The organism is Nucisporomicrobium flavum (genome assembly GCF_016464385.1).
Classification (GTDB): domain Bacteria; phylum Actinomycetota; class Actinomycetes; order Mycobacteriales; family Micromonosporaceae; genus Actinoplanes; species Actinoplanes flavus_A.
The window spans coordinates 682,660-737,962 of sequence record NZ_JADMLH010000001.1; the positions used below are offsets into that span (position 1 = coordinate 682,660).

The following is a 55,303-nucleotide window of genomic DNA, read 5'->3' on the forward strand; positions in this document are numbered from 1 at the left end:
GCCGCCCTACGGCAGGGAGCTCGCGATCCTCGGCGTGGCGTACGGCGACGTCGACCGTGACGGCGCCGACGAGACCGTCGCCGGCATCGGATGCTTCATCGAGGGCGGCAGCAAGCAGCTCGTCGCGTTCGACCGTGACACTGCCGGCCACATCGTGACGCTGGGGCGCGTGGTGGCGACCACCGGCGAACTCCGCGACATCAGCGACGAGGGCGTCACCGTCGTGAACAGCGTGGTCCGCGCGCGCGTCGGCGACTTCCAGCGATGCTGCGACGACCAGACACCGCAGAAGTGGCAGGTCCGCGGGTACGCCCTCCGGCACGGCACCTTCCGCCAGGTCAGCGGGCCGACCGTCATGACGCCCAACCCGTCGGTCACGCAGACCACGGTCCACGCCGGTGATCTGACGCTCGGACCGGCCGTCTCCGGTTACCGGTACGGCACCCTCGCCGTCACGGTCACGCACGGCTGGGGCTTCCGGCCGGCGCACCTGACCATGTGGTTCAGTTCGTCCGCCGGACTCGAGCGGGCGGGAACCAGCTGGCCACCGGTCACCGTGGAGCCGACCAGGTTCCATGTGACGCTGCAGCCGCCTCCGGGGCAGGACAGCCGTACCTACCGGTTCGCGTTCCGCGCGCCGGCGGCCGTGAGCACCGGGACGATCCACGTCGAGGCGGCCGGCAGCGATCGCGACGGGTCCTACCTGAGCGAGGCCGTGCCGTGGGACAACTCCGACGCCGCGGTCGTGGGCAGCGTGGGCTTCCTGGTGGCCGCCGGGCCGGCCGACGCTCCGTGGCGGTGAGTGCCCGGGACAAGGCGGACCCACCGGCGGGCGCTCCTCGAGCCCTGCGGCGGGAAAGGCGACTGCCATCGGCGGACTCGCCACCGTGGTCCCGTCACCACCTGCGCCACCCGAGGCTTTCACCCCGGTACCGGTGGGTTCCCTACCAGGATGCTCCGGCCCGGGTCCGGGCTCCAGGGCTGTTGGTCCCGTACTGCCGCCGGCCGCCCGGGCCCGGCCCGCGGGTTCAGGACCTTCTGCCCTGCCCGGACCCATCGGCACCGGCCGATGATCGGGGGAGGACGAGGGGAGGAACCATGACGACCAGGGCGATCATCGTGGCGACGGACGGGACGGCGTACGGCGAAGCCGCCGTGCAGTGGGCGGCACGCGAGGCCGAGCGCCGCGGGTCGCTGCTGCGGATCACGTACGTGTACGACTGGGAGTGGCGCGAAGCGCGTTTCGACTACAGCAACGAGTACGCGGACGCCGCGCGGCACACGGCGGAGGCGATCACCACGAAAGCCTGCGGCCAGGCGCGTGCGGTGGCTCCCTCCGTACGCATCGAGACCGACACCCTCATCGGGCACGCGTCCGCCCGCCTGCTCGCCGCGGCCGAGAGCGCCGAGCTCATGGTGCTGGGCAGCCGCGGGCGGGGCGGGTTCGCCAGCCTGCTGCTCGGCTCGGTGAGCCAGCGGGTGGCCACGCATGCGCTCTGCCCCGTGGTGGTCGTCCGCGGCCGCGGTGACGTCACCGACGGGCCCGTCGCGGTCGGCGTCGACGACTCCCCCGCCGCCGAGCACGTCCTGGGCGTGGCCTTCGAGGCGGCCGCGAGCCGGGGCAGCGCGCTCGCCGTCGTCCGGTCGTACCTGCCTCCCGTGCCGCTGTGGCTGGCCGGCACCGTGCCGGCGGCCGAGGTCTCGACGCCCGAGGCCGACGCCGCCGAGCGGGCCCGCCTGGCCGAGCTCGTCGCGCCGTGGCAGGCGAAGTACCCCGGCGTCGCGGTCGAGACGATGCTCTCGCACGACAGCGCCGCCGCGGTCCTCGTGGGTGTCTCGCACGGCGCCCAGCTGATCGTCACCGGCACGCACGGCCACGGCGTCGTCGCCGGTACCTTCCTCGGCTCGACGACCATGCAGCTGCTGCACCACGCCGACTGCCCGGTTCTCATCGCGCGCAGCCCGGGGAAGCGGACGCCATGACCATCGGCGGTCCCGCCGCTCCCGAAGCCGACGCGCTCACTTCGGACGGCGGGATCGTGACCATCCGGCCGGTCGCCGACGGCGACCGGCCGGAGCTGTCCCGGCTGTTCGGCGAGTCCTCGGAGGACAACCTGCGGCTGCGTTTCTTCTGCCTGCCGAGTGCCGCGACGATCAGCGCCGAGATCGACCGGCTGTGCCGCCCGGGCGACGAACGGCACCTCGCCGTCGTCGCCACCGAGGCGGGACGGATCGTCGGCGTCGCGTCCTGCGAGCGCCCCGGCGCCGCTTCGCCACGTGCCGAGTTCGCGCTGTTCGTCGCCGACGCCCAGCACGGCCGGGGCATCGGGACGCTGCTGCTCGAGCACCTGGCCGCCCGGGCCCGGCCGCTCGGCGTCATCGAGCTCACCGGCGAGGTGCTGCCCGGCAACATCGGCATGCTGCGGGTCGCGCGGGACCTCAGCGCGCACACCTGGACGCGCTTCAGCGGCGGGATCGTCGACATCGGCGTGGACACCTGCGGCGACGAGGCCGCCGAGCCGATCATCGACGCCCGGGACCGGACGGCCGAGCGGGCCTCGCTGCGCGCGCTGCTCAGCCCCCGCTCCGTCGCCGTCGTGGGCGCCGGGCACACCCGCGGCGGCGTCGGCCACGAGACGCTGCGCGCGCTGCGGGAGTACGGCTTCCCCGGACGCGTGTACGCGGTCAACCGCACCGGCGCGGCCGTGGACGGCGTCCCGGGCTGCCGGTCGCTGCGGGACCTGCCCCGGCCGGTCGACCTGGTGGTGGTCGCCGTACCGGCCGAGGGTGTGCCGGCCGTGGTGCGCGACGCCGCGGCGGCCGGAGCGCGCGGCGTGGTCGTGCTCAGCGCCGGATTCGGCGAGCAGGGGCCGGCCGGGCGCCGGCGCCAGCAGGAGATCGTGGAGACCGCCCGCGCGCACGGCATGCGGCTGGTCGGCCCGAACTGCCTCGGCATCGTCAACACCGACCCGGCCGTCCGCCTCAACGCCAGCTTCGCGCCCGCTCCCCCGCCGGCCGGCGGCCTGGCCATCGCCGCGCAGTCCGGCGCCGTCGGGGTCGCGGTGCTGGACAACGCGATCCGTACGGGGTGCGGCGTCTCCTCGTTCGTGTCGCTGGGCAACAAGGCGGACGTCAGCGGCAACGACCTGATCGCGTACTGGTACGACGACCCGGCGACCCGGGCGGTGGTGCTGTACCTGGAGTCGTTCGGCAACCCGCGGAAGTTCGCCCGTACGGTGCGCGCCCTGTCGCGGCGCAAACCCGTGCTCGCCGTCCGGAGCGGCCGCTCCGACGCGGGCGCGCGGGCCCGGCTCTCGCACACGGCCGCGGCGGCGGCACCGGCGGCGACGGTCGACGCCCTCTTCGAGCAGGCCGGGGTGATCCGCACCGGCACGCTCGGCGAGCTGCTCGACGCCGCGCGCATGCTCAGCGGCCAGCCCCTGCCCCGCGGGCACCGCCTGGCGATCCTCGGCAACGCGGGCGGGCTCAACGTGCTGGCCGCCGACGCCGCCGAGGGCGGGAGCCTGCAGGTACGCCCGCTGAGCCACCGGTTGCGTCGCGAGATCGCCTCGGTGTCGACGGCGTGCGCAGGCGCCGACAACCCGGTGGATCTGGGCGCCGGCGTCTCACCGGGCACGTTCGCCGAGGCCGCGGCCGTGCTGGCGGACAGCGGCGAGGTGGACGCGCTGCTGCTGGTGATCGTGGGTACGCGGGCCAACGCCCCGGCCGCCATCCTGTCCGCCCTGGGCACGGTGGTCGACGCCCGTCCCGAGCTGCCCGTCGCCGCCGTGCTGGTCGGCCGGGGCACCGCGGGGCCGGCCTTCGGCGAACGTGGCGCGCCCGTCTTCGACCTGCCGGAGCGGGCGGTCACCGCGCTCGGCCACGCCGCCTCGTACGCCGCCTGGCGACGCCGGCCGCTGGGCACGCGTCCCGTGCTTCCGGGGCTGGACACCGAGGGCGCCCGCACCCTGATCCGGCACCTGCCGGCGGACGGCGGCGGCTGGCTCACGTACCACCGGGCCACCGCGCTGCTGCAGCGGTACGGGATCCCGGTGCTGCCCGCCGAGCTGGTGACGAGCGGGCCGGATGCGGTGGCCGCCGCCGAGCGCCTCGGCTTCCCGGTGGTGGTCAAGTCCGCCGATCCCGCCCTGGTCCACAAGAGCGACACCGGCGCCGTACGGCTGAACCTCACCGGGGCGGCCGCGGTGCGGGCGGCGTTCGACGCGGTCACGGCCGCCGGGGCGCCGGGCACCGGCGCCGTGGTGCAACGCCAGGTCCGCGCCCCGGTGGAGCTGGTCGCGGGCATCGCGCACGATCCGCTGTTCGGCTCGGTGGTGCTGCTGGGCCTCGGCGGGGTGCAGACCGACCTGCTCGGCGACCGGTCGCTGCGGCTGGTCCCGATCACCGATCTGGACGCCGGCCGGATGTGGCGGGACCTGCGCGCCGCTCCCCTGCTGACCGGTTACCGCGGCGCGCCACCGGTGGACACCGCCGCGGTCGAGGATCTGGTGCTGCGGCTGGGCCGGCTCGCGGAGAACCATCCCGAGGTGGCCGAGCTGGACCTCAACCCGGTCTTCGCCGGGCCGGACGGGGTGCTGGCGGTGGATGTGAAGCTGCGGCTCGCCCCGGTCGGCGCCGAGCCCGACGCGACGCTGCGCAGCCTGCGCGCCCGCGACGGCACGTGACGAAGGGCTGCCCCGGCCGGACCGGGGCAGCCCTTCCGCACCTTCAGGCCGGGTTCACCACCTTGACGTTCGCGGCCGCCACGCCGGGCACGGTCCGCGCCAGCACCTCGACGACCGCGCGCTCGGTGTCGTTGGCGAACGCACCCTCCACCGTGGCCACGCCGCCGTCGACGGTCACGGTCCACCGGTGCTCGCCGTCGGCGTACTCGTCGAGGCGGTGCTGCACCTCCTTCACGAGGGCCTCGTCGCTGCGCACCATGGCGCGCAGGATGTCGCGGCGGCTGATGACGCCGATCACCTCGCGGCCGTCGAGGACCGGCATGCTGCGCACGTCGTGCTGCAGCATCGTGTCGGCGACCTCCGCGACGTCGGCGTCCGGCGTCGTGGTGAGCGGGAACGGGGACATGACCTCGACGACCATGCCGGGGCGGCGGGACGGGTCGGTGTCCGGGTGCCGGCGCAGGTGCGCGGTCGGGTCGGACGGGACCCGGTGCCACAGCAGGTCGCTCTCGCTGACCATGCCGACGAGCAGGCCGTCGGCGTCGACCACCGGCAGGGCCGTCACGGCCTTGGCGGCCATCAGCTCCGCGGCGCTCTCCACCGGCGCGTTCTGCCAGATCACGTGGACCGGGCTGCTCATGATGTCCTTGGCACGCATCACGTCACCTCCGGGTGGCCATCTGCTGGGTGAGATCGACGAGCCGGTTGGTGTAGCCCCACTCGTTGTCGTACCAGCCGAACACCTTGGCGAGGCGGCCGCCCGCCTGGGTCAGCTTCGCGTCGAAGACGCACGAGGCCTTGTCGCCCACGATGTCGCTGGAGACGATCGGCGCCTCGGTGTAGCGGATGATCCCGTCCATCGGCCGGCCGGGGGCGGCGGCCTCCGCGACGGCGGCGTTGATCTGCTCGGCGCTGACCTCGGTGCCGAACTGCAGCGTGAGGTCGCTGACGGAGCCGTCGACGACCGGCACGCGCAGGGCGACGCCGTCGAGCCGGCCCGCGAGCTCGGGCAGCACCAGGCCGACCGCCTTGGCCGCACCGGTGCTGGTCGGGATGATGTTCACGCCCGCGGCCCGGGCCCGGCGCGGGTCCTTGTGCGGGGCGTCGAGCACGTTCTGGTCGTTCGTGTACGCGTGCACCGTGGTGAGGTAGCCCGCCTCGACGGTGAACGCCTCGTGCAGCACCTTCAGCAGCGGCGCCACGCAGTTCGTGGTGCACGACGCGGCGGAGACGACCAGGTGCAGGTCGGGGTCGTACGAGTCCGCGTTGACGCCCGGCACCAGGGTCGCGTCGGCGTTCTTGCCCGGCGCGGAGATCAGCACCCGGCCGGCCCCCGCCTTGAGGTGCAGCGCCGCGTCCTCGCGCTGGCGCAGTTTGCCGGTCGACTCGATCACCAGGTCCACGCCCAGGTCGCCCCAGGGCAGCGCGTCCGGGGTCCGCTCGGAGAATGTGGGGATCCGGTGCCAGCCGACCGTGATCGCCTCGTCGTCGTAGCTCACCTGCGCGTCGAGCCGGCCGAACGTGGAGTCGTACTCGAGCAGGTGGGCCAGCATGGCGGGGTCGTACAGGTCATTGATGGCGACGACCTGGAGGCCCGCGTTGGCGAGCTTCTTGTCCGTCAGGGCGCGCAGATAGTTACGGCCGATGCGGCCGAAGCCGTTGATCGCGATGCGGTAGGTCATGGTCAGCCTCCTGCCTTGGTGACGCCTCCAGCCTCGTCCGCGGCCCGCGGGCCGGGCAGGGCCGAACGACCCGCGGCCCCGGGCGCTGGGGCCCGCGGCGCCGCCTGCCCGGCCGAGTCGGGACCATCGACCCTTAGCTTTGCCGTCCCGGCCGCGCACGCTCGCGGTATCCGCCCGGGAGGAGGCCGGTATGACTCCGGAACCGCGCGACCTGACACCACTTCCCGACCTCGCGCACGATCGCGCCCGCAGCGGCCCGGTCCGTGAGCGCAAGCCGGTCTACCGCAACCTGACGGCGCCGTGCGACGCCGGCTGCCCCGCCGGGGAGAACATCCAGGGATGGCTGGCCGCGATGCGGGCCGGGGACCCCGAACGCGCCTGGCGCACGCTGGTGGCGGCCAATCCGCTGCCCGCGGTGCACGGCCGGGTGTGTTATCACCCGTGTGAGAACGTCTGCAACCGCGCCGAGCTGGACAGTGCGGTGTCGATCCACGGCGTGGAACGCTTCCTCGGCGACCTCGCCCTCGCCAACGGCTGGGCCTTCGACCCGCCCGCGCCGCCCACCGGCCGGCGCGTGCTGGTCATCGGCGCGGGCCCCAGCGGGTTGTCGGCCGCGTACCACCTGGCCCGGCTGGGCCACGAGGTGGAGATCCACGACGCCGGGCCGGAGCCGGGCGGCATGATGCGGTACGGCATTCCCGCGTACCGGCTGCCGCGCGAGGTCCTCGCCGCGGAGATCGCCCGGATCGAGGCGCTGGGGGTGCGCATCCTCAGTGGACGCCCGGTGCACGACCTGGCCGCCGAACGGGCCGAGGGCCGCTTCGACGCGGTGTTCGTGGCGGTCGGCGCCCACCTGTCCAAGCGCGTCGACATCCCGGCGCGCGAGGCCGGGCGCATCGTCGACGCGGTCGGTTTCCTGCGCAGCGTGGCCTCGGGCGAGCGACCCGTCATCGGGCGCCGGGTGGCCGTGTACGGCGGCGGCAACACCGCCATGGACGCCGCGCGCGTGGCCAAGCGGCTCGGCGCCGACGAGGCCCTCGTGGTCTACCGGCGGACGCGCGGCCAGATGCCCGCGCACGCCGAGGAGGCGGCCGAGGCCGAGCGCGAGGGCATCACGATCAACTGGCTGCGTACGATCCAGGCGTTCGACGCCGGCGAGCTCACCGTCGAGGTGATGGAGCTCGACGACCAGGGGCGGCCGGTGCCGACGGGCCGCACCGAGACCCTGGCGGCCGACACGGTCATCCTGGCGCTCGGCCAGAGCTGCGACACCGCGTTCCTGCGGGACGTGCCCGGCGTCGAGTTCGCCGCCGACGGCACCGTGGTGGTGACGCGGTCGCTGATGACCGGCTGCCCCGGCGTCTTCGCGGGCGGCGACATGGTGCCGGCCGAGCGTACGGTCACCGTCGGTGTCGGCCATGGCAGGCAGGCGGCCCGGCACATCGACGCATACCTGCGCGGCGCCCTGCGCGACGAGCCGGCGGGACCGGTCGTGGCCTCGTTCGACCTGCTGCACCCCTGGTACTTCGGCGACACCGGGCGCCGCGCCCAGCCGGAACGCGACGTCGCCGCGCGCATCACCGACTTCAGCGAGGTCGTCGGCGGGCTGGACGCCACGGCCGCCCGGTACGAGGCCGGCCGGTGCCTGTCCTGCGGGAACTGCTTCGAGTGCGACGGCTGCCTGGGCGCCTGCCCGGAGCACGCGATCGTGAAGCTGGGCCCCGACCTGGGCTACCGCATCGACGAGAGCCTGTGCACCGGCTGCGCCACCTGCTTCGAGCAGTGCCCGGTGCACGCCATCGAGATGATCCCGGAGGTGTTCCCATGACGCGCACGACGATCGACGGCAACGAGGCCGCGGTGTCGGTCGCGTACCGGCTGAACGAGGTGTGCTGCATCTACCCGATCACGCCGTCGTCGCCGATGGCCGAGCTCGCCGACGAGTGGTCGACCGCGCGCCGGCCGAACATCTGGGGCTCCGTACCGACCGTGGTGGAGATGCAGAGCGAGGGCGGCGCGGCCGGTGCCCTGCACGGCGCGTTGCAGAGCGGCGCGCTCACCACGACGTTCACCGCCTCGCAGGGCCTGCTCCTGATGATCCCGAACATGTACAAGATCGCCGGCGAGCTGAGCCCTGCGGTGCTGCACGTGGCGGCCCGCTCCCTCGCCGCGCAGGGACTGTCCATCTTCGGCGACCACTCCGACGTCATGGCGGTCCGCGCCACGGGCTTCGCGCTGCTGGCGTCCGCGTCGGTCCAGGAGGCCCACGACCTGGCGCTGGTCGCGCAGGCCGCCACGCTGCGGACCCGGGTACCGTTCGTGCACTTCTTCGACGGCTTCCGCACCTCGCACGAGCTGAACACCGTCGAGCTGCTCACCGACGACGACCTGCGCGCGCTGGTCCCGGCCGGGCTCGTCCGCGCGCACCGCGGCCGCTCGCTGTCACCGGAGCGCCCGTTCATCCGCGGCACCGCCCAGAACCCGGACGTCTACTTCCAGGGCCGCGAGACGGTGAACCCGTACTACGCGCGGGTGCCGGACGCGGTCCAGGAGGCGATGGACGCGCTGGCCGGGCGCACCGGGCGCCGGTACGGCATCGTCGACTACCACGGCGACCCGCGCGCCGAGCGGGTCCTGGTGATCATGGGTTCGGGCGCGCAGACCGCGGCGGAGACGGCACTGCACCTCATCGCCGGCGGGGAGCGCGTCGGCGTGGTGCAGCTGCGGCTGTTCCGGCCCTTCCCGGCCGCCGAGGTGGCCGCGGCGGTGCCCCCGACGGCACGCCGGATCGCGGTGCTCGACCGGACGAAGGAGCCCGGGTCGCAGGGCGAGCCGCTGTTCCTCGACGTGATCGCCGCGCTCGCCGAGCACGGCACCGGACCGCTGCCGACGGTGATCGGCGGCCGCTACGGCCTCGGCTCCAAGGAGTTCACCCCGGGCATGGTGGCCGGCATCTTCGCCGAGCTGGCCCGCGAGGAGCCGCGGCGGCGCTTCACGGTCGGCATCGTCGACGACGTCGGCGGGACCAGCCTGCCGTACGGGCCGCTCGACATCGAGCCGCCCGGCACGGTGTCGGCGGTGTTCTTCGGGCTCGGCTCGGACGGCACGGTGGGCGCCAACAAGAACACCATCAAGATCCTCGGCGCCGATCCGCACACCCACGCCCAGGGCTACTTCGTGTACGACTCGAAGAAGTCCGGCTCGATGACCGTGTCGCACCTGCGGTTCGGGCCGGCGCCGATCCACGCGCCGTACCTGGTGACCCGCGCCGGGTTCGTCGGCTGCCACCACCTGAGCCTGCTCGACCGCGCCGACGTGCTCGCCCCGGCGGCGGAGGGCGCGACGCTGCTGCTCAACACCGCCGGGACCGCCCAGGAGGTGTGGGACTCGCTGTCGCGGCCGGTGCAGGAGCAGATCATCGCCAAGGGGCTGCGCGTGTACGCCGTCGACGCCGACCGCGTCGCCACCGAGGCGGGCCTGCCCGGGCGCACCAACACCGTCCTGCAGACCTGCTTCTTCGCCATCTCGGGCGTGCTGCCGCGGGACACGGCGATCGACCGGATCAAACAGAGCATCGCGAAGACGTACGAGCGGCGCGGCGCCGAGGTGGTGGCCCGCAACCACGCCGCCGTGGACCGCGCGCTGGCGGCCCTGCAGGAGGTGCCCGTACCCGGCTCGGTCACCGCCACCCACGACCGGCCGCCCGTCGTGCCGGACACCGCGCCGGCGTTCGTCCGCACGGTCACCGCGGCGATGATGGCCGGGCACGGCGACCGGCTGCCGGTGAGCGCGCTGCCCGCGGACGGCACGTACCCGGGCGGGACGACCGCGTACGAGAAACGCAACGTCTCCGATCTCGTGGCCGTCTGGGACCCCGACCTGTGCATCCAGTGCGGCACCTGCAGCTTCGTCTGCCCGCACAGCGTGATCCGGTCGACCTTCTACGACCTCAAGGAGCTGGCCGGTGCGCCCGACGGCTTCGCTTCCGCGCCGCTCAACGCGCGCGGGGTGCCGGATGCCCAGTTCACCCTCCAGGTCTACCTGGAGGACTGCACGGGCTGCGGGCTGTGCGTCGAGGCGTGCCCGGTGGCCGCCGCGGACGACCCGGAGCAAAAGGCGATCAACCTGCGGCCGCGGGAGCCGGAACTGCGGCGCGGCCGCGAGAACATCGCGTTCTTCGAGACGCTGCCGCAGGCCGACCGCTCGCGGGTGGACTTCGAGAGCGTCCGGGGCACCCAGTTCCTGCAGCCGCTGTTCGAGTTCTCCCTGGCCTGCGCCGGGTGCGGCGAGACGCCGTACCTGAAGCTGCTGTCCCAGCTCTTCGGCGACCGGCTGCAGATCGCCAACGCCACCGGCTGCTCGTCCATCTACGGCGGCAACCTGCCGACGACGCCGTGGACGCGCAACCGCGAGGGGCGCGGCCCGGCCTGGTCCAACTCGCTGTTCGAGGACAACGCGGAGTTCGGGCTGGGCTTCCGCCTGGCCGCCGACCTGCACCAGGGCCTGGCCGCGGCCCGGCTCACCGAGCTGCGCGACAGGCTCGGCCCCGAACTGGTCGACGCGGTGCTGAACGCGCCGCAGCGGCGCGAGTCCGAGTTCGCCGCGCAGCGGGCCCGGCTGGCGCAGGTGCAGGAGCGCCTGGCCGGGCTGGACCCGGCCGACCCGGCCGTCGCCGACCTGCGCAGCGTCCTCGACCATCTGGTACGGCGCAGCGTGTGGATCGTCGGCGGGGACGGCTGGGCGTACGACATCGGCTCCGGCGGCCTCGACCACGTGCTGGCCACCGGCCGCGACGTCAACGTGCTGGTGATGGACACCGAGGTGTACTCCAACACCGGCGGGCAGATGTCCAAGGCGACCCCGCTGTCGGCGGTCGCCAAGTTCGCCGCCGGCGGCAAGCGCACCCCGAAGAAGGACCTGGCGCTGCAGGCCATCGCGTACGGCAACGTGTACGTCGCGCGCGTGGCGATGGGTGCCGACCCGCAGCAGACCCTGCGGGCGTTGCGCGAGGCGGAGGCCTATCCCGGGCCGTCGCTGGTGATCGCGTACTCGCACTGCATCGCCCACGGCATCGACATGCGCAAGGGCATGGACCAGCAGCACCGTGCCGTGGCGTCGGGGTACTGGCCGCTCATGCGCTACGACCCGGTGCTGCGGGCGGCCGGGGAGAACCCGTTCCTGCTGGACTCCCCGCGCCCCCGGCTGCCGCTGAGCGCGTACACGGAGCGGGAGCTGCGGTTCCGGCAGCTCGGCCGGACCGATCCCGCCGAGGCCGAGCGGCTGGCCGTGCTCGCCCAGGAGGAGGTGGACCGGCACTGGCAGGTCTACGAGGAGATGGCCGCCCGGGGACCGGAGCGCTTCCCGGCCGCGGCGGGCTGACCGGCAGGGGCCCCGCGCGGGGCCCCTGCCGCGGCTCCTCAGGGCACGACGACCGCGCGTCCCTGCAGCTCACCGGCCCGCATCTCGTCGTACGCGGTGACCGCCTCGGACAGCGCGAACCGGCAGATCTGCGGGGTCAGCATCCCGCGGGCCGCCAGGTCGAGCACCTCGACGAGCTCCGGCCGGGTGCCCCAGTACGTGGTCTGGATGCTGACCTCGTACGGCGTCGAGAAGAACGACAGCGGCAGCGTGCCGCCGCCGATCCCGACGAGCGTGAGGTCGCCCAGGCTGCGGACGGTGCCGGCGGCCAGCGCGAGCGTGTCGTCGCTGCCGACGAAGTCGAGCACCACGTCGGCGCCGTGACCGCCGGTCGCGTCACGGATCGCCTCGGCGGGGTTGTCCTCCGCGGACAGCACCAGGTCCGCGCCGAACTGCCGGGCCAGGTCCAGCGCGTCCTTGCGGAGGTCGACGGCGATGACCCGGGCGGCCGTGGTCGCCTTGAGGATCTGCACCGCCAGGTGCCCGAGGCCGCCGACGCCGATGACCAGCGCGGTGCTGCGCGGGGTCAGCTTCGGCCACGAGCGGCGGATCGCGTGGTACGGCGTGAGCCCTGCGTCGGTCAGCGGCGCGGCGTGCAGCGGGTCCAGCCCGGGCGGCAGCGGGACGAGGTGGCGGGCGTCGGGCACCAGCAGGTACTCGGCCATGCCGCCGTCCAGGCCGAGCCCGCCGCCCCCGGAGGGTACGGGCGCCTCCGCCGGATGGTCGCAGTACGACTCGGCGCCGAGCCGGCAGCGGTCGCAGGAGCCGCAGCCCCACGCGCCGTACACCGCCACCGGCGTACCCTCCGCGAGGCCGGTGACGCCGGGGCCGAGCCGGTGCACCCAGCCGGCGGTCTCGTGCCCGAGGGTGAACGGCGGCCCCCACGGCAGCTGCCCCGCCGTGAAGTCGTGCATGAGGTGCAGGTCGGAGTGGCACGCCCCGGCACCACCCACCTTGATCACGACCTGGCCGGGTCCCGGTACGGGCTGCGGCACCTCCACCAGCTCGGCGGGCTTCTTCCAGTCCAGCAGTCTGAGCGCGCGCATCGCCGTCTCCTCCCACTCGTCTCCCTGAGCCCATCGTCGGACCGCGGTTCCGGGTCGCACACGGGGCGAACGTCCCGTGCCCGGAATCAGCCCGATCGATCGGGACCTAAGTCCCGCCAGGGTCGGGCGGTCAGGCCCGGGCGCCCGCGCCGGAAGCGGTGCATGGTCGGAACAGGACACCGAATGAGGAGGACACCATGACGACCATCGGCCGCGGAGCTGCGGCTCACCACCTCGAGCACGTCGAGGCACCCGGTCACATGCTTACCAAGACGGCCGCCCGGGCGCTGGCCGTATTCCGCATTTCCCTCGGGTTCGTCTTCCTGTGGGCGTTCCTCGACAAGACCTTCGGATGGAACTACGCCACCCCGTCCGCGCGGGCCTGGATCAACGGCGGCTCCCCGACCAAGGGATTCCTCTCCCACGTCGACCTCGGCCCGTTCCAGGGCACGTTCAACTCGATGGCCGGCAACGTCGTGGTGGACTGGCTGTTCATGCTCGGCCTGCTCGGCATCGGCGTCGCCCTCATCCTCGGCATCGGGATGCGCATCGCCGCCGCGGCTGCCACGCTGATGATGGCGTTCATGTGGTTCGCCGAGTTCCCGCTCGCGCAGCACACCAGCACCGGTGAGCCCAGCGGCTCGAACAACCCCATCACCGACTACCACTTCATGTACGCCCTCGGCGCGATCGTCGCCGCGCTGACGTACGCCGGACACACCTGGGGCCTGGGCCGCTGGTGGGCACAGCTGCCCTTCGTGCAGCGCAACCGTTGGCTGATCTGACGCCGGCCGGCGCCGGCCACGGCGCCGGACGCGAGATCGGACGGTACGAGCAGCCGTCCGGCCGGGGCCTCACGGCGGTCGACCCGGCCGGGCGGCTTTCACCCGCGACGTGACGTGACCGAGCGAGGGGACGGAGAGCGCGCATGACGACCATCGGTGTGGTCCGTGAGACGGCTGCCGGGGAACGGCGGGTGGCCCTGGTCCCGGAGGACGTCGGCCGGCTGCGGCGGGACGGCCTGCAGGTCGTCGTCGAGGCCGGCGCCGGGAGCGGCGCCTGGTACGCCGACACCGACTACGCCGACGCCGGCGCGACGGTCACCAGCCGGGTCCAGGTCTACGCCGACAGCGACGTCCTGCTGTGCGTGACCCCACCCGAGGACGCCGACGCACTGCACGCGGGCCAGGTCCTCGTCGGGCTCCTCGCCCCCCGTCGCGACCCGGTGCGGTTCCGGCAGCTGGCCGCGACCGGCGTCACCGCAATCAGCCTCGACCTGCTCCCCCGCACCCTGAGCCGCGCCCAGGCCATGGACGCCCTCACCTCGCAGGCCAACGTCGCCGGTTACAAGGCTGCGCTGGTCGCCGCGGACGCGTACGGCGCGTACCTGCCGATGCTCATGACCGCCGCCGGCACGGCCCGCCCGGCGCGGGTGCTGGTCCTCGGCGCCGGGGTCGCCGGCCTGCAGGCGCTCGCCACCGCGCGCCGCCTCGGTGCGGCCGTCACCGGCTACGACGTGCGGGAGGCGGCCCGGGAGGACATCGCCTCGACCGGCGCCGCCGTGCTGACCCTTGACGTGCCCGCCGCGACCGGTGAGGGCGGGTACGCCCGCCGGCTGTCGGAGGACGAGGCCCGGGCGCAGCAGGAGGCGCTGGACACCGCCGTCGCCGGGTTCGACATCGTCATCACCACCGCCCAGGTCCCGGACGGCCGCCCGCCATTACTGGTCACGGCCGCCGCGCTCGAGGCGATGCGGCCCGGCTCGGTGGTCGTGGACGCGGCTTCCGGGCCGCTCGGCGGCAACGTGGCGGGCTCCGAGCCGGGCCGGACCGTGGTGAGCGCCCGCGGCGTCACCGTCGTCGGCGCCGCGGACCTGCCCGCCCGGGTACCGAAGGCGGCGTCGACCGCGTACTCCCGCAACCTGTGCGCGCTGCTGGCCGGCCTGATCCGCGACGGGGCGGTGGCCGTCGACCCGGACGACGAGATCCACGCGGCCGTGGTCGTGGCCCGCGACGGCGAGGTCGTGCACCCGGCGGTCCGCGCCGCCACGAGCGAGGAGGTTCCCTCATGAGCCCGCTGCTGATGGCGGACATCACCGTGTTCCTGCTGAGCCTGCTCGTGGGGTTCGAGGTGATCAGCAAGGTGCCGGCCACCCTGCACACCCCGCTGATGTCCGGCGCGAACGCGATCCACGGCGTCGTGATCGTCGGCGTGATGCTGCTCGCCGCGACGGCCACCACGGTCACCGGCTACGTGCTGGTGCTGATCGGGGCCGCGTTCGCCGCCATGAACGTCACCGGCGGCTACGTGGTCACCGAACGCATGCTGGCGATGTTCCGCCCACGGCGGGAGGAGAAGCCGTGACGACCTTCGACACCGCCATCCACCTGGTCTACCTGGCCGCCGCGACCTGCTTCGTGCTGGGCCTGCACCTGATGAACTCCCCCGGTACGGCCCTGCGCGGCAACCGGCTGTCGGCGGCGGGCATGGCCGCAGCGGTGCTCGCGACCGGCGCGGTGCTGGTACGCGACCACGGCATCACCGTCTGGGCCGTCACGGCCCTCACCGCGGGGGCCGCGGCCGGCGCCGTCGCCGGTCTGATCACGGCGCGGCGCGTGCCGATGACGGCGATGCCCCAGCTGGTCAGCCTCTTCAACGCCGTCGGCGGCGGCGCGGCCGCGCTGATCGCGCTGGGCGACGCGGTCCAGCGCAGCCAGGAGGCCGGTACGCCGGGCCTGCAGACCACGATCACCACCGTGCTCGACGTCCTCATCGGCGGCGTGACGCTGAGCGGGTCGCTCGTCGCCTCCGGAAAGCTCGCCGGCCTGGTACCCGGCCGGCCGGTCACCGTGCCCGGCGGAAGGTGGGCCACCGTCCTCCTCGCGCTCGCCACCGCCGGGCTCGCCGGGCTCTACCTGACCGGGCGCACCGGGGCGCTCGGCCTGTCCGGCATCGGCGTCGCCGCGCTGGCCGCGGGCATCCTGCTCACCCTGCCGATCGGCGGCGCCGACATGCCGGTCGTCATCTCGCTGCTCAACGCCTGCACGGGCACCGCGGTCGCCATGGCCGGGTTCGTGCTGGACAGCAGCCCGCTGATCATCGCGGGCGCCCTCGTCGGGGCGGCCGGCGCGATCCTCACCAAGCTCATGGCCGACGCGATGAACCGCTCGATCGGCGCGATCATCGCGGGCGGGTACGGCACCGGTGACAGCGCCGGGCCGGCCGCGGCGGTGGGCGCGGGTGCGCCCGTACGGGCGATCACGGCCGAGGACGCGGCGCTGCAACTGGCGTACGCCCACAAGGTCGTCATCGTCCCCGGCTACGGGCTCGCCGCGGCGCAGGCGCAGCACGAGACGGTCGCCCTCGCCCGCGCGCTGACCGAGCGGGGCGTGCAGGTCAGCTATGGCATCCACCCGGTCGCCGGGCGCATGCCCGGGCACATGAACGTGCTGCTGGCGGAGGCGGACGCGCCGTACGAGCAGCTCAAGGACCTCGACGAGATCAACCCGGAGTTCCCCGGCACCGACGTGGCGCTGGTGGTGGGCGCCAACGACGTCACCAACCCGGCGGCGCGGCGGCCCGGCAACCCGGTCTCCGGCATGCCGATCCTCGACGTGGACCGGGCCCGCACGGTGATCGTCATCAAACGATCGCTGGGCCACGGGTACGCCGGCATCGACAATGAGCTGTACACCCGCCCGGGCACCGCGATGCTCTTCGCCGACGCGAAGAAGGGCCTCGCCCAGCTGCTCGCCGGGGTGCGCGAGTACGCGGCATGAGGAGGCGCCCGATGGTCCAGTCGCCGGCCGCCCGGCGCACCGCGCTGCTGCACCGCATGCTGCTGGTACGCCACCTCGAGGCGAGCCTCGACCAGCCCGCCCACGACGAGGCCCTGACGGCCGGGGTGGTCAGCGCGCTGGGCGCCGGCGACACGCTGGTGTGCCCGCGGACCGGGTGGCCGCTCGCGCTGCTCTTCGGCGGCCGGATCACGACGGCGCCGATCACCACCGGCGTCCTCGCCGTCGAGCTCGTGGACGCCGGCGGCGGGCCGGGGGTGCTGTTCTGCCGGGCCCGGCAGGTGCCGCCGACGCCACCCCCGCCGGCCCCGAGCGTCATCGACAGCGTCGACGTGGAGGCGATCGCGCGGACGGCCTGGACGGGCCTCGCCGCCGTGCGCGGCGGCGCGCCCGCCTGCCGGTTCACGCTGCGGGCCGCGGCGGCCGGCGACGACCCGGTCGAGCTGCTCGCCGCCCGGATGCGCCTCGATCACCAGCTCGACGACGGCACGCTGCGCGCGATCGACCGCGACGCCCGGGCGCACGTGGCCGCGTTGTTGCAGGCCGGGACGCCGGAGGTCCCGGATGATCAGGACCGCCGACTCTGACCGCCCCCGCCCCCGCCGGGTCAGGCTGGGTGCAGGAGCGCAGAGACGGAGGTAGCCATGCGAGCAGCGGTCGTCACCGGCTTCGACAAGCCCCTCGAGATCAGGGAGGTCCCGAAGCCCGCGCCCGCGGCCGGGCAGGTCCTCGTCCGGATCGAGGCCAGCGGGCTGTGCCACACCGACATCCACGCCGCCCAGGGCGACTGGCCCGTCAAGCCGGCCCCGCCGTTCGTGCCCGGCCACGAGGGCGTCGGCATCGTCGAGGAGCTCGGCACGGGCGTGACCGGGCACGGCCTCGGCGACCGCGTCGCGATCCCCTGGCTGGGGCACGCCTGCGGCACCTGTGAGTACTGCGTCACCGGCTGGGAGACGCTGTGCGAGTCGCAGCAGAACACCGGATACTCCATCGACGGCGGGCACGCCGAGTTCGCCGTGGCCGACGCCCGGTACGTGGTCCGCGTCCCCGAGGGCATCGACCCGGCCGAGGCCGCGCCGCTGACCTGTGCGGGTGTCACCACGTACAAGGCGGTCAAGGTCGGCGGGGTCACCCCGGGCGACCGGGTCGCGATCTTCGGCATCGGCGGGCTGGGCCACCTCGCCCAGCAGTACGCGCAGATCTTCGGCGGCGAGACGATCGCGGTGGACGTCACCGAGGAGAAGCTCTCCCTGGCCAAGCAGCTCGGCGCGGCCCACGTGATCAATGCGGCCCGGCAGGACCCGGTCGCGGCGATCGAGGCGCTCGGCGGCGCCGACGTGGCCGTGGTGCTCGCGGCCGACCCGCGCGTCATCGAGCAGGCCCACGCCTGCCTGCGCCGGGGCGGCCGGCTGATCCTGGTGTCGCTGCCCAAGGACAACGCCATCTCGCTGCCCGTCTTCCAGACCGTGCTCAAGGGCATCCGGATCATCGGCTCGATCGTCGGCACCCGCGCCGACCTGGCCGAGGTGTTCCGGCTGCACGCGGCCGGGCGTACCCGCGTGCTGTTCGAGCCGCGCGCGCTGGAGGACATCAACCAGGCGATCGCCGACGTGCTGGCCGGCCGGGTTCCCGCCCGGCTGGTGCTCATGCCCTGACGATCGGCCCCGGGCCGACGCCCCCGGCGCGCCCACACCCGTAGGTCCCGGACGGCCCCGCCGTCCGGGACCTACGGCCCTGATCGGAACGATCACGGCCGGGAGAAGCTGGAAGCAGAACAAGGAGGAATCATGCAGACACGCACGGACGCCTGGCGCGGCTTCACGGGGACGGGTTGGCGCGACGCGATCGACGTCGCCGGCTTCATCCACGACAACGTGACACCGTACGAGGGTGACGCGCAGTTCCTGGCCGGGCCGACCCACCGCACCGAGCGGCTCTGGCGCGAACTGCAGCGCATGTTCGTCGAGGAGCGCAAGCGCGGCGTCTACGACGTCGACACGCACACCCCGTCGACCATCACCTCGCACGAGCCGGGCTTCATCGACCGCTCCCACGAGCTGATCGTCGGCCTGCAGACCAGCGCTCCGCTGCGCCGGGCCATCATGCCCACCGGCGGCCTGCGCATGGTGGAGAACGGGCTGAAGGCGTACGGCTACACCCTCGACCCCACCGTCAAGGCGATCTTCTCCCGGTACCGCAAGACCCACAACGACGGTGTGTTCGACGCGTACCCGGCCGACGTCAAGGCGGCCCGGCGCTCGCACATCATCACCGGCCTGCCGGACGCGTACGGCCGCGGCCGCATCATCGGCGACTACCGCCGCGTCGCCCTGTACGGCGTCGACCGGCTCATCGCCGAGCGCAAGGAGCTGAAGGCCGCCCTGGACGGCAAGCGGTCCTCGGACGCGGTCATCCGCGACCGCGAGGAGCTGGCCGAGCAGATCCGGGCCCTGGGCGAGCTGAAGGAGATGGCGGCCGGCTACGGCTACGACATCTCCGGGCCGGCGACCACCGCCCGCGAGGCCATCCAGTGGCTGTACTTCGCGTACCTGGGCGCCACCAAGGAGCAGAACGGCGCGGCCATGTCGCTGGGCCGCACCTCGTCGTTCGTCGACGTGTACGTGCAGCGCGACCAGGCCGAGGGCACGCTGAGCGAGGAGCAGGCGCAGGAACTCGTCGACGACTTCGTCATGAAGCTGCGGATCATCCGCTTCCTGCGTACCCCCGAATACGACTCGCTGTTCTCCGGCGACCCGACCTGGGTGACCGAGGCGATCGGCGGCGTCGGCGCCGACGGGCGCCCGCTGGTGACCCGGACGAGCTTCCGCTACCTGCAGACCCTGTACAACCTGGGTGCGGCCCCCGAGCCGAACCTGACCGTGCTGTGGTCGCCGCGGCTGCCCGAGGGCTTCAAGCGGTTCTGCGCGCAGGTCTCCATGGACACCAGCGCCATCCAGTACGAGAACGACGACCTGATCCGGCCGGCGTACAGCGACGACACGGCGATCGCCTGCTGCGTCTCGGCGATGCGGGTCGGCAAGGACATGCAGTTCTTCGGCGCCCGCGCCAACCTCGCCAAGGCCCTGCTGTACGCGATCAACGGCGGCCGCGACGAGGTCAGCGGCGAGCAGGTGGCCCCGGCGTACGCCCCGGTCACCGCGGACGTGCTGGAGTACGAGCAGGTGCTCGACGCGTACGACCGGATGCTGGACTGGCTGGCCGAGACCTACGTCGAGGCGCTGAACGTCATCCACTACATGCACGACAAGTACGCGTACGAGCGGCTCGAGATGGCGCTGCACGACCACCCGGTGCACCGCTTCCTCGCGACCGGCATCGCGGGCCTGTCGGTGGCCGCCGACAGCCTCTCGGCGATCAAGCACGCCCAGGTCAAGGTGCTGCGCGACACCACCGGGCTGGCGGTCGACTACGTGATCGACGGCGAGTTCCCGGCGTTCGGCAACAACGACGACCGGGCCGACGCGATCGCGGTGGAACTGGTCGAGCGGTTCATGGCGAAGATCCGCCGGCAGCCCGCCTACCGCGACGCCGAGCCGTCGCTGTCGGTGCTGACCATCACCTCGAACGTGGTGTACGGCAAGCACACCGGCAACACCCCGGACGGGCGCCGCGCCGGCGAGCCCTTCGCACCCGGAGCCAACCCGATGAACGGGCGGGACAAGCACGGGCTGGTCGCCGCGGCGCTGTCGGTGGCGAAGCTGCCGTACCGCTGCGCCCGCGACGGCATCTCGATGACGACCACGGTGACCCCCGCGGGTCTCGGCCGCACCCGCGACGAGCGGATCGGCAACCTGGTCGGCGTGCTCGACGGCTTCACCGACGGCGGGGGCTTCCACCTCAACGTCAACGTGCTGGACCGGGCGACCCTGGAGGACGCGATGGCCCACCCGGAGAAGTACCCGCAGCTCACCATCCGGGTCTCCGGGTACGCCGTGAACTTCGTCCGGCTCACCAAGGAGCAGCAGCACGACGTCATCGCCCGTACGTTCCACGGTGCACTGTGACCATGACCGTCGCCCCGCCGGTGACCGCGGCCGTCCACTCCTTCGACATCTCGACGGGGGTGGACGGCCCGGGCACCCGGTTCGTGGCCTTCCTGGCCGGGTGCCCGCTGCGGTGCCAGTACTGCCACAGCCCGGACACCTGGTACCGGCGCAGCGGCACCCCGACGACGGTGGACGACCTGGTCACGGAGATCCGCCGGTACGAACGCTTCATCAAGGTCGCCGGCGGCGGCGTCACCATCAGCGGCGGCGAGCCGCTGCAGCAGCCGGCCTTCGTCCGCGAGGTCTTCACCGCCTGCAAGGAGATGGGCCTGCACACGGCCCTGGACACCAGCGGCTTCCTCGGCGACCGCGCCGACGACGCCCTGCTGGCCGTCACGGACCTGGTGCTGCTCGACATCAAGTCGGGCGACCCCCGCACCTACCGCACGGTGACCAAGACCGGCCGGCTCGAACCCACCATCCGCTTCGCCCACCGCCTCGGCGACCTCGGCAAGCCCATCTGGCTGCGGTTCGTGCTGGTACCGGGCCTCACCGACGACCCGGCCAACGTGGCCGCGGTCGCCGACATCGCGGCCGGCGTGCCGACCATCGAACGGGTCGAGGTGCTGCCCTTCCACCGGCTCGGCCAGAGCAAGTACGCCCAGCTCGGCGTCCCGTTCCCGCTCGCCGACACCGAGCCGCCGGACGAGGCCCTGATCGAGCGCGTCCGCACCCAGTTCCGCGAGCGCGGGCTCACCGTCTACTGACGGCGCTCCGCTACGGTGGCGACGTGCGCAGCGATGACCGACCCGACGACCGCGCCGCGATTGCGGCCGCCGTACGGACGTTCTTCGCCGCTTTCACGTCCGGCCCGGACGTCACCGCCCGCCTCGACGCGCTCCGCCGGCTCTTCCTGCCGGAGGCGGTGATCGTCCGCACCTGCGGCGGCCCACCCGTCGTCCACGGGGTCGACGACTTCATCGCGCCGCGGCAGGAACTGCTCGCCGGGGGCACCCTCACGGATTTCCGGGAGTGGGAGGTCGCGGGGCGCACGGAGGTGTTCGGCGACATCGCTCACCACTTCTGCAGCTACGCCAAGGCGGGAGTGCAGGACGGGAACCCCTTCACCGGGCGAGGGATGAAGACGCTGCAGTTCGTCCGGACGCCCGCCGGCTGGCGCATCAGCGCCGCCGCCTGGGACGACGAGAGATGACGGCCGCCGCGTTCCTGCCCTCATAGGATGGGGTCATGACCCGGACAGACACGGCTTCGCGGCTCATCGCGGCTGCGCCCGACCGCGTCTACGCGGCCCTCGTCGACCCCGCGGCGCTGACGGCCTGGTTGCCGCCCGACAGCATGACCGGCCGGTTCGAACGGTTCGACGCGCGGCCGGGCGGGTCCTACCGGCTGGTGCTGACCTATGCGGACGCCACGGCCGCACCGGGCAAGACCACCGCCGGCACGGACGTCGTGGAGGCCCGGTTCGTCGACCTGGTCCCCGGCGTACGGGTGGTGCAGGCCGTCACCTTCGTCTCCGACGACCCCGCCCAGGCCGGCACCATGACGATGACGTGGGAGGTCATGCCGGCAGAGGGTGGCACGCTCGTGGAGTTCCGGGCCGACGACGTCCCGGCCGGCATCTCCGCCGAGGACCACGCCGCCGGCATGACGTCCTCGCTCGCCAACCTCGCCCGCCACGTCGAGGCGTCCTGACAGTCAGGACTGCGCCGTGGCGCCTCTGCATGAGTCCAGAGGCACCACAGCTTGCCCGCCGCTTCCCCACCGCGAACTGCGTCAGGCCGGCGAATTCGTCGGCTTCGGCGTGGCGAAGGTGAAGTTGTCGGTATCTACCGCGTCGGCTCCGAAGGCAACCGAGACCGCCGGATCGTCGGTCGTGACCTGCTGCTTCTCTTCTTCGGTGAACTCCGTCGTCCCGCTTGCCGGCCCTTCCGCGTGCGCCGGCGCCGGGAAGAACATCATCGTCGACGGCAAGCTGAGAACCACGCTCAACGCCAGCCCCGTCAATTTCCCGCTCAAGGTGATCCGCGCCACTCGCCCATCGACGGCGCCATGTCGGCAGAGGGGTGGCGCGGTCAGGACTCCTTCCCGGCGCCGCGTCCCCGTTCCAGGATCGCGGGGAACGCGCGGACGAACGAACCGAGGCTCTTGTACGGCTCGCGGGAGAGCACCCGCTGCGCGGTCGAGAACGGCAGCGCGGTCATCCCCTGCACGGATACGGCGTACGCCCCCTGCGCAGCGTCGTGCATGGTCCAGGACCCGCCGTGTGCCCGGATGAGCACCTCCCCGGCGTAGGCGCCGACGAGCTTCCACCACAGGTCCAGGCGTTCGTCGGGGAGCGGGCCGTCGGCCAGCAGGAGCTCGCAGACCTCGTCGAGCTCATCGAGGCTCTCCGGCGACCAGTCCAGCCGGCGGCCGTACTGCTGTCCGACGAGGGCGACACATTCCTCCGCGAAGCGCCGCAGGGTGGCGGCCGGGTCCGGCTCGGTCATACCGGCAATCTTCTCACCAGGGTGAATCCTTGCTCGCTCAGATCCCCAGGTGTACCGATCCCGCAACCGTCCGATGCTCGGCGAGCGCGTCGGAGTGCCGATGTTCTGGTCACCTTCCCGATCAACGGAGTAGCCGTGACCGATCACTGGACCGCCCCGCACCATCACCCATCGGCGCCGTTCGGCGCTGCGGCTCCGGGCTCGGTGCAGCCTTTGCCGGCGTGGCAGCCGGAGACGCCCGCGTGGCCGTCGCCCGCGCTTCCGCCCGCGGCCGCCGGCACCGGTCACCGCGATGGTGTGCCCCGGTGGAACGAATCGGCAGAGCCGATGGCCGGCAGCCGCCGCGCAGCTCGCACGTCACCGCCCCCGTGGCAGATCATCGCCGGGGTCGTTGCCGCCGTGGCGTTGTTCGGCTCCGGCTGGCTGGGCGGTGCCGGCTCGGCCCGCGCGCGGTCCGCCACCAGCGGGCCGGCCGCTGGGGACGCACCGCAGGCTGCCGCGGCCGCCCAGCTGCAGTCGGCGCAGGGCTCCTGCGACAGCATGCACCGGGGCACCACGCTCGCCGACAACGGCACCACCCTCACCATCGACGGAACCGGTGAGGAGGACTACAACGGCCTCGCCGAAACGGACCTGCAATGCGTGTTCGACGCGGTCGGGATGACAGAAGCGGTCAAAGCCCACATCGGCCAGACCCGAGCGCTGGACGGCAGGCAGGAGGACTCCTGGGGCTCGTTCAACGCCTCCTGGACGTTCCATCCCGACGCCGGTTTCGACGGCATGATCCGGCTGGCCTGACGTCGACGCCGCATACGACGGCTTCCCTGAACGCCGTAGCCGGGCGGGTCGACCGCCGGCGACCCTCAGGCCGCTCGTCGCAGGCCCGATACCCATAGCGCACGTGACGGCGACGAATTGTGAGGTACCGAGTGAACAACCTCCCACCCCGTGACCCGGGTGCACCGACGAGCCGGACCGGCGGACGCCACGCCGCCCCATCGGCCCTGAAGCCTTCGCTTGCCGTCGGTGTCCTGGCAGCGGCGGTGGTCGTGGCAGGCGCAGCGGTCGTGACGGTGAGAACTGCCGACGCGAGTGAGGCCGGCACGGCAGCGTCGCCGGCCGCGTCACTCCGCCCGGCCATGCCCCCTCGGCGCGCCGAACCGATTGTCGTCACCAGCACCGCTGCATCACCGAGCCTTTCCCCGTCCGCCGCCGCACCGTCGGCCGCCGCACTGTCGGCCGCACCGACGGTCGTCACCCGCAGCACGCGGCCCTCGACGGTGACGGTCCGGGGATCGGTGCCGATCATGTACTCGGAGTTCGACGAGATCTACGGCGGATCCGCATGCCAGGGGGGCGGGGAGGGCTACGTCGGGTTTCGCGACGACCTGCGCATGATGAGTCTGCAGACAGGCGCACCCGTGATCGTCAAGAACGGCAAGGGCAGGAAGGCGGGTAGCGGAAAACTGGGGCGCGGTGTCCTGTCAGCCGATGGGAACGACTGCGCGATGCCGTTCGAGGTGACGGTGAAACTGGCCGGAGGCGGTCCGTACCGGTTCACTATCGGCACCCGGTGCAATGACTGCGACTACCCTTCCGTCATCACCAAGGCCTTCACCGCTGAGGAGTTGGCAGCCCCGGTCGAGGTGCCGCCGGACAATTGGCGCTGACCCAACCCGTCCCTCGCTCCGGGCAGGCACCGGTCGCGGCGTAGACGGCCGCACCTACCTTGAGTTTATGAGCGATGTACGGAGAGTGCGGATCTCGGCGAGCCCGGCGAACGTGGAGTACGCGCGGCGCATGTATGACCGCGCGATCGACTGGTACAAGGTCGCCGAGACGAAGGCGCAGCTCCTCCTGACCGTCAACGGCGCCTTCGTCACGGTCGCTTTCGGACTGCTGTCCGGGAGCATCGAGGAATTGCGGATCTCTCTCGATGCCGCGGGCGCGTTCACCTGGCTTTTCCTGACGCTGGCGGTGGCTTCGCTGTCCGGGTCCATCGCGGTGGCCGCCGCAACGCTGCTCTCCCAGCATCGCCGGCACATCCGGGAGGACTTCGCGCAGCTCGCCATCGATCCCCAGGACCGGAGCACCTACCGGCCCGAGAGCATGTGGTACTTCGGCCATATCGCCCAGCTGCAATGGCAGGGCGTCCAGCAGGTTCTCAGGGACGCGGACGACGACCTGGAGGTGAAGGTGCTCACCTACAACATCCACGGCCTCGCGAAGGCGGTGCTGCGCAAACACCGGCTGATCAACGTCGGCTGGCTCCTGACCACGACCACCCTGCTGTCCCTGATCGCCGCGGGAGTCTCCCTGCTCGTGGGTGGATGAGCGGTGTTCGTACGATCGCCGGCATGACGCTTTCCCCCGCACGGACCACCCTCGTCGTCGTGGATCTCATGCCTCGCATCGTCGAGCAGGACATGGGGCCGCATCGCGGCGCCGACGTCGTGGCCCGGGCCGTCCGGCTGGCGGACGCGTTCCGGCGGGCCGGCGGCACGGTCGTGCTGGTACGGGTCGAGCGCCCCAATGTCGCCGAGCAGCCGCCGGGCAGCGGTTTCGTTCGCGAGCTGGAGCCCCGGCCCGATGACGTCGTCATCGTCAAGCGGACGATCGGCGCCTTCTACGGGACCGGCCTGGCCGACCGGCTCCGCGACCGGGGCATCGACACCGTCGTCCTCGCCGGGCTGGCCACCACCATGGGTGTCGAGTCCACCGCCCGCGCGGCCGCCGATCACGGGTTCGACGTGGTCTTCGCCGCGGACGCGATGAGCGGCGTGACCACGGCTGAACATGATCACGCCCTCACCGTCGTGCTGCCGCGGTTCGGAGAGGTGCTCACCACCGACGCGGTTCTCGCCGGCCTTCAGCCCGCCGCGCAACCCTAGAAGTCGACGACCATCGGACGCCGGCCGATCGGGATGGCCGCCGCGTGGTCGAGGTCGGCGCCGCCCGGATAGCACCAGGTGCGGCCGAGGCAGAGCTTCACCCGCTGGCCCGGGAGCAGGCGTACGGCGTACCGGAGGCTGTCCGGGGTGTCGCTGACCGCCATGATCTCGTGGGTGCCGGCGTGGAACGCGTACACCGGCCCGAGGACCGGCTGGCCGGGCGTGCCGCCGACGGCGCTGCCGGAGACGACCGTGCCCGCGCGCAGCCGCTGATCGGCCGTGGTGGTCTGCCCCGCGACCACGCGGATCGGGTGGGCGCGGCGGCGGTCGGTGGCGCCGCCGGACCATTGCGCGGCCACGCGGGCGGTCGGGCCCGCCGTGCCGTCGGGCATGAAGAACAGCTTCCATCCGTACGGCCCCAGCCCCGTGAACGTGTAGCGGCCCGTGCCGTAGACGTTCGGGGTGGTGTCCTGCCACAGCGGGTCCATGGACGCCACGGACACCTGGGCCGCGACCGGCGTTCCGGTGGCCGCCTCGGTCAGCGTGCCGGTGACGGTTCCGGCCGCGTCGAGCCGTACGTCGGGCAGGGTGAGCACCCCGGTGGCCGGCGCGGTCACCTCGAGCGCGGCGTCCCGGTCGCCGGTGCCCCCGTACGCGCCGAGCCACTGCATGCCGTACGCGGTGTCGCCGGGCTGGACGAAGAACGAGTAGCGGCCCGGTTCGAGCCCGTCGAAGGTGGCGACCCCGGCGGCGTCGGAGCCGGCCCGGGCGCCCCACAGGTCGGCGAAGCGATCCTCGGCGGCGATGGCGTGCACGGTCACGCCGGGCACCGGGGCGCCGGTCCGGGCGTCCCGTACGACGGTGGTGACGAGGCCGGGCTCGGACGGCTCGGCGGCGAGCGCCGGCGCCGGTCCCGGCAAAAGGCTCGTGAGCAGGACAGCGGCAGTGGCGGCGACCAGCGGCAATCTTCTTCTCATGCCCGTCCTCAGAAAGAGAGCATGCCGCTGACGAGGGCCTGCCACGTCATCGGGCCGACGATGCCGTCGACGGCCATGGACGGGATGTCGGCGTGCAGCGCGCTCTGGAAGCCGCGGACCGCCTGCTCGGTCTTCGGTCCGAAGATGCCGTCGACCGCGAGCCCTTTCGACGGATCGCCGGACAGGTTGCGGTACTGGAACTCCTCCTGGACGCCGCGGACGGCGTCACCCTCGGAGCCGCGGCGTACCTGGATGATCAGGGCGCTCCAGGTGTGCGGGCCGACGATGCCGTCCACCGCGAGACCCTCGTCGCGCTGGAACGACCGGACCGCGGCGTCGGTCTTCGGCCCGAAGATGCCGTCCACCACCACGCTGTGGCCGCGCGCACGCAGCAGGTACTGCAGTGTGGGTACGGGATGTTCCTTGTCGCCCTGCCTCGTCAACGGCCAGGGGCTCAGCGTTCCTGCCATGGTCTTGTCCTTCCGCTCGTTGTTGGTGGAGGGCGCTCAGCGCAGGATTGATGCACGATCCACGGCGATCGGCACGAACTCGCGGACGAGGTTCTCGTGGCCGTCGCCCGCCTCCCAGCCGATGTCGGCCAGGACCACGACGGCGTGCCCGACCCGCGCGACCGCGACGTACGTCGTCTTGACGCGGACGCTGTCGCCGTAGTCGAAGGTCTCGGCGACGCCGATCAGCAGCGAGTCCCGTCCGGCGACCCGGGTGTCGAGCAGCCGCCAGGTGCGGCCCGCCGGGTCCGTGCAGCCGTGGCACCGCGTGACCGCACGCCGCAGCTCCCGCAGGTACTGCGCCGCGCCGCCGCCCCGGTAGACCGCCACGTACTCGAGCAGGACGGTCGGCCGGATCTCGCTCACCGGGTAGAGCGCCTGGACGGCATTGTCGGCGGTGCGCCGCGCGCTGCTGCGGAACGGCCCGCACGGCTGCGGCGGCCGCAGCCACGGGCGCAGATCGGCCGCGGCCGTGGTGACGGGCACGCCGAGGTCCGCCGGCTGCAGCATGGCCGCGGCCGGGACAACGGTCCGCGTCGCGGCGGCGGCCGGCTGGGCGGCGGCCACCATCGCCACCGCGGCTGCCATCGCCACCACCGCCAGCAGCATTCTCCGACTTCCCGGTCGCCCGCTGCGGTGCGGACAGGTAACCATGACGCCACCTCCCGTGTTCGGCCGTATCGGCACAGGGTCGAGCGGCGGCGACGATGGTCAGTAGAGCCGAAGGTCCCCCGCGGCGTGCCGGATCAGGAGGCCGGAAATACTCGGCGAATCTGCCCCTGAGGGCATTGTCAAGAAACCTTCCAGCAACAAGAGTGATCACATCCGTTAATGCATCGACGGATATCGCACGGAAGGAAACACAATGCGCCATGGCGCCCCCACCCGGCGGTTCCTCGCCGCGGCGGCGGTCCTGCTAGCCGGACCGGCCACCCTTCTCGTCCCGTCATCGCCGGTGCAGGCCACCCGTCCCGGCGCCGACCGCTCCACAGTCGTCTCCGGCAAGGCCCGCTTCCAGGTGCTGTCGCCGACGCTGATCCGCACCGAGTACGCCGGCGACTCCCACTTCGTCGACGCCGGCACCTTCAACGCGGTGCACCGCACCGGCTTCACCGCGCCCCGCTTCACGAGCCGCACCCGCGACGGCTGGCTGACCATCGACACCGGCGCCGTCACCATGCGGTACCGCGTCGGGTCCGGGTCGTTCACCGACGACAATCTCACGGTACGGCTGACGTCCGGCCGGCAGACCGTGCAGGCCGCCCCGTGGGCCGGTCACACTCCCCCGAACTGCGCGATCGGCGCCCTGTGCGAGGCGGAGACCGCGGCCCTGCGAGGGCTGGGAGTGGCCACCGACCACGGTGGGTACACCGGCCAGGGCTTCGCCGCCGGGTTCGAGGGCGCCGACGACTCGCTGACGGTCTCGGTGACCGTCGCGGCGGCCGGGACCTACGAGTTCGACGCGCGCTACGCCAACAGCACGGGCGGCGACGGCAAGGACGTCACGCGGACGCTCACCGTCGCGGTCGACGGCACGTCGGCGGCCCAGCTGTCCCTGCCCAGCACCGGCTCGTGGGACACGTGGAAGCAGGCCGGCACCGCCGTGACGCTGACCGCGGGACGCCACGAGCTCGCGTTGCGGCGCGACCCGGCCGACTCCGGTCACGTCAACATCGACAGCTTCGCGCTGGTCCGGCCGGGTGACGCGTACCCGCAGCCGGTTCCGCCGGCACCCCGGGAGTGCGCGTTCGGCACGGTCTGCGAGGCCGACGGCGGCGCGCTGTCCGGCGGCGCGCGCCTCGCCCGCGACCACAACGGCTACTCCGGCGAGGGCTTCGTCGCCGGGCTCGAGCGTACGGGCGCGAGCGACGCGCTGACCGTCACCGGCGTGCCGGCGGCGGGCCAGTACAAGCTGCAGCTGCGCTACGCGAACTCGCGTCCGGGCGCGCAGCCGGCCCGTACCCGCACGATGTCCGTGCAGGCCGGGTCCGGGGCGGCGAGCACGGTGGAGCTGCCGACCACCAGCGGCTGGGACTTCTGGCGTACGGTCAGCACCCCCGTCACGCTCGCGGCCGGGACCAACACCGTCACGCTGGGCTGCCCCACCGACGACAGCTGCAACGTCAACGTCGACACGGTCGCGCTGACCACCGCGGACGCCCCGCTGCTCGCGCCGCACGCCCCCCTGGGCGGCTACCGCCGCTCGCTGGACAACGTGGACGGTGGCGCCCTCACCGCGCCCGGCCTGCTCTACACCGACGGCTGGTCGCTGCTGGACGACACCGCGTCCGCCCTATTCGACCCGGCGACCCGCAAGGTCACCCCGAAGCCGGCCCACACCGGCGGCTACCAGGACGGCTACGTCTTCGCGTACGGCCAGGACTACGCCCGCGCGCTGCGGGAACTCGCCGTGCTGACCGGACCGACGGCGCTGCTGCCCCGGTGGACGTACGGCGTCTGGTACTCCGAGTACTACGACCGGACCGCGGCCGACTTCCAGGGCATCGTCGAGCGGTTCCGCAGCGAGAACGTGCCGCTGGACGTGTTGGTCGTGGACACCGACTTCAAGGCCGCCAACAAGTGGAACGGCTGGGAGATCGATCCCACCCGCTTCCCGGACCCGAAGGCGTTCCTCGGCTGGCTCCACAAGGAGGGCCTGCGAACCACCTGGAACGTGCACCCGAGCATCCTCGGCAACGACCCGAAGTTCGCCGCGGCGCAGGAGACCGCCAAGGGCAAGCTGCAGCGCACCGGCTGCAACAGCGGCGCCGACTGCTACACGTTCGACTGGGGCGACCCGGACCAGCTGGCCGCGTACTTCGGCCTGCACAAGGACCTGCAGGACCTGGGCATCGACTTCTGGTGGCTGGACTGGTGCTGCGAGGACTCCAAGTCCACCCTGGCCGGCGTGACGCCGGACGCGTGGATCAACCTGAACTACGCGGCCGAGAACGGTTTCGCCTTCTCCCGGGCGTACGGTTCGCTGCAGGCCGGCGGCTACGCCAACCCGACGTCCGTGGCCACCGGGCCGTGGGCCGACAAGCGGACCACCCTGCACTTCACCGGTGACACGGTGTCCAACTGGGAGACGCTGCGCTACGAGGTCGGCTACGCGCCGGGCGAGTCCGCCGCGACCGGGCTGGCCGCCATCAGCCACGACATCGGCGGGCACACCCGCGGCCTGCAGGAGCCGGGCGCCGAGCCGGGCAGCACCAAGCTGCCCGACGACCTGTACGCCCGCTGGGTGCAGCTGGGCACGTTCCAGCCCATCGACCGGCTGCACTCCAACCACAGCGACCGGCTGCCGTGGCAGTACGGGCCGGCCGCCAACGCCTCCGCCGCCGAGTTCCTGCGGTTGCGGGAGCGGCTGATGCCGTACACGTACACCGCCGCCGCCCAGGCCAACCGGGACGGGCTGCCGATGGCGCGGCCGCTGTACCTGGCGTACCCGGGCGAGCAGGAGGCGTACGCCACCGCCGGCGCCGAGTACCTGTACGGCCCGGACATGCTGGTGGCGCCGGCGACCGACCCGGGGTCCAGCGCGACCACCCGGGTGTGGTTCCCGCCGGGCAGCACGTGGACCGACTGGTTCACCGGCGTCACGTACCAGGGCGGCACCAGCCACGACATCACCACGACGCTGGACACCATGCCGGTGTTCGTCCGCTCCGGCGGGGTCGTGGTGACCCGGACGAACGACGTCGCCACCGACGAGGGCAAGCCGCTGGACGCGGCCACCGTCACGGTCGCGACCGGCGACGACGGGCGCGGCAACCTGTACGAGGACGACGGCACGAACCACGCCCGCAGCGCCACGACGCGTTTCGCGTACGAGGAGGGGAACCGGTCGAAGACGCTGCTGATCAGCCCGGTCCGCGGCGGCTACCCCGGTCAGGTGGGCAAGCGGGACTGGACGGTCCGCTTCACCGGGGCCGACGCTCCGCAGACCGTACGGGTCGACGGGCGGACCCTGCCCCGTACGGCGTGGTCGTACACGGCGCAGACCCGCACCCTCACGGTGCACGCCGGCACGCAGCCGGTCCACCGGGCGGTGACCGTCAGCGTCCGATGAGCGGTACGGACCGGTGGGCCGCACGGCCCACCGGTCCGGGACCTGCCGCCCTGCCGCCTCCGCATCGAAGCGCGTGAGGATGGGAGGAGAAGGGAGAGTCCCATGACCGCCAAGAAAATCATCGTCGGTTACGACCGTTCCCCGGAGGCCCGTGCCGCTGCGGCGTGGGCTCTGGACGAGGCGGCCCGCACCGGCGCGCTGGTGGAGTTCTTCTACGCGTACGAGTGGCCGACCTGGGCGCCGGCGGCGTCCACCGTGCCCTCCCCCGCGGTCTGGCCGGACGGCGAGACCGACCGCGCCATCAAGGGCGCGCTGCAGGAGGCCGTGACCGAGGCCCGGCAGACCCACCCGCAGGTGCGCACCGAGGTGTCCATCGTGAACGCCAGCGCCGCCCTGACGCTCATCGACCGCTCCGCCGAGGCCAGCCTCATCGTGCTCGGCAGCCAGGGCCACAGCGCGGTGACCGGCATGCTCGGCTCGGTCAGCGTCGCGGTCAGCGCCCACGCCCACTGCCCGGTCATCGTGGTCCGGGGCGACAACGGGCACGCCGGTCCCGTGGTGGTCGGCGTCGACGACTCGCCCTGCGCGCAGCTCGCCCTGGCCTTCGCCCTCGAGCAGGCGGCCGAGCGCGGCGCGCCGGTACGCATCATCCACGCGTGGCGTCCGGTCTCCGGCATCTGGGAGGACAGCCCGCTGGTCACCCGGGAGGTCACCGACCAGGAGCGCCGCCCCTTCGACGAGCTCGTGGCGGCGTGGCAGCAGAAGTACCCGCAGGTGACGATCACCGCGGAGGCCGTCGTGGACCACCCGGCCCACGCCCTGGCGGCCGCGAGCACCACCGCGCGGCTGCTGGTGGTCGGCACCCGGGGACGCGGCGCGTTCCGCGGGATGCTGCTCGGCTCGGTGAGCCAGCACCTGCTGCGGCACTCGGCCTGCACGGTGGCCATCGTCCGCGAGGTTGCCGGAAGCTGAGCCCGGCAGCGACGCCGGGCCCGCGGTGCGGGCCCGGCGTCGCGCTGTCTACGCCGCCGGCGGCGGCGGGGACTTGCCCTCCAGCACGGCCAGGATCTCGCCGATCTGGTGCTCGCGCTCCAGGGGGTGCCGCAGCGGCAGCTCACGGTGCAGCTGGTAGCGGTTGCGCCGGCCGTCGCGGGTGCTGGTCAGATAGCCCGCCTCGACGAGGTCGGCGACGATGCGCTGCGCCGCCCGCTCCGTGATGCCGACCTGGGCGGCCAGGTCCCGGTGCCGGAGGCCGGGGTCGCGGGCCACGCAGATCAGCACGTGGGCGTGGTTGGTGAGAAAAGTCCAGTCCGGCACGGGCTCTGATCCTACGAGTCCCCCGCCACCGCCGGGCGGTCAGGGCGACGCACGGCGCGCGTGGAGTGCAGGCTCCAGCCGATCGAGACGCCGATGGTCGGCCGCACACGGTCGGCCGTGACCTCCGGCCCTTACCCGCGGGGCGCGGCGGGAGCAGGCTGGACAGGGAGGCCGGAAGGGGGTGGCGACCATGAGGCTCAGCCTGCGCGACGCCGTCGCCGCGCTGATGATGGGAGTGATCCTGACGCCGTACGCGACACTGCTCGTCCGCGGGCGCGAGCCGTACGTCGGCAACGTGGCGACCATGGCGGCGCTGTCCCTGGTCGTGGCCGGCGGCGTGTTCGTGGTCGCCGGCGGGATCACCGTCCGTACGCTGATCGGCCGGGTGGAGGTCGGCTTCGCCGTCGCCGCCCTGGCGCTCGGCGTGGTCACGGTGCTCCTCGGCGACACGCCCCTCGGGCAGCTGCTGCTCGGCGCGTTCATCACGCTGGTGCTGCTGACGTGGGGCACCCAGCTGCTCGACCACGCCGGCTACCTGCAGCCGCCGCCCCACCGGCCGTCATGACGTCCGCTGTCGTGCCCGGCGCCGGTACAGCTCGTCCACTCCCCACACCAGCAGCGGGAACGGGGCCAGGAACGCCAGGTGCGCCGGGCCCAGCGCCGCGGTGCCGAACAGGGCCTGCAGCGGCGGCAGATAGATCACGGCCGCGGCGAAGACCAGCTCGAACGCGATCCCGCCGAGCAGCAGCCGGTTGGTGAACACCCCGATCGAGCGCAGCGAGGCCCGGTCGGTGCGGGCGGCGAACGCGGTGCCGAGCTGACAGGCGACGATGCCGGCGAACGTCATCGTGGTGGCCTCGCGGTACGCGCCGTGCAGCGCGGAGCCCGGACCCGTCGCCGCGCCGGGCTGCCAGCCGGCCCGCCACAGCGACCAGAAGAACCCCGCCATGACCAGCGCCGCCGACGTCACGCCCAGCAGACCCCAGGCGCGCAGCAGCAGGCGCCGGTCGATGACCCCGCTGCGCGGTGAGCGCGGCGGGCGGCGCATCAGCCCCGGCTCCGCCGGTTCGCGCCCCAGCGCCAGGGCGGGCAAGGTCTCCGTACCCAGGTCGATGGCGAGGATCTGCAGCACGGTCAGCGGCAGCGGAATGGCCCCGCCGGAGAGCGCGAAGATCAGGAACGGCACCACCTCGGGTACGGCGTGCGCGAAGATGTACAGCACGAACTTGCGGACGTTGTCGTACACCCGCCGCCCGGCGTGCACCGCCTTGACGATGGTGGCGAAGTTGTCGTCGGTGAGCACCATCGTGGCGGCCTCCCGGGCGACGTCCGTGCCGGAGCGGCCCATGGCGACGCCGATGTCGGCGTGCCGCAGGGCGGGAGCGTCGTTGACCCCGTCCCCGGTCATGGCCACGACCTTGCCGGCCGCGCGCAGCGCCTCGCAGATGCGCAGCTTGCCCTCCGGCGTGGAGCGGGCGAAGACGATCTCCTCGTCCCCGGCGAGCAGCCGGTCGAGCTCGGTCTCGCTCATCGCCTCCAGCTCCGTGCCGGTGACGACGCGCCCGCCGCCGATCCCCGCCTGGCGGGCGATCTCGGCCGCCGTGGGCCCGTAGTCGCCGCTGATGACGTGGATGCGGATGCCGGCCCGGTGCGCTCCGCCCACCGCCTCGGCGACGCCGTCGCGCAGCGGGTCGGCCAGGGCCAGCAGCCCGAGCAGCGTGAGGCCGGCCTCGGCGTGGTCGCGTTCCGGCGTGCGACCGGCGCCGACGAAGCCGTACGCGACCGACAGCACCCGCAGGCCGGCGGCGGCGTACCGGTCGACGGCGGCCTGCAGCTGCGCGCGCACCTCGGCGGAGAGCGCCACGCTGTGCCCGCCGGGGCCCACGACCCGGTCGCACAGCGGCAGGACGGACTCCACCGCGCCCTTGGTGTGCACCCGGGCGCCGTCCACGGTGGACATGCGCTTGAGGCGGCTGTCGAAGGCGTACAGGAAGGTCCGCTCGGCGTCGCGCTCGGCGGCGTGCACCGGGACCGCCAGCTGGTCCGCGAAGCGCAGCAGGGCCAGCTCCATCGGGTCGCCGGTGTCGTGCGGCGCGCCGTCCCCCGCCACCCGTGCCGTGGTGCACCGGGCCGCCGCGGTGGCCAGCTCCCGTGCCCGCCCGTCGCCGCGTGCGGCCGCCGCGTCCAGCTCGGAGCCGTACAGCCAGATCCGGGACACCCGCATGCGGTTCTCGGTCAGGGTGCCCGTCTTGTCCGTACAGATGACCGCCGTGGATCCGAGGGTCTCCACCGCGGACAGCCGCTTGACGACCGCGCCGACGCGGGCCAGTTCCCGGACGCCGACGGCGAGAGCCAGGGTGATGGTCGGCAGCAGGCCCTCGGGCACGTTCGCCACGATCAGGCCGATGGCGAAGCTGATGGCCGCGGCCCAGCCCAGCCCGGCGACCACGCCGATGGGCAGGAACGCGGCCCCGGCGGCGACCGCCACGGCCGCGATGACCCAGGTGGCCCGGCGCACCTGGCGCTCGAGCGGGCTGGGCTCCCCGCGGCCCCGCTGCGAGAGCGCGGCGATCCGGCCGATCTCGGTGTGCATACCGGTCCGGGTGACCACCGCCCGGCCCTCCCCCGCGGTGCACACCGTCCCGCTGAACACCATCTCGCGCGCCTCGAGCAGCGGCCCGGCCACGACCTCCGCGTCCGCCGACCGCGACGCCGGGACCGACTCGCCGTTGAGCGCCGACAGGTCCACCGACAGCGCCCCGTCCACCAGCCGGCCGTCGGCGCAGATCCGGTCACCCTCCTCGACCACCAGGACGTCGCCGGGCACCAGCTCCCCGCCGGTACGTCGCACAGCACCCCGTCGCGCAGCACCCGCGCCGAGACCGGCAGGTACGCCGCCAGCGCCTCCACGGCCCGTTCCGCCTGCATCTCCTGCGCGAACGCGAACGCGGCGTTGAGCAGGATCACCGCCACCACGGCGAGTGCCAGCGCCGGGGTGCCGCCGAGCCAGGCCAGCACCGCGGCCACCATGAGCAGCACGGCCAGGGGCTGGGTGAACTGGGCGAGAAGCTCGCGCGGCCAGCGCCGGCGCTCCCGGCGGGACAGTTCGTTGGGGCCGTACACGGTGAGCCGCCGGGCGGCCTCCCTCGCGCCGAGCCCGGCGGGACCGGTACGCAGGTCCCGGAAGAGTTCGACGGGGGGACGCCGTTCGTCGACCGGGCCGGGTGCCGTCGTCGTCTGCGTCATGACTCCAGGCTTTCCACCGCGGGCGCGGGACGGACAGGGCCGGGCGGCCCGCACCCGGTGGTCCTACGGCAGCAGGCGCCGCACCGCCACCCCGGTGACCGCCGCCATCGTCGCGGCCATGGCCAGGCCACCGGCTGTCCCGATGGCGATGATCAGGATCAGCGCCTGTCCTGGGTGCCAGAGCGGCATGGTGACGAGCAGGAACACCGCCAGCCCGGCGAGCCAGGCAACGGCGCTGACGGTGATCCACCAGCCGGCGTGGGCGGTGAGGCGGCTGGGTGCCAGAGCGGCATGGTGACGAGCAGGAACACCGCCAGCCCGGCGAGCCAGGCAACGGCGCTGACGGTGATCCACCAGCCGGCGTGGGCGGTGAGGCGGCGCAGCACCGTCCACTGCGCGAACCCGATCGAGCACAGCAGGGCCACGCCGAGGATCAGGGCCAGGGGTGCGGTCACCGCCACGGGCCAGCTCTGCCAGACACCGGCGAAGGTCGACGGCGACATGCCGATCAGGTACGCGACCACGGCGGCGCCCGCCGTCACGGCGACCCAGCGGCGCCACGGGAACCGCGGCAGCGCCCAGCGCAGCACGGCCGCCTGGCCGGCGCCCAGCACCGCGCCCTCGACGGCGCCCGCGGCGAGGATGACGGGCAGCGCCACGGCGGCGTCCGCGTCGGCCAGCAGGGCGCCGGCACAGGCCGGCACCACGAAGCCGAGGAACTCCGCCACCGTGACCGTACGGACCCAGACGCGGTACAGCGCGGCCCGGTTCAGCACCGGCACCGCCGTCGATGTGGTCATGCCGTCACCCGCCGCGGCTCAGTGGCGGCGGGCCGGGGCGCCTACCGGGTGGTGAGCCACCGACTCCACCGCCGCGGTGAGGACCGAGCCGACCACGGCCAGGACGAGCCCGGTCAGCGGCAGCAGGGTGGAACCGCCCAGAGCGATCATCCGGCGCTTCGTCATGACGTCCTCCTCTGTCCGCTTCCATCCAACGCCGCCACGGGCCGCGCCTTTCAGGGGCGCAGGGCCTCAGGTCACGGGCCGTTCTGCCTGCTCCGGGCCCGCCGGGTACGCGTACAGCTCGACCAGCCGCACCCGCGAGGCGGTGAGCCGGTCGGCGAGCACCCCGACGAACCGCATCGCCAGCTCGCGCCCCAGGTCGGCGTCCTCGGCCATGAGCCGGCGCACCTGTGGGGCGTCGAACTCGATGGCGTGGCACTCGTCGGCCACGACCGCACCCACCGACCACCGGTACGGCGGCAGCAGCCACGACCAGCCCACCGGCGCACCCGACTCGAGGCGCTCGATGACGATGCTGCCGCGGCCGGGCACCTGGAAGTCCAGGGCGATCGCTCCCGAGGTGAGCAGCCAGAAGGTGTTCGCCGGCGCCCCCTCGTGGAAGAGACGGTGGCCGGGATGACGCAGCGTGGGGCGGCCGAACGAGGCGAGCTTCTGCAGCCAGTTGGTGGGCAGGTCGCCGACGAACGGGTGCAGGGCGAGACGGTCGAAGACGGTCAGGGGCGGCATGGTGTCCTCCGATGCGCTAATGCGAGCTCCAGGCCTGAGCGACCCGGATCTGCCGGTGTGCGGCCAGCAGGATGTGCAGGCACACCTGCCGCACGTCGGGGGCGGCGAGCCCGGGCCGGGCATCGTCGAGCATGCGGACGACCTCGGCGGCGGTACGGCGCACCACGTCCAGCGCCGCGGCGCGGCCGGTGCGGCCCTCCGCCAGGTACCGGTCGTAGCGGGCCTGCACGCCCGGATCGGCGAACAGCCCGGCGCCCAGCCCCGCCGACGGGTCGGCGAGCCCGTGCCGCTCGAGCAGCTGCCGCAGCGCGGTCAGCTCACGGGTCTGCGACGGCGCCGAGTGGGGGAAGGCGGCGTACCGGTCGGCGAAGACGGCGAGCAGATCGTGGCCGAGCTTCGTGCGCTGGGCCAGCTCGATCAGCAGCGCCACCTGCGCGGGCGGCACCGGGCCGCTCGGCAGAACGGCCCGGTCCGGGGCGCAGAAGCCGGCGCGGTCGCGCCAGGCCTCGCTCGGGGCGGCGGTCGGCATCGGATCCTCCGGTGGGTCGGGCTCAGCGACGGCTGAGGCGGTCCATCTCGCGCCGGATGCGGTCCTCCGGCGGGTTCTCGGGGGCGAGCACGTCCCAGATGTGGAACGCGACCCCGATCCCCCAGCCGAACAGCGGGAACATCGGCCAGTAGAAGCCACCCGGCGTGGTGACCAGCCAGATGCCGTTCAGGAAGAGGTTCACCAGCACGTACGCGAGCACGTGCGCCTGCAGTTCGCGCCTCTTGCGCAACCGGGTCACGGCGAGTTCGCGCAGCTCGGCCGTGTCGTCCTCCGGGGTGATCCCGGTGGGGTGGAAGGTGGTGGTCATGACGTCCTCCTTTCGAGGGGGGTCGGCTCAGCGCCGGCCATGGCGGGCCGTGCGCCGATGCGGCGGCGTCAGGCGGTCGATGAGGTCCTCCAGCACCGGCCCGGCCACGATGAGCAGGGCCAGGACGGCCAGGATGACGACGACGAGCAGCGACATCGCACTCAACTCCCTCGGCACGGGGACGACGGCGTCCCCGTGCCTTGATGGTGTCCGGTGCCCGGCCCCCGGGACAGAGTCGGGAGTCCGGGACCGCCGGGACTTCCGTCCGCCGCGGCGGCCCGCCGGCCGGGGCTCGGCGGAGGGGTCGAACGGCCCTGTCGCCGGCGACCCGGCGGGGCGATGCTGGCCCTGACGCCACCGGAGCCCGGACGTAGCGACCGGGCCGAGGAGACAGATGCGATGGCCGGAGCGCCACCAGACCCACCGTCGTCAGGACGGGACCTGGCCCGGCCGCTGCGCCACGCGGGCCCCGGCGGCGTCTCGTCCACACCGGGCGTTCGTCCATACCGGACGGAGAGAAGGTGAACGCGATGGAGAGCGTCACCGGCGCTCCCGTGGTCGTCGGGGTGGACACCTCCCCGCGCAGCAACGACGCCGTGGAACTGGCGGCGGCCGAGGCGGCCCTGCGGCACCGGCCGTTGCGGATCGTGCACGCGTTCCTGTGGCCCCTGGCCCGCCTCGCTGTGCCGCCGGCGTCGCCGTACCCGGCCCTGGACGCCTTCCGCGACGAGGCCCGCAGCCTGCTCACCGACGCCGAACGGCTCGCCGCCAAGACGGCGCCCGGCACCCGGATCACCACCGAGATCATCACCGACCTGCCGGTGCCGGCGCTGCTGGCCGAGAGCCGGCACGCCGACCTGCTGGTCGTGGGCGACCGCGGCTCCGGCGGCTTCCGCGGCCTGGTCGTGGGCTCGGTGGCGGTACAGACCGCCACGCACGCCTCCTGCCCGGTGCTGATCGCCCGGCGCCGCCGCGACGCGGCCGGCCCGGTCATCGTCGGCATCGACGGTTCCGCGGCATCGCAGCGCGCGCTGGAGTTCGCCGCGCGCGAGGCCTCCCTGCAGGGCGTCGACCTCGTCGCGGTGCACGCCTGGGGACTGCCGCCCACGCTCGGGGCCGGCGAGCTCGTGCCGCTGGCGTACGAGCTGGCGGCGGCCCGGGACGAGGAGGAGCGGATCCTCGCCGAGTCCCTGGCCGGCACGGCTCAGCTCTGGCCGGACGTCCGGATCCAGCGCGACCTGCACCGGGGAGCCCCGGCGCGGGCCCTGCTGGGCTGGTCCCGGCGGGCACGCCTGATCGTCGTCGGCAGCCGCGGCCACGGCGGCTTCCCGGGGCTCCTGCTCGGCTCGGTGGGCCAGCACCTCATCCACCACGCGGCCTGCCCCGTCGCCGTGGTCCGCGCGGCGCCGTGACCGGCACCGCGCCCCTCTCCGGCCGTCAGGCGATGCCGTACGCGATGCCGGTGCCCAGCACGTTGCTGTCGTCGTAGTCGTACTCGAGCTCGTCGACCACGTCCACCACCCCGGCGATCTGACGGGTGAGCCGCTTCGCGATGTCCGCCGTGGACCAGCGGTCCACGTGACCCTTGAGCGTGACGAGACCGTCGGCCACGGTCGCCTTGACGGTCAGCACGTTCTCGGCGAGGTAGATGCGCAGGATGCCCTCCTCGACGTCCCGGCGGATGTCGTCGTCCGGGCGCAGGTGCACCTTGAGCAGGTCGCCGCGGGACACGATGCCGACGAGCCGGCCCAGGTCGTCGATGACCGGCAGCCGCTTGACGCCCTCGCGCTCCATCAGCCGCGCGGCGGCGGGGATCGGCGTACCCTTCAGCACGGTCACCGGCGGGACGCTCATCAGGTCGGCCGCGGTACGGGCATCGGCCTTGACCCGCTCCCCGCGCCGGCGCCGCCCCTCGAACAACCGCGGCTTCTCGTCGCCGGCGTATTCGATCTTGCGCAGCAGGTCGGCCTCCGACACCACGCCGGTCACCCGCTGGAAGTCGTCCACCACCGGTACGGCACTGAGCCGGTGCCGGATGAGCAGATCGACCACCGCCCGGTACGGCGCTTCCTCGGGAACTGTGACAACCGACGTGGTCATCACGTCGTCCACATGCCAGTTCTTCATCAGGAGACCTCCTTGTCGCGTCACCTCCGACGCTAGGAGCCCGGCGGCAGGCCGGTCAGGGCCGACAGTCCCAAACCCGCGGGACCTCGGCACCACGCCCGATCCCGCCCCGGACACGAGGAAGGACCGGACGGCGTCCGCTCGTCCGGTCCTTCGGTGCAGTGCGGTCAGCGCACGATGACGACGGGGCAGCGGGCGTGCTGCGCGCAGCGCTGGCTCACCGAGCCGAGCAGCGTCCCGGCGAAGCCGCCGTGGCCGCGGCTGCCCACCACCAGCAGCGGCGCCTCGCGGGCCGCGTCGAGCAGGACCTGCGCCGGATGGCCGGCCACCACGCTGCGGTGCAGCGGAACGCCGGGGTCGTCGCCGTACGCCGCCTCGAGCGCCGTCTCCAGGATCTCCTTGGCCGTCACCTCGATGTCCGTGTACGGCACCGCCGGCGGCCCCCAGCCCCACACGGGCGGGAACTCCCAGGCGGTCACGGCGTGGATCCCCGTACCGGTCAGCCGTGCCTGCGTCAGCGCCCACCGCAACGCGGTCACCGACGCCGGCGACCCGTCCACGCCGACCACGATGTCGTGCCGCGTGCCGGGTTCGAACTCCCTGGTCATGCCGCTCACCTCCGTACCGGCTCTCACCTGCAGTGTGAGCCGGGCCGGGGCGGCCGATCAGGGCCGGACGTCCTGTCGCCGGGTGACAACCGGCGTGGGCAGCGGGCAGGATCCGCTCGTGACCTCAGCACCCATCCAGGAACTCCAGCGCGCCTTCGACGAGGCCGAGCTCCGCGCGGACGCCGACGCGCTGAACGCGTTGCTGGCCGATGACTTCCGGTCCATCGGCGAGCAGGGGTACGTCCTCGACAAGGCCCGGTGGGTCGGCAAGTTCGCCGAGTTCGCCTATGCGAGCCTGGAGAGCAGCGATGTCGAGGTGTCCTTCTACGGGCACGCCGCCATCGTCCGATGCGTCCAGCGCAGCCGGTCGGTCTGGCGCGGGCAGGAGATGGCGCTGGCCGTGCGGGTCAGCCAGACCTGGGTCGAGCTTCCCGAGGGCTGGCGGCTGGCCGGCATCCAGTTCAGCCCGCTCGGCGGCGAGTGAGGCCGGCCGCGACGGCCGGCCGGCACGCGGCCGGCCGGCACGCGGCCGGCCGGCGCTGCGACCGTCAGCCCTGCTCCGGGACCGGGAGCGGCTTGACCTGCCAGATGTCGCGGCAGTAGTCGCGGATCGTGCGGTCCGAGGAGAAGAAGCCGCTGCGCGCCGCGTTGCGGATGGATGCCCGGGTCCAGCCGTCCTCGTCGCGCCAGGCCTTCGCGACCTCGTCCTGGCAGTCGACGTACGAGCGGTAGTCGGCCATCGTCAGGTATTCGTCGCGGCCCAGCAGGTCGGCGACCACCGCGCCGCTGCCGGGGCCGGCGAACGGGCCCGAGGCGATCGCGTCGACGGCGGCCCGCAGCTCCGGGTCGGCCTCGTAGTAGGCGCGCGGGTCGTACGGGCCGGCGCGCAGCTCGGCGGCCTGCGCGGCGTCCATGCCGAAGAGGAAGAAGTTCTCCGCGCCGACCCGGTCGCGGATCTCCACGTTGGCGCCGTCGAGCGTGCCGATGGTCAGCGCGCCGTTGAGGGCGAGCTTCATGTTGCCGGTGCCGGAGGCCTCCTTGCCGGCCAGCGAGATCTGCTCGGACAGGTCGGCGGCCGGGATGATGAGCTCGGCGCGGCTCACGTTGTAGTCCGGCAGGAACGCCATCCTGAGGTACGGCGAGACGTCCGGGTCGGCGTTGACGACGGCCGCGACCGTGTTGGCCAGGTGCATGATCTGTTTGGCGGCCTGGTAGCCGGGCGCCGCCTTCCCGCTGAAGATCACCGTCCGGGGTACGACCGAGCTCAGGTCCCCCGCCTTGATGCGCTGGTGGAGGGTGATCACGTGCAGCACCCGCAGGAGCTGGCGCTTGTACTCGTGGAAGCGCTTGATGAGCACGTCGCAGAGCGCGTCCGGGTCGAGGCTCACCCCGGTCGTGGCCAGCGTGTGCGCGGCGAGGGTCTCCCGGTTGCGGCGCTTGACCGCGCGCCAGCTGTCCCGGAAGCCGGCGTCGTCCGCGGCGTCCTCGAGCCCGGCGAGCCGGTCCAGGTCGCGCAGCCAGGACCGGTCCCCCAGCCGGGAGCTGATCAGGCCGGTCAGCCCGGGGTTGGCGATCAGCATGAAGCGCCGGGGCGAGACGCCGTTGGTGACGTTGTGGAAGCGGTCCGGCCACAGCTCGGCGAACGCGTGCAGGGTGGTCTCGGCGAGCAGGCGTGAGTGCAGCTCCGCCACGCCGTTGACCGCGAAGCTGCCGATCACCGCGAGGTGCGCCATGCGTACGCGTTGCTCGCCGCCCTCCTGGATGATCGACAGAGCCCGCAGCCGGTCGACGTCGCCGGGGAAGCGGGCCGCCACGTCCTGCAGGAACAAGTGGTTGATCAGGAAGATGATCTCCATGTGCCGTGGCAGGAGCCGCTGCAGCAGCGGCACCGGCCAGGTCTCCAGCGCCTCGGGCAGCAGGGTGTGGCAGGTGTACGCGAACGTGCGCCGGGTGATCTCCCAGGCCCGGTCCCAGTCCAGCCCCTCCTCGTCGACGAGGACCCGCATCAGCTCGGGGATGGCGATCACCGGGTGGGTGTCGTTGAGCTGGATGACGACCTTGTCGTTGAACGCGTCCCAGCCCTCGTTGCGCAGCCGGAACCGGCGCACGATGTCGCGCAGCGAGCACGAGACGAGGAAGTACTGCTGCTTGAGCCGCAGCTCGCGACCCAGCTCGGTGCTGTCGTCCGGGTAGAGCACCTTGCTGATGTTCTCGGAGCGGACCATCTGCTCGACGGCCTCGCCGTAGCGGCCCGCGCCGAACAGGGACAGGCCGAACGCCTCGCGCCCGGCCCGCGCCTTCCACAGCCGCACGATGTTGACCGTGCCGGTGCCGTACCCGGGCACCAGCATGTGGCTCGGCTCGCCGAGCACGACCTCGCCGGGCACCCACCGCGCGCGCTGCCCCCCGGCTGCCTCGGTGTGGCCGTAGAAACCGACCGGCTGCTGGTCGTCCGGGGCGTGGAACTCCCACGGGTTGCCGTAGTACGTCCAGTCGTCCGGCCGTTCCACCTGCGCGCCGCCGGCGAACTCCTGCTTGAAGATGCCGAAGTCGTAGCGGATGCCGTACCCGACCGCGGGGATGTCGCCGGTGGCGAGCGAGTCCATCAGGCAGGCGGCCAGCCGGCCGAGGCCGCCGTTGCCGAGCCCCGGCTCCACGTCCAGGCCGCCGACCTCGTCGGCGTCGCGGTCCAGGGAGTCCAGCGCCGCCCGGGCACTGTCGAGCGTGCCCGAATACAGCAGGTTCTGCCGCAGCTGGCGGCCGAACATGTACTCGGCGGAGAAGTAGTAGACGAACCGGGGGTTGGTCTCGTAGTAGGCCGCGGTGGTGCGCAGGTACCGCTCCACGAGGCGGTCACGGACCGTCATCGAGAGTGCCTGGTAGACGTCCTGGGCGCTCGCCGACTGGATGGTCGTGCCGCGCTGGTAGTACAGGTTACGCAGCAGCTCCCGCTGGAACTCGCCGGGCGTCTTGCAGTCGCACTGAGCTACCTCTGCCGGCCGTACGTCGGTCACAGACGATCTTCTCCCCGTTCGGAACGTCGCCACGCCGGCGACCGTCTCGAGTATCGATGGTCCCGGCCACCGACACACCGCTTTGCGGTGAAACCTTTGTTACCGTCCGCGCGGCGTGCTACGGGGCACGACGAGAACCGGCCGGTACGCGTGGTGCAGCGTAGCCATCGCGACGGAACCGAGCACGATCTCCTCCACCGCCGAGCGCCCACGCGAGCCCACCACGAGGACCGCGGCGTCGCGTGAGCGGGCGTACGAGGACAGCGCCCCCGCCGTCGACCGGCCGGTGGCGGGCAGGAGGCCGTCGCGGTGCAGCACGGTGACCGCGCGCCCGCTGACCTCGGGGCCGTGCCCCGCGCCGTCCTCCACGGTGACCGGGATGATCTCGCGGCCCGCGAACAGGTGACCCGCGGCGACCAGCGCGGCGTGCGCGCCGGCCGACCCGTCCCACCCGATGACGACCGGGCCGGCGGCCAGCGCGGCGGACTCGGCCGCCAGCAGCGGGTGCGGCACCACCAGCACCGGCCGCCGGGCGTAGTGCACGACCATGTCGGACACGCTGCCGAGCAGCGCCTTGGTGCCGCCCAGCCCGCGCGAGCCCACCACGAGCAGGTCGGCGTCGAGCTTGTCGGCCAGCTCCGCGAACTGCACGCCGTCGCCGCCGTACGTGCGCTCGACGACCGCCTCGGCCTCCCAGCCGGCGGCGCCGGCGAGCACGACGCCGGTGCGCGCGATGCGCTCGGCCTCCCGGACTCCCTCGCGCTCGACCGCCTCGACGAACCGGTCCACCCCGGCGGTACCGGTCCACAGCCGCCGCCGCAGCGTGTCGCTGGCGAACGGGGGCGTCCACAGGTGGACGATGCCCGCGTGCGCGGCCGGGAACAGCACCGCTCCCACGTCGATGGCGGCCGTGGCCGCCGGGGAGCCGTCGAAGCCGAGGATCAGTCGAGCTGCGTGTCCGGTCATGGTTCCAGCGTCGCTCGCGCGGCGCGGGCGGGCCCAGGGCCGAAAGTCCATGCCGGCCGGTTCCCGCAGCCCGGTCACGGCACGCTCGCCGCAGGTCCCGCGGGAAGGGGCCGGACGACTCTGATCTCCGGGACGGCGCGGCGGCGACGCTGGCGGCAGAACGTCGCGAAACACCCGAACACCGAAAACGAGGAGGCGGCGATGATGGCCACGTCCGCTACCGCTGTCCGTACCGCTCTGAGCAGGGCGGCCCGCGCCGCGCTGCTCGCGCCGTCGGTCTTCAACACCCAGCCGTGGCAGTGGCTGCTCTCCGGCGACACCCTCACGCTGCGCGCCGATCACAGCCGGCAGCTGCCCGACACCGACCCGGACGGCCGGCTGCTGCTGCTCAGCTGCGGCGCCGCGCTGCACCACGCGCGGACCGCGCTGGCCGCCGAGGGCTGGACGCCCGTCGTGCGGCGGCTGCCCGATGCGGCCGACCCCGACCTGCTGGCCGTGGTGCAGATCGGCGAGCGCGGCGCACCGGACCCGCACGCCCGGACGCTCACCGAGGCGATGCCGCGGCGCCGTACGGACCGGCGGCCCTTCGACGACGTGCCGGTGCCGCGGCAGACCCTGACGACGCTGCGCCGGCTGGTCTGGCTGGAGGGCGCGTACCTGCACCTCGTACGCCCGGACCAGGTGCCGCTGCTGGCCGCCTCGGAGGAGCTGGCCGCCGACGCGGAGACCTCGGACCGCGACTACCGCGCGGAGCTCGACGCGTGGACGCACCGGCCGGCGGGCAGCGGCGACGGGATCCCCGCGGAGACCTCCGTGCACCCGACCCGCCGCCCGGTGCCCGTACGCGACTTCGACCCCGACGGCGGCGCGGACCTCGACCCGGGACCGGGCACCGACCGCGGGGCCGCGTACGCGGTCCTGTTCGGCCTGGCGCACCGCCCCCTGGACCTGCTGCGCGGCGGCGAGGCGTTGTCGGCGTTGCTGCTGGAGGCCACCGCGTGCGGCCTGGCCACCGCACCGCTGAGCGACGCGGTCGAGGTCAGCTGGCCCCGCAACCTGCTGCGCGCGATGCTCGGCGGGCCGGGCGAGCCCTTCCTCGTCATCCGGCTCGGCCACCGCGCTGCCGACTCCGAGCTGCCGCCGGTGCCGCGCCGGCCGGCAGCCGAGGTGATCTCGTCGGTCCCGCAGCTGCCGATCCGGTGATCGGGCGCGGTACCGTTCGAAGGCGGTCCATGCGACGAGTGAGGTTATGGACGAGTGAGGTGATGACGGTGCACCCGATCTAGTGACCGCCCCGGCCCGGGGCGTCACGGAGCCGGAAGGTGCCCGTATGAGCAGGACCGACAAGACCCGCCCCCGGTGGGTGCAGCTGGCCGACGTCCCGATGGTGACGTGCGTTCCCCGTCATGACCATCGGTTCGGCCCGTGCACGCTGCCGGAGCGGGTCACCCCGGACGGCATGGCGCGTGACGGCCGCTGCCGCTGGGGTGCCACCGCGTGGAACTGGTTTCGTCGCTACGACAACGACGGATACCGCGAGTGGAGCCACATCAAGCGCACGGAGCGCCGCCGCAGCCGCCACCAGGCGCGCCATGAGTTGCGCGCCCATCGCTGGGTGGACTGATCTGAAAGAGGCCGGCAGAGCTGCCGGCCTCCTCGTCGCGTACGGGGTCAGGCGACGCCGAACGGCGTACCCAGATCCGAGCCGACCATCATGCTGTCGTCCACGTCGTACGTGAGCCCGTCGGCGACGCCCACGACGCCCGGCACCTGGCGGGCCAGCGAGGCGATCCGCTCGGCGGCCGACCGGAAGTGCACCCGTCCGCGCAGCGTCACCACGCCGTCCCGGGTCTCCACGCGGACCGTGGCGTCCGGGGCGCCGAGCGCGTGCGGCAGGATCTCGTCCACCACGTCGCGGCGGATGTCCTCGTCGATGCGCAGGTGCACCTTGAGCAGGTCGCCGCGGGAGACGATGCCGATCAACCGGCCCAGCTCGTCCTCGACCGGCAGGCGCTTGACCTGGGCCTGGTGCATCCGGCGGGCGGCAGCCGCGACGGACAGCGACGGCAGGACCGTCACCACCGGGGAGGTCATCACGTCCCCGGCCGTCCGCGCCCCGGCCTTGGCCTGCTCGGCGCGGCGCCGGCGGCCCAGGACGAGCCGTGGTTCCCCTCCGGCCGCCTCGACCTTGTGCATCAGGTCGGCCTCCGACACGATCCCGACCACCCGCTGGAACCGGGTGACCACCGGCACGGCACTCACCCGCCGGCTGATCAGCAGATCCACCACAGCCCGGTACGGCGTGCCGGTCTGGACCGCGACGACGTCTCTGGTCATCACGTCGTCCACCCGCCACAGTCTCATGGCGTTCCTCCTTCTGTTCCACCTCCGACGCTACGGCGACCAGGTGTCGGACGTCAGGGCCGACAGGCCCGCCGGGGCGGGACCGGCTGCCCCTGTCCCGCGGCGGCGGGGCGGCCGACGATGAGGGGAGCCGGCGCAAAGGAGCACGCCATGGCACGGAACGACATCGTCGTGGGCACCGACGGCACGATGGCCGGGGCGGCGGCGGTGCGGTGGGCGGCCGCGGAGGCCGCGCGGCGCAACGTCCTGCTGCGCATCGTGCACTGCTTCGACTGGGACTACGACTCGTCGCGGCAGGGCTGCAGCAGCGGGTCGGCCGACGCCGCCCGGCAGCTCGCCGACGCGGTCACCTCCGCCGCCCTGCACCAGGCCCGGGCCGTCGCGCCGGGTATCTGGCTGGAGGCGGACGCGCTGATCGGCGACGCGGCGTCGCACCTCGTCGAGGTCTCCGACACCGTCGCGCTCGTGGTCGTCGGCAGCCGCAGCCGCGGCGGGCTCGCCGGGCTGCTGCTGGGATCGGTGAGCCGGCGCGTCGCCGTGCACGCCTCCTGCCCGGTCGTCGTCGTGCGGGGCCGGGAAGACCTCGGCGACGGGCCGGTCGCCGCCGGCGTCGACCTCTCGGCGCGCGGGGAGCTGGTGCTGCAGCAGGCGTACGAGACCGCCGAGGCGCTCGGCTCCGAGCTGCGCGTGGTGCACAGCTGCACCCCGGCCGTCACACCGTGGGTGGGCACCGTGCCGGCGGCGGCCCCGGCGTACTTCGACGACGACGGGGAACGGGAGCGCCTGCACACCGTGGTGGGCCCGTGGCAGGACAAGTTCCCGCAGGTCAGCACCACCCTCACCATGTCGCACCAGCCCGCCGCGGGCGCCCTCGCCGCGGCCTCCCGGCAGGCGCGCCTGCTGGTCGTGGGCAGCCACGGGCACGGCACGGTCGCGGGCACGCTGCTCGGCTCGACCAGCCTGTCCCTGCTCCACCACGCGGACTGCCCGGTGCTGGTGGTCCGTACCCGCGGCATGGGCCCGTCATCCCGGGACTTTCGGCCCTGACCTGCGGGTGACCGCCCCGGCACGGTGTGAGAAGAAGGCAGGAGGTTCCCACCATGACCACACGAAACGACCGGCCGGCCCGTTCGGACGCCGCCGAGGCGCTCGAGGCCGCGGCCCGCGTGTCCCTGCATGCGCCGTCCGTCTTCAACACCCAGCCGTGGCGCTGGCGCCTCACCGGCGACACCCTCGCGCTGTACGCCGACTCCTCCCGCGCGCTGCGCGCCACCGACCCCGACGGGCGGCTGCTGCTGCTCAGCTGCGGCGCCGCGCTGCACCACGCCCGGGTGGCCCTGGCCGCCGCCGGCTGGACCGCGCACGTCGTACGGCGGCCCGAGGGCGGCGAGCCGGACCTGCTCGCGCTGGTCACGGTCACCGGCCGGCAGGCGCCCGACCCCGAGGCCGGGCGTCTGGTCGAGGCGGTGCCCCGGCGGCGCACCGACCGGCGCGCCTACTCCGAGCGGGGCGTGCCCGAGCAGACCCTGAACGAGCTGCGCCGCACGGTCGAGGGCGAGGGGGCGTACCTGCACGTCGTGCGACGCGACCAGATGCCGATGCTGGCCACCTCGACCGCGCACGCCGCGAACGCCGAGCTGCAGGACTCCGCGTACCGGGAGGAGCTGCAGCAGTGGACGCACCGGCCGCAGGGCAGCGGCGACGGCGTTCCCGCCGCGACCGCGGTCCGGCAGGGACCCCGCCGGGTGCCGGTGCGCGACTACGCGCCCGGCGAGACCCCCGGGCTGCCGGTCGGCGACGGCTTCGACCTGGGCGCCGCCTACGTCGTGCTGTTCGGGCTCACCGAGGGGCCCGAGGACCTGCTGCGCGGCGGTGAGGCTCTGTCCGCGCTGCTGCTGGGCGCCACCGCGGAAGGGCTGGCGACCGCGCCGCTGAGCGACACCATCGAGGTGGAGTGGCCGCGCCGGCTGCTGACCGACCTGCTCGCGGGCGTCGGCGTCCCCTACGTCGTCGTGCGCCTGGGCTACGGCGACACCACCGAACCCCTGCCGCCGGCGCCGCGCCGGCGGGCCGAGGACGTCATCGAGGTCCAGCCATGACCACCGCATCGTACGACGCAGCAACCCTGCGGATCGCCGCCGCGGCTGCCGTCCGGGCGCCGTCGCTGCACAACAGCCAGCCCTGGCTGTTCCGGCTGCGCGACGGCGGCATCGAGGTGCTCAGCGACCCGGCACGGCAGCTGGCGATCGCCGACAGCACCGGCTGGGCGGTACGGATCGCCTGCGGGGCGGCCGCGTACAACGCCCAGCTCGCGCTGGCGGTCAACGGCACGCCGGCGCAGGGGGAGCTGCGCCCGTACCCGTCGGAGCCGGACGTGGTCGCGCGCCTGATCCCGGCCGCGCCGCGCCCGGCGACGTACGCCGAGCAGGAACTGTTCGCCGCGATCCCGCGCCGCTGCAGCAACCGGCGCCCGTTCTGGCCGGACCCGGTGCCGTCGGAGGCCCGAATCCGGATCATCGACGCCGCGCACGCCGAGGGCGGCTGGCTGGACCTGCTCGTCGGGATGACCGCGCTCAGCGGCTTCGCGCAGATCGCCCGCAGCGCCGACCGGGTGCTGCGGCGCGACCCCGCGTACCGGTCGGAGATGGCGACCTGGACGCACGCCGACGCCGCCCGCGACGGGGTGCCGGCGACCGCCGGCGCGCCCGTCACCGAGCCGCAGGACCTGCTGCCCAAGCGGCCGTTCACCGAGCGCCGCCGCGCGCCCGGCCACGACTTCGAGGCGGAGCCGCTGATCGCGATCCTCGGCACGAACGGGAACCGGCCGGTCGACCAGATCGCCGCCGGGCAGATGCTGCAGCGGGTGCTGCTGACCGTCACGGACGCGGGGCTGGCCTGCTCGATGATCTCGCAGCCCATCGAGGTGCCGACGGCCCGCGAGCACCTGCGTCAGTCGCTGCGCCGCTCCGGCACGCCGCAGATGGCGCTGCGCATCGGGTACGGCGACCCCGGCCGCCCCACTCCGCGCCGCGACCTGGACGACCTGATCGTGGGTGAGCGCTAGCGTCCCCGCAGGATCGGGTCGTTCGGCCCGTGCCGCCGCGGGGTACGCGGATCAGCATGGACGCAGCCGCACAGAAAGGACCGGAACCATGATGTTCTACGGACACGGCATGGGCGCCGGAGGCTGGATCCTGATGCTGCTCACGGTGGCGCTGCTCGCGACGCTCGTGGTCGTCGTCATCGTGCGCCCGCTCACCGGGCACGACACCACGCTGCCGGCGCCCCGCGACCCGGCGGCGGACGCCGAGCGGGTGCTGGCCGACCGGCTGGCCCGCGGCGACATCGACACCACCGAGTACGAGCAGCGCTTGCACGCTCTGCGAGCCGCGCGACGGTGACGGCAGGCGTCCCGGCCGGGGGTCCGGCGGAGACGGGACATGCGGCTCTGCCGGAGACACCGGCGGCGGCGGTCTGCTGAGGGCGACCGTTGCAGGAGGTGTCATGAACCGCTATCCGTTGCGGGTCGAGGCACGCCGGGACGAGCCGTTGAGCCGGTGGCTGTGGCTCGTCAAGTGGCTGCTGCTGATCCCGCACATCCTGATCCTCGTCGTGCTCTGGGTGGGCTTCCTCGTGCTCACAGTCGTCGCGTACCTCGCGGTCCTGATCACCGGCAGGTATCCGCACGCGATCCAGGCGTACAACGTCGGCGTGCTGCGCTGGTCGTGGCGCGTCAACTACTACGGCTACCAGGCGCTGGGCACCGACCGGTACCCGCCGTTCACACTGGCGGACGTGCCGGACCATCCGGCCCGGCTCCACCTCGACGAGCCCGCCCGGCCGCGGCGATGGCTGCCGCTGGTCGCGTGGCTGTTCGCCATCCCGCACCTCGTGATCCTCGGGGCGCTCACCGGCGCCGCCACCTGGACGGTCGGCCGGGGCGACACCACCGCGAACGCGCCGATCAGCGTGGTCGCCGCCGCCGTGCTCGTCGCCGGCTTCGCGCTGCTCTTCACCGGCCGCTACCCCCGGGGCCTGTACGACCTGCTCGTCGGCATCGCGCGCTGGAACCTGCGGGTCATCGCGTATCTCGCGTTGCTGACGCCGTACCCGCCGTTCCGGCTGGACCAGGGCGAGCGGGAGCCGGGCGACGGCCCGGACGACCCGCCGGACGGCCCGCCGGTGCACCGGGCGGCGCAGGACGGCTCGGTCGCGGGCCCGGTGATCGCGCTGCTGGCCGGCGTGGTCCTGCTGGTGCCGGCCATGGGCGCCGGCGTGGCGGGCGGTGGCCTGCTGGCGTTCGAGAGCGCCCGCGACAGCTCCGGGTACGTGACCGGACCGGCCCTGCAGGTCAGCACCGCGACCGCCGCGGTGACCACGGAGGACATCACCGTCGAGAACGCCGACGAGTGGACCCGTCTGCTCGCCGACGTGGGTGGCATCCGGATCACCGCCGACAGCGCCACCGGCCGGCCGGTGTTCGTCGGTATCGGCCGTCGCGCCGACGTGGACCGCTGGCTGGCCGGCTCGGCCCGCGACCGGATCACCGACGTGACCGGCGCGACCGTCCGGTACGAGCGGGCCGGCGGCGCGGTGCGGTCCGTGCCGGCACCGTCCGCACAGGACTTCTGGCTGGGCTCCGCCAACGGGGCCACCGGGGCACAGATGGCCTGGCGTGTCACCGACGGCGACTTCACCGTGGTGCTCGCCAACGCCGACGGCTCCCCGGGTGTCTCCGCCGACGTCCGCGGTGCCGTGCAGGTCCCGGACCTCACCGGCCTCGGCGCGGGGCTGCTGATCGGCGGGATCGTCGCCGGCATCCTCGCGGTCCTGCTGATCGTCGTCGGCGGCACCGGGCTGGGCCGCCGCCACGCCGGACCGCCACCGCCCCCACCGCCGGCGGGCACTCCGCCGCAGCCGGCGCCGCGTACCCCGGTGGCGGCCTCCACCTGAGACATTCAGACCGGTAGGACCGGGCGCGCCGGGGCGTACGCCTCGGCGCGCTCCTTGATGCCGCGCAGCATCCGGCGCTCCATGATGAGGCTGCCCGGCTCCACCACCAGCCGGCTGACGAGCCGCCCGGGCCGCGACATCGCGCGCAGGCTGATCCGGTTGCGGCTGATCAGCCGGGTGCCGAGCCAGTACTCGCGCAGGTCGAAGATCCACACCCAGGCGCCGTCCTCGGAGCGGAAGGCCAGGGTGCGGTCCACGTCGCAGATCTCGACGCGCATGCCCGGCCCGTCCGGGCCCAGCGGCAGCACGTCGCCGACGCTCAGGTGCTGGAACTCCGGCAGGATCCGGCCGGCGCTGTGCATGTCGAGCCCGAAGAGGTTCTCGATCCAGTCGTACGTGTACGCGCCCCCGCGGCCGCTGCCCATCTGCACGAGCCACGGCCACACCGCCGCCGGCCCGGCCGTGATGGTGATCGCCCGGGTCGAGACGACGTCCGGGTCCTCGAGCAGCTCGTCGCCGGGCAGCGGGAGCAGCGCCTCCTCCGCCGTGGCCCCGTACGTGAGGCTCCACCGGCGTACCGGCGGCGAGTACAGCATCGCCGTCGACGCGGCGACCAGCGCCGCGCTCCCGAGGTGCCTGCCCGTCGTCAGACCGTGCCTGTCCATGATCCCTCCTCGGCTCCGAGCCTGCCCCGCCACCCGGCCGCCGGGCAGGGCCGAAATGCCCGTGTGCGCCGGGCGTGCGGGCCGGGCCGTCAGGCGGGCGGACCGGGCCGGGCGGCCCCTGTCCGGGCGCTACGGGCCGGGCGGCCCTACTGGCCGGGACCCGCACCGCGGTACGACCGAGTCGGACCAGCCGACCGAACGAGTGAGGGTGAGCCGGATGACCAGGTACGTGTACGACTTCGCCGAGGGCAACAAGGACCTCAAGGATCTGCTGGGCGGCAAGGGTGCCAACCTGGCCGAGATGACCCGGATGGGCCTGCCCGTGCCGCCCGGCTTCACCATCACGACCGAGGCGTGCCGCGAGTACCTGCGCACCGGCGCCCTGCCGGCCGGCCTGCTCGCCGAGGTGGAGGACCACCTGCGGCTGGTGCAGCAGCGGATGGGCAAGAACCTGGACGACGCGCGCGACCCCCTGCTGCTGTCCGTGCGCTCCGGCGGCCGCTTCTCCATGCCCGGCATGATGGAGACGATCCTGGACATCGGGCTGAACGACTCCAGCGTGCTGGGGCTGGCGGCGCAGAGCGGCGACGAACGGTTCGCCTGGGACTCGTACCGGCGGCTGATCCAGATGTTCGGCAAAACCGTCGTCGGCGTTCCCGGTGACAAGTTCGAGGCGGAGCTCAGCGCGGCGCGGGCCGAGGCCGGTGTGCGGTCCGACGCCGAGCTGGGCGTGACCGCGCTGCAGGAGCTGGTGCAGGCGTACAAGAAGGTCTTCGCCGAGCACACCGGCCGCGACTTCCCGCAGGCGCCGCACGAGCAGCTGCACCTGGCGATCGCGTCGGTGTTCCAGTCGTGGAACGCCGAGCGGGCCGTGCTGTACCGCCGTCAGGAGCGCATCCCGCAGGACCTGGGCACGGCCGTGAACGTGATGGCGATGGTGTTCGGCAACCGCGGCTCGGACTCGGGCACCGGCGTGGCCTTCACCCGCGACCCCGCGACCGGCAAGCGCGGCGTCTACGGCGACTACCTGTCCAACGCCCAGGGCGAGGACGTGGTGGCCGGCATCCGCAACACTGTGGGCCTGCAGGAACTGGAGACGCTGGACCCGCTGAGCTACCGGCAGCTTCTGTCCATCATGGACAAGCTCGAGCACCGGTACTCGGACCTGTGCGACATCGAGTTCACCATCGAGCGCGGCAAGCTGTGGATGCTGCAGACCCGGGTCGGCAAGCGTACGGCCGCGGCGGCGTTCGTCATCGCCGCGCAGCTGGTCGACGAGGAGCTCATCACGCTCGACGAGGCGCTGCGCCGGGTCAGCGGGGAGCAACTGGCCCAGCTGATGTTCCCGAGCTTCGACACCGCGGCGGCCCCCGCCGCGCTGACCACGGGCGTCGCGGCCTCCCCCGGCGCGGCGGTCGGCGAGATCGTCTTCGACTCCGCGCACGCGGCGGCGGCCGGCCGGCCGGTGATCCTCGTGCGCCGCGAGACCAACCCCGACGACCTGCCCGGCATGATCGCCGCCCAGGGCATCCTGACCAGCCGCGGCGGCAAGACGTCGCACGCGGCCGTGGTCGCTCGCGGCATGGGCAAGACCTGCGTTTGCGGCGCCGAGGAACTGCTCATCGACACCAAGGCCGAGACGGTGACCGTGAACGGGACCGTCCTGCGCGCCGGCGACACCATCTCGGTGGACGGCACCAGCGGGCGCGTGTACGCCGGCGCGGTGCCGGTGCACCCCTCCCCCGTCGTCCAGTTCTTCGAGGGCGAGCTGACGTCCGCCGGCGACCCGCTGCTGAGCGCCGTCGAGCGGCTCATGGCCCACGCCGATCAGGTACGCCGGCTGGGTGTGCACGCCAACGCCGACACCGGCCCGGACGCCGCGCGCGCCCGTCGCTTCGGCGCGACCGGGGTGGGCCTGTGCCGTACCGAGCACATGTTCCTCGGCGAGCGCCGGGAACTGGTGGAGCGGCTGATCCTGGCCGAGACCGACGAGGAGCGGGAGGCGGCGCTCGCGGCGCTGCTGCCGCTGCAGCGCGACGACTTCGTCGAGCTGTTCGCCGAGA

The 55,303-nt window shown here is 73.5% G+C and carries 55 protein-coding genes and 1 pseudogene (2 of these 56 running past the window's edge); 32 read left to right on the forward strand and 24 right to left on the reverse strand.

Annotation, left to right across the window (positions count from 1 at the left end):
• The 3 genes from IT780_RS03225 to IT780_RS03235 form a co-directional block, all read left to right on the forward strand.
• On the forward strand, positions 1–802 hold the 3' portion of the coding sequence (locus IT780_RS03225) for a hypothetical protein (RefSeq protein ID WP_199509834.1). The gene continues 410 nt to the left of window position 1, outside the view; only the last 802 of its 1,212 coding nucleotides appear in the window; its start codon lies beyond the left edge, outside the window; it ends in the stop codon at positions 800–802.
• A 296-nt stretch (positions 803–1,098) separates the two neighbouring features.
• Positions 1,099–1,983, forward strand: a complete 885-nt coding sequence (locus tag IT780_RS03230) for a universal stress protein (RefSeq protein ID WP_199509835.1) — start codon at positions 1,099–1,101, stop codon at positions 1,981–1,983.
• Positions 1,980–4,685: a bifunctional acetate--CoA ligase family protein/GNAT family N-acetyltransferase gene (locus IT780_RS03235; protein WP_199509836.1), complete on the forward strand. Its 2,706-nt coding sequence runs from the start codon at positions 1,980–1,982 to the stop codon at positions 4,683–4,685. The genes IT780_RS03230 and IT780_RS03235 overlap by 4 nt, the downstream gene beginning before the upstream one ends.
• A gap of 43 nt (positions 4,686–4,728) precedes the next feature.
• On the opposite strand, the gene IT780_RS03240 is transcribed toward IT780_RS03235, so the two are convergent.
• The gene (locus IT780_RS03240; RefSeq protein ID WP_199509837.1) at positions 4,729–5,343 is read right to left on the reverse strand and encodes a CBS domain-containing protein; all 615 of its coding nucleotides are present in this window, start codon (positions 5,341–5,343) and stop codon (positions 4,729–4,731) included.
• 4 nt (positions 5,344–5,347) lie between these two features.
• Entirely contained in the window at positions 5,348–6,367 is a 1,020-nt protein-coding gene (gene gap, locus IT780_RS03245) for a type I glyceraldehyde-3-phosphate dehydrogenase (RefSeq protein WP_199509838.1), read from the reverse strand.
• A 190-nt stretch (positions 6,368–6,557) separates the two neighbouring features.
• Between gap and IT780_RS03250 the strand changes: the two genes are divergently transcribed.
• Positions 6,558–8,195 carry an NAD(P)-binding protein gene (locus IT780_RS03250; RefSeq protein ID WP_199509839.1) on the forward strand — a complete coding sequence of 546 codons (1,638 nt, stop codon included), beginning with the start codon at positions 6,558–6,560 and terminating at the stop codon, positions 8,193–8,195.
• Positions 8,192–11,746 carry a pyruvate:ferredoxin (flavodoxin) oxidoreductase gene (gene nifJ / locus IT780_RS03255; protein WP_199509840.1) on the forward strand — a complete coding sequence of 1,185 codons (3,555 nt, stop codon included), beginning with the start codon at positions 8,192–8,194 and terminating at the stop codon, positions 11,744–11,746. Before IT780_RS03250 ends, nifJ begins: the two co-directional genes overlap by 4 nt.
• A 38-nt stretch (positions 11,747–11,784) precedes the next feature.
• On the opposite strand, the gene IT780_RS03260 is transcribed toward nifJ, so the two are convergent.
• On the reverse strand, positions 11,785–12,831 hold the full coding sequence (locus IT780_RS03260; RefSeq protein ID WP_199509841.1) for an NAD(P)-dependent alcohol dehydrogenase: 1,047 nt from the start codon (positions 12,829–12,831) through the stop codon (positions 11,785–11,787).
• A gap of 197 nt (positions 12,832–13,028) precedes the next feature.
• Here IT780_RS03260 and IT780_RS03265 point away from each other — a divergent pair, with 197 nt between their 5' ends.
• The 10 genes from IT780_RS03265 to IT780_RS03310 all read left to right on the forward strand — a co-directional run bounded on the left by IT780_RS03265 (position 13,029) and on the right by IT780_RS03310 (position 22,348).
• Positions 13,029–13,616: a DoxX family membrane protein gene (locus IT780_RS03265; RefSeq protein WP_199509842.1), complete on the forward strand. Its 588-nt coding sequence runs from the start codon at positions 13,029–13,031 to the stop codon at positions 13,614–13,616.
• A 143-nt stretch (positions 13,617–13,759) separates the two neighbouring features.
• The gene (locus IT780_RS03270; protein WP_199509843.1) at positions 13,760–14,902 is read left to right on the forward strand and encodes an NAD(P) transhydrogenase subunit alpha; all 1,143 of its coding nucleotides are present in this window, start codon (positions 13,760–13,762) and stop codon (positions 14,900–14,902) included.
• On the forward strand, positions 14,899–15,195 hold the full coding sequence (locus IT780_RS03275; RefSeq protein ID WP_199509844.1) for an NAD(P) transhydrogenase subunit alpha part 2: 297 nt from the start codon (positions 14,899–14,901) through the stop codon (positions 15,193–15,195). The genes IT780_RS03270 and IT780_RS03275 overlap by 4 nt, the downstream gene beginning before the upstream one ends.
• Positions 15,192–16,610 (forward strand): NAD(P)(+) transhydrogenase (Re/Si-specific) subunit beta, encoded by a 1,419-nt coding sequence (locus IT780_RS03280; protein WP_199509845.1) that lies wholly within the window; start codon positions 15,192–15,194, stop codon positions 16,608–16,610. Before IT780_RS03275 ends, IT780_RS03280 begins: the two co-directional genes overlap by 4 nt.
• Before the next feature lie 11 nt (positions 16,611–16,621).
• Positions 16,622–17,215, forward strand: coding sequence for a hypothetical protein (locus tag IT780_RS03285; protein ID WP_199509846.1), 594 nt, complete (start codon positions 16,622–16,624; stop codon positions 17,213–17,215).
• A 57-nt stretch (positions 17,216–17,272) separates the two neighbouring features.
• Positions 17,273–18,283: a zinc-dependent alcohol dehydrogenase gene (locus IT780_RS03290; protein WP_199509847.1), complete on the forward strand. Its 1,011-nt coding sequence runs from the start codon at positions 17,273–17,275 to the stop codon at positions 18,281–18,283.
• A 132-nt stretch (positions 18,284–18,415) separates the two neighbouring features.
• Complete coding sequence (gene pflB / locus IT780_RS03295; RefSeq protein WP_199509848.1) at positions 18,416–20,653, forward strand: formate C-acetyltransferase; 2,238 nt, start codon at positions 18,416–18,418, stop codon at positions 20,651–20,653.
• Between the two features lie 2 nt (positions 20,654–20,655).
• A complete protein-coding gene (pflA, locus tag IT780_RS03300; RefSeq protein ID WP_199509849.1) occupies positions 20,656–21,402 on the forward strand; it encodes a pyruvate formate-lyase-activating protein in 747 nt (248 codons plus the stop codon).
• A gap of 23 nt (positions 21,403–21,425) precedes the next feature.
• A complete protein-coding gene (locus IT780_RS03305; protein ID WP_199509850.1) occupies positions 21,426–21,848 on the forward strand; it encodes a nuclear transport factor 2 family protein in 423 nt (140 codons plus the stop codon).
• Between the two features lie 35 nt (positions 21,849–21,883).
• Complete coding sequence (locus IT780_RS03310; RefSeq protein ID WP_199509851.1) at positions 21,884–22,348, forward strand: SRPBCC family protein; 465 nt, start codon at positions 21,884–21,886, stop codon at positions 22,346–22,348.
• Between the two features lie 81 nt (positions 22,349–22,429).
• Here the strand turns inward: IT780_RS03310 and IT780_RS03315 are convergent, their stop codons facing one another.
• Together IT780_RS03315 and IT780_RS03320 are read right to left on the reverse strand one after the other, a co-directional pair.
• Positions 22,430–22,687: a ligand-gated ion channel gene (locus IT780_RS03315; RefSeq protein ID WP_199509852.1), complete on the reverse strand. Its 258-nt coding sequence runs from the start codon at positions 22,685–22,687 to the stop codon at positions 22,430–22,432.
• Between the two features lie 41 nt (positions 22,688–22,728).
• Positions 22,729–23,145 carry a hypothetical protein gene (locus IT780_RS03320; RefSeq protein ID WP_199509853.1) on the reverse strand — a complete coding sequence of 139 codons (417 nt, stop codon included), beginning with the start codon at positions 23,143–23,145 and terminating at the stop codon, positions 22,729–22,731.
• 135 nt (positions 23,146–23,280) lie between these two features.
• Here IT780_RS03320 and IT780_RS03325 point away from each other — a divergent pair, with 135 nt between their 5' ends.
• The 4 genes from IT780_RS03325 to IT780_RS03340 all read left to right on the forward strand — a co-directional run bounded on the left by IT780_RS03325 (position 23,281) and on the right by IT780_RS03340 (position 26,036).
• Positions 23,281–23,943, forward strand: coding sequence for a hypothetical protein (locus IT780_RS03325; RefSeq protein ID WP_199509854.1), 663 nt, complete (start codon positions 23,281–23,283; stop codon positions 23,941–23,943).
• A 269-nt stretch (positions 23,944–24,212) separates the two neighbouring features.
• A complete protein-coding gene (locus IT780_RS03330) occupies positions 24,213–24,815 on the forward strand; it encodes a hypothetical protein (protein WP_199509855.1) in 603 nt (200 codons plus the stop codon).
• A 67-nt stretch (positions 24,816–24,882) separates the two neighbouring features.
• The gene (locus IT780_RS03335; protein WP_199509856.1) at positions 24,883–25,479 is read left to right on the forward strand and encodes a Pycsar system effector family protein; all 597 of its coding nucleotides are present in this window, start codon (positions 24,883–24,885) and stop codon (positions 25,477–25,479) included.
• Between the two features lie 23 nt (positions 25,480–25,502).
• A complete protein-coding gene (locus tag IT780_RS03340) occupies positions 25,503–26,036 on the forward strand; it encodes an isochorismatase family protein (RefSeq protein ID WP_199509857.1) in 534 nt (177 codons plus the stop codon).
• Here the strand turns inward: IT780_RS03340 and IT780_RS03345 are convergent.
• From IT780_RS03345 to IT780_RS03355, 3 genes are read right to left on the reverse strand one after another with little or no spacing between them, the layout of a single operon-like run.
• Complete coding sequence (locus tag IT780_RS03345; RefSeq protein WP_199509858.1) at positions 26,033–27,013, reverse strand: MSCRAMM family protein; 981 nt, start codon at positions 27,011–27,013, stop codon at positions 26,033–26,035. The genes IT780_RS03340 and IT780_RS03345 overlap by 4 nt on opposite strands.
• Positions 27,014–27,021: 8 nt before the next feature.
• Positions 27,022–27,483 (reverse strand): peptidoglycan-binding domain-containing protein, encoded by a 462-nt coding sequence (locus IT780_RS03350; RefSeq protein WP_199509859.1) that lies wholly within the window; start codon positions 27,481–27,483, stop codon positions 27,022–27,024.
• A gap of 36 nt (positions 27,484–27,519) precedes the next feature.
• Positions 27,520–28,131 carry a hypothetical protein gene (locus tag IT780_RS03355; RefSeq protein ID WP_199509860.1) on the reverse strand — a complete coding sequence of 204 codons (612 nt, stop codon included), beginning with the start codon at positions 28,129–28,131 and terminating at the stop codon, positions 27,520–27,522.
• Between the two features lie 256 nt (positions 28,132–28,387).
• On the opposite strand from IT780_RS03355, the gene IT780_RS03360 reads away from it, so the two are divergent.
• Together IT780_RS03360 and IT780_RS03365 are read left to right on the forward strand one after the other, a co-directional pair.
• On the forward strand, positions 28,388–31,594 hold the full coding sequence (locus IT780_RS03360; protein WP_199509861.1) for a TIM-barrel domain-containing protein: 3,207 nt from the start codon (positions 28,388–28,390) through the stop codon (positions 31,592–31,594).
• A 102-nt stretch (positions 31,595–31,696) separates the two neighbouring features.
• Positions 31,697–32,566, forward strand: coding sequence for a universal stress protein (locus IT780_RS03365; protein ID WP_199509862.1), 870 nt, complete (start codon positions 31,697–31,699; stop codon positions 32,564–32,566).
• A gap of 48 nt (positions 32,567–32,614) precedes the next feature.
• Here the strand turns inward: IT780_RS03365 and IT780_RS03370 are convergent, their stop codons facing one another.
• Positions 32,615–32,911 carry a helix-turn-helix transcriptional regulator gene (locus IT780_RS03370; RefSeq protein ID WP_199509863.1) on the reverse strand — a complete coding sequence of 99 codons (297 nt, stop codon included), beginning with the start codon at positions 32,909–32,911 and terminating at the stop codon, positions 32,615–32,617.
• A 190-nt stretch (positions 32,912–33,101) separates the two neighbouring features.
• On the opposite strand from IT780_RS03370, the gene IT780_RS03375 reads away from it, so the two are divergent.
• Entirely contained in the window at positions 33,102–33,476 is a 375-nt protein-coding gene (locus tag IT780_RS03375; RefSeq protein ID WP_199509864.1) for a hypothetical protein, read from the forward strand.
• Here the strand turns inward: IT780_RS03375 and IT780_RS03380 are convergent.
• The 9 genes and pseudogenes from IT780_RS03380 to IT780_RS42520 form a co-directional block, all read right to left on the reverse strand.
• Complete coding sequence (locus IT780_RS03380; protein ID WP_199509865.1) at positions 33,471–35,762, reverse strand: cation-translocating P-type ATPase; 2,292 nt, start codon at positions 35,760–35,762, stop codon at positions 33,471–33,473. The two genes, IT780_RS03375 and IT780_RS03380, sit on opposite strands and share 6 nt — an antisense overlap.
• A gap of 221 nt (positions 35,763–35,983) precedes the next feature.
• Positions 35,984–36,157 (reverse strand): annotated as a pseudogene (locus tag IT780_RS41530) (cation-transporting P-type ATPase); the annotation flags it as partial.
• 63 nt (positions 36,158–36,220) lie between these two features.
• The gene (locus IT780_RS42515) at positions 36,221–36,346 is read right to left on the reverse strand and encodes a hypothetical protein (RefSeq protein WP_267909927.1); all 126 of its coding nucleotides are present in this window, start codon (positions 36,344–36,346) and stop codon (positions 36,221–36,223) included.
• On the reverse strand, positions 36,316–36,957 hold the full coding sequence (locus IT780_RS03385) for a hypothetical protein (RefSeq protein WP_199509866.1): 642 nt from the start codon (positions 36,955–36,957) through the stop codon (positions 36,316–36,318). The genes IT780_RS42515 and IT780_RS03385 overlap by 31 nt, the downstream gene beginning before the upstream one ends.
• 18 nt (positions 36,958–36,975) lie before the next feature.
• Positions 36,976–37,122, reverse strand: a complete 147-nt coding sequence (locus IT780_RS03390) for a hypothetical protein (RefSeq protein ID WP_199509867.1) — start codon at positions 37,120–37,122, stop codon at positions 36,976–36,978.
• Between the two features lie 66 nt (positions 37,123–37,188).
• Complete coding sequence (locus IT780_RS03395) at positions 37,189–37,686, reverse strand: Crp/Fnr family transcriptional regulator (protein ID WP_233412061.1); 498 nt, start codon at positions 37,684–37,686, stop codon at positions 37,189–37,191.
• A gap of 16 nt (positions 37,687–37,702) precedes the next feature.
• Positions 37,703–38,215, reverse strand: coding sequence for a ferritin family protein (locus IT780_RS03400; protein ID WP_199509868.1), 513 nt, complete (start codon positions 38,213–38,215; stop codon positions 37,703–37,705).
• A 22-nt stretch (positions 38,216–38,237) separates the two neighbouring features.
• The gene (locus IT780_RS03405; protein WP_199509869.1) at positions 38,238–38,543 is read right to left on the reverse strand and encodes a 2TM domain-containing protein; all 306 of its coding nucleotides are present in this window, start codon (positions 38,541–38,543) and stop codon (positions 38,238–38,240) included.
• Between the two features lie 27 nt (positions 38,544–38,570).
• Complete coding sequence (locus tag IT780_RS42520) at positions 38,571–38,699, reverse strand: hypothetical protein (RefSeq protein WP_267909896.1); 129 nt, start codon at positions 38,697–38,699, stop codon at positions 38,571–38,573.
• A 374-nt stretch (positions 38,700–39,073) separates the two neighbouring features.
• Here IT780_RS42520 and IT780_RS03410 point away from each other — a divergent pair, with 374 nt between their 5' ends.
• Positions 39,074–39,955, forward strand: a complete 882-nt coding sequence (locus tag IT780_RS03410; protein WP_199509870.1) for a universal stress protein — start codon at positions 39,074–39,076, stop codon at positions 39,953–39,955.
• Between the two features lie 25 nt (positions 39,956–39,980).
• Here IT780_RS03410 and IT780_RS03415 read toward each other — a convergent pair whose 3' ends face one another.
• On the reverse strand, positions 39,981–40,670 hold the full coding sequence (locus IT780_RS03415) for a CBS domain-containing protein (RefSeq protein ID WP_199509871.1): 690 nt from the start codon (positions 40,668–40,670) through the stop codon (positions 39,981–39,983).
• Positions 40,671–40,837: 167 nt separating this feature from the next.
• Complete coding sequence (locus IT780_RS03420) at positions 40,838–41,278, reverse strand: universal stress protein (protein ID WP_199509872.1); 441 nt, start codon at positions 41,276–41,278, stop codon at positions 40,838–40,840.
• 118 nt (positions 41,279–41,396) lie between these two features.
• Between IT780_RS03420 and IT780_RS03425 the strand changes: the two genes are divergently transcribed.
• Positions 41,397–41,762: a DUF4440 domain-containing protein gene (locus IT780_RS03425; RefSeq protein WP_307831009.1), complete on the forward strand. Its 366-nt coding sequence runs from the start codon at positions 41,397–41,399 to the stop codon at positions 41,760–41,762.
• A 64-nt stretch (positions 41,763–41,826) separates the two neighbouring features.
• Here the strand turns inward: IT780_RS03425 and IT780_RS03430 are convergent, their stop codons facing one another.
• On the reverse strand, positions 41,827–44,292 hold the full coding sequence (locus IT780_RS03430) for a glycogen/starch/alpha-glucan phosphorylase (RefSeq protein ID WP_199509874.1): 2,466 nt from the start codon (positions 44,290–44,292) through the stop codon (positions 41,827–41,829).
• 99 nt (positions 44,293–44,391) lie between these two features.
• Positions 44,392–45,258, reverse strand: coding sequence for a universal stress protein (locus tag IT780_RS03435; protein ID WP_199509875.1), 867 nt, complete (start codon positions 45,256–45,258; stop codon positions 44,392–44,394).
• Positions 45,259–45,459: 201 nt separating this feature from the next.
• Here IT780_RS03435 and IT780_RS03440 point away from each other — a divergent pair, with 201 nt between their 5' ends.
• Both IT780_RS03440 and IT780_RS03445 read left to right on the forward strand, forming a co-directional pair.
• Positions 45,460–46,461 (forward strand): Acg family FMN-binding oxidoreductase, encoded by a 1,002-nt coding sequence (locus tag IT780_RS03440; RefSeq protein ID WP_199509876.1) that lies wholly within the window; start codon positions 45,460–45,462, stop codon positions 46,459–46,461.
• Between the two features lie 127 nt (positions 46,462–46,588).
• Positions 46,589–46,882 (forward strand): hypothetical protein, encoded by a 294-nt coding sequence (locus IT780_RS03445; RefSeq protein WP_199509877.1) that lies wholly within the window; start codon positions 46,589–46,591, stop codon positions 46,880–46,882.
• 47 nt (positions 46,883–46,929) lie between these two features.
• On the opposite strand, the gene IT780_RS03450 is transcribed toward IT780_RS03445, so the two are convergent.
• Positions 46,930–47,622, reverse strand: a complete 693-nt coding sequence (locus IT780_RS03450) for a CBS domain-containing protein (protein ID WP_199509878.1) — start codon at positions 47,620–47,622, stop codon at positions 46,930–46,932.
• A gap of 150 nt (positions 47,623–47,772) precedes the next feature.
• Between IT780_RS03450 and IT780_RS03455 the strand changes: the two genes are divergently transcribed.
• The 5 genes from IT780_RS03455 (at position 47,773) to IT780_RS03475 (ending at position 52,575) form a co-directional block, all read left to right on the forward strand.
• Entirely contained in the window at positions 47,773–48,669 is an 897-nt protein-coding gene (locus tag IT780_RS03455) for a universal stress protein (RefSeq protein ID WP_199509879.1), read from the forward strand.
• A 53-nt stretch (positions 48,670–48,722) separates the two neighbouring features.
• Positions 48,723–49,721, forward strand: a complete 999-nt coding sequence (locus tag IT780_RS03460; RefSeq protein ID WP_199509880.1) for an Acg family FMN-binding oxidoreductase — start codon at positions 48,723–48,725, stop codon at positions 49,719–49,721.
• Positions 49,718–50,686, forward strand: coding sequence for an Acg family FMN-binding oxidoreductase (locus IT780_RS03465; RefSeq protein ID WP_199509881.1), 969 nt, complete (start codon positions 49,718–49,720; stop codon positions 50,684–50,686). Before IT780_RS03460 ends, IT780_RS03465 begins: the two co-directional genes overlap by 4 nt.
• Before the next feature lie 88 nt (positions 50,687–50,774).
• Positions 50,775–51,023, forward strand: coding sequence for an SHOCT domain-containing protein (locus IT780_RS03470; RefSeq protein ID WP_199509882.1), 249 nt, complete (start codon positions 50,775–50,777; stop codon positions 51,021–51,023).
• Positions 51,024–51,126: 103 nt separating this feature from the next.
• Positions 51,127–52,575: a DUF4389 domain-containing protein gene (locus IT780_RS03475; protein ID WP_199509883.1), complete on the forward strand. Its 1,449-nt coding sequence runs from the start codon at positions 51,127–51,129 to the stop codon at positions 52,573–52,575.
• Positions 52,576–52,580: 5 nt separating this feature from the next.
• Here the strand turns inward: IT780_RS03475 and IT780_RS03480 are convergent, their stop codons facing one another.
• The gene (locus IT780_RS03480; protein ID WP_199509884.1) at positions 52,581–53,240 is read right to left on the reverse strand and encodes an SRPBCC family protein; all 660 of its coding nucleotides are present in this window, start codon (positions 53,238–53,240) and stop codon (positions 52,581–52,583) included.
• Positions 53,241–53,457: 217 nt separating this feature from the next.
• Between IT780_RS03480 and ppdK the strand changes: the two genes are divergently transcribed.
• On the forward strand, positions 53,458–55,303 hold the 5' portion of the coding sequence (gene ppdK, locus IT780_RS03485) for a pyruvate, phosphate dikinase (protein WP_199509885.1). It continues 821 nt past the right edge of the window; 1,846 of the gene's 2,667 nt are visible here — the first part of the coding sequence; its start codon is at positions 53,458–53,460; its stop codon lies beyond the right edge, outside the window.

What these genes read in the sequence shown, in the direction of transcription:
- IT780_RS03270 (WP_199509843.1), top strand. Translation starts at nt 13,760, where the DNA reads ATGACGACCATCGGTGTGGTCCGTGAGACGGCTGCCGGGGAACGGCGG.
- IT780_RS03290 (WP_199509847.1), top strand. Translation starts at nt 17,273, where the DNA reads ATGCGAGCAGCGGTCGTCACCGGCTTCGACAAGCCCCTCGAGATCAGG.
- IT780_RS42515 (WP_267909927.1), bottom strand. Translation starts at nt 36,346, where the DNA reads ATGCCGCTCTGGCACCCAGGACAGGCGCTGATCCTGATCATCGCCATC.
- IT780_RS42520 (WP_267909896.1), bottom strand. Translation starts at nt 38,699, where the DNA reads ATGTCGCTGCTCGTCGTCGTCATCCTGGCCGTCCTGGCCCTGCTCATC.
- IT780_RS03410 (WP_199509870.1), top strand. Translation starts at nt 39,074, where the DNA reads ATGGAGAGCGTCACCGGCGCTCCCGTGGTCGTCGGGGTGGACACCTCC.
- pflA (WP_199509849.1), top strand. Translation starts at nt 20,656, where the DNA reads ATGACCGTCGCCCCGCCGGTGACCGCGGCCGTCCACTCCTTCGACATC.
- IT780_RS03385 (WP_199509866.1), bottom strand. Translation starts at nt 36,957, where the DNA reads ATGACCACATCGACGGCGGTGCCGGTGCTGAACCGGGCCGCGCTGTAC.
- IT780_RS03320 (WP_199509853.1), bottom strand. Translation starts at nt 23,145, where the DNA reads ATGACCGAGCCGGACCCGGCCGCCACCCTGCGGCGCTTCGCGGAGGAA.
- IT780_RS03400 (WP_199509868.1), bottom strand. Translation starts at nt 38,215, where the DNA reads ATGCCGACCGCCGCCCCGAGCGAGGCCTGGCGCGACCGCGCCGGCTTC.
- IT780_RS03395 (WP_233412061.1), bottom strand. Translation starts at nt 37,686, where the DNA reads ATGCCGCCCCTGACCGTCTTCGACCGTCTCGCCCTGCACCCGTTCGTC.
- IT780_RS03480 (WP_199509884.1), bottom strand. Translation starts at nt 53,240, where the DNA reads ATGGACAGGCACGGTCTGACGACGGGCAGGCACCTCGGGAGCGCGGCG.
- IT780_RS03345 (WP_199509858.1), bottom strand. Translation starts at nt 27,013, where the DNA reads ATGAGAAGAAGATTGCCGCTGGTCGCCGCCACTGCCGCTGTCCTGCTC.
- nifJ (WP_199509840.1), top strand. Translation starts at nt 8,192, where the DNA reads ATGACGCGCACGACGATCGACGGCAACGAGGCCGCGGTGTCGGTCGCG.
- IT780_RS03460 (WP_199509880.1), top strand. Translation starts at nt 48,723, where the DNA reads ATGACCACACGAAACGACCGGCCGGCCCGTTCGGACGCCGCCGAGGCG.
- IT780_RS03240 (WP_199509837.1), bottom strand. Translation starts at nt 5,343, where the DNA reads ATGCGTGCCAAGGACATCATGAGCAGCCCGGTCCACGTGATCTGGCAG.
- IT780_RS03445 (WP_199509877.1), top strand. Translation starts at nt 46,589, where the DNA reads ATGAGCAGGACCGACAAGACCCGCCCCCGGTGGGTGCAGCTGGCCGAC.
- IT780_RS03260 (WP_199509841.1), bottom strand. Translation starts at nt 12,831, where the DNA reads ATGCGCGCGCTCAGACTGCTGGACTGGAAGAAGCCCGCCGAGCTGGTG.
- IT780_RS03340 (WP_199509857.1), top strand. Translation starts at nt 25,503, where the DNA reads ATGACGCTTTCCCCCGCACGGACCACCCTCGTCGTCGTGGATCTCATG.
- IT780_RS03310 (WP_199509851.1), top strand. Translation starts at nt 21,884, where the DNA reads ATGACCCGGACAGACACGGCTTCGCGGCTCATCGCGGCTGCGCCCGAC.
- IT780_RS03435 (WP_199509875.1), bottom strand. Translation starts at nt 45,258, where the DNA reads ATGACCGGACACGCAGCTCGACTGATCCTCGGCTTCGACGGCTCCCCG.
- IT780_RS03235 (WP_199509836.1), top strand. Translation starts at nt 1,980, where the DNA reads ATGACCATCGGCGGTCCCGCCGCTCCCGAAGCCGACGCGCTCACTTCG.
- IT780_RS03275 (WP_199509844.1), top strand. Translation starts at nt 14,899, where the DNA reads ATGAGCCCGCTGCTGATGGCGGACATCACCGTGTTCCTGCTGAGCCTG.
- IT780_RS03465 (WP_199509881.1), top strand. Translation starts at nt 49,718, where the DNA reads ATGACCACCGCATCGTACGACGCAGCAACCCTGCGGATCGCCGCCGCG.
- IT780_RS03230 (WP_199509835.1), top strand. Translation starts at nt 1,099, where the DNA reads ATGACGACCAGGGCGATCATCGTGGCGACGGACGGGACGGCGTACGGC.
- IT780_RS03415 (WP_199509871.1), bottom strand. Translation starts at nt 40,670, where the DNA reads ATGAAGAACTGGCATGTGGACGACGTGATGACCACGTCGGTTGTCACA.
- IT780_RS03375 (WP_199509864.1), top strand. Translation starts at nt 33,102, where the DNA reads ATGAGGCTCAGCCTGCGCGACGCCGTCGCCGCGCTGATGATGGGAGTG.
- IT780_RS03265 (WP_199509842.1), top strand. Translation starts at nt 13,029, where the DNA reads ATGACGACCATCGGCCGCGGAGCTGCGGCTCACCACCTCGAGCACGTC.
- gap (WP_199509838.1), bottom strand. Translation starts at nt 6,367, where the DNA reads ATGACCTACCGCATCGCGATCAACGGCTTCGGCCGCATCGGCCGTAAC.
- IT780_RS03470 (WP_199509882.1), top strand. Translation starts at nt 50,775, where the DNA reads ATGATGTTCTACGGACACGGCATGGGCGCCGGAGGCTGGATCCTGATG.
- IT780_RS03390 (WP_199509867.1), bottom strand. Translation starts at nt 37,122, where the DNA reads ATGACGAAGCGCCGGATGATCGCTCTGGGCGGTTCCACCCTGCTGCCG.
- IT780_RS03355 (WP_199509860.1), bottom strand. Translation starts at nt 28,131, where the DNA reads ATGCTGCTGGCGGTGGTGGCGATGGCAGCCGCGGTGGCGATGGTGGCC.
- IT780_RS03405 (WP_199509869.1), bottom strand. Translation starts at nt 38,543, where the DNA reads ATGACCACCACCTTCCACCCCACCGGGATCACCCCGGAGGACGACACG.
- IT780_RS03475 (WP_199509883.1), top strand. Translation starts at nt 51,127, where the DNA reads ATGAACCGCTATCCGTTGCGGGTCGAGGCACGCCGGGACGAGCCGTTG.
- pflB (WP_199509848.1), top strand. Translation starts at nt 18,416, where the DNA reads ATGCAGACACGCACGGACGCCTGGCGCGGCTTCACGGGGACGGGTTGG.
- IT780_RS03420 (WP_199509872.1), bottom strand. Translation starts at nt 41,278, where the DNA reads ATGACCAGGGAGTTCGAACCCGGCACGCGGCACGACATCGTGGTCGGC.
- IT780_RS03365 (WP_199509862.1), top strand. Translation starts at nt 31,697, where the DNA reads ATGACCGCCAAGAAAATCATCGTCGGTTACGACCGTTCCCCGGAGGCC.
- IT780_RS03440 (WP_199509876.1), top strand. Translation starts at nt 45,460, where the DNA reads ATGATGGCCACGTCCGCTACCGCTGTCCGTACCGCTCTGAGCAGGGCG.
- IT780_RS03350 (WP_199509859.1), bottom strand. Translation starts at nt 27,483, where the DNA reads ATGGCAGGAACGCTGAGCCCCTGGCCGTTGACGAGGCAGGGCGACAAG.
- IT780_RS03250 (WP_199509839.1), top strand. Translation starts at nt 6,558, where the DNA reads ATGACTCCGGAACCGCGCGACCTGACACCACTTCCCGACCTCGCGCAC.
- IT780_RS03285 (WP_199509846.1), top strand. Translation starts at nt 16,622, where the DNA reads ATGGTCCAGTCGCCGGCCGCCCGGCGCACCGCGCTGCTGCACCGCATG.
- IT780_RS03360 (WP_199509861.1), top strand. Translation starts at nt 28,388, where the DNA reads ATGCGCCATGGCGCCCCCACCCGGCGGTTCCTCGCCGCGGCGGCGGTC.
- IT780_RS03455 (WP_199509879.1), top strand. Translation starts at nt 47,773, where the DNA reads ATGGCACGGAACGACATCGTCGTGGGCACCGACGGCACGATGGCCGGG.
- IT780_RS03335 (WP_199509856.1), top strand. Translation starts at nt 24,883, where the DNA reads ATGAGCGATGTACGGAGAGTGCGGATCTCGGCGAGCCCGGCGAACGTG.
- IT780_RS03450 (WP_199509878.1), bottom strand. Translation starts at nt 47,622, where the DNA reads ATGAGACTGTGGCGGGTGGACGACGTGATGACCAGAGACGTCGTCGCG.